A 57,671-nucleotide genomic window follows, 5' to 3' on the forward strand; every position below is an offset into this window, starting at 1 on the left:
CCTCGACGTGATGCTCGATCTGATCGATTGCCAGATCACCTATCGCTCGCGCTATATGACCGGGATCGCGATCGACCCTGTGCGCGACATGGCGATGCTCGATCCGTACAATCCGCGCTCGGTCGGCTTCCAGTTGATGACCATCAGCGAGCATGTCGCCACGTTGCCGGCGCTTCAGCTTGACGGGGTTCCGGAAGAGCCGCAGCGGCTGGCCGCGCGGCTGGCGATCGATCTCGAAACCACCACCGCACGGGATCTCGACAACACGGTGGTGCTTTCGATCGAACAGCGCATTTCGGCCTTTGCCCAAGCCGTGGCGGCGCGCTATTTCCTGCGGCGTCAGACCGGCATGGTCGGGGCAGGGGTCAGCAGTCTCGCGTGATCTACGACATCGATCATTTGACCGCCTATTCCTACGCGGCGCCGGTGACGTCCGCCTCGCTGGCATTGCGACTGACGCCGCGCAACACCATGACGCAGCGCAGCCTCGCGCATGAGGTCAGGATTTCGCCCGGCCCGGATCATGCCACGTCGCATCGCGACTTCTTCGGCAATGTGGTCGAGCTGGTGCGGATCGACACACAGCATACCGAATTGGAGATCAGGTCGTTGGCGCGCGTCGAGGTGATGCCGCGACCTGGCCTGGCCGGTCCCGATCTGGCTTGGGAGGATGTGGGCGCTATGGCGTTGTCGGAACGCGATCTGAGCGCCGCGGGGCCTTCGCATTTCCTGTTCACCAGCCCGCGTATTAGGCTGGCGCGTGAAGTGACGCATTATGCGCGCGCGAGCTTTACGCCGGGCCGGGGGATCGTGGACGCCTGCACCGATCTGATGACGCGGATCCGCAACGAATTCGCCTACCAGCCGGAGGCAACGGAAATTTCGACCTCTATCGCCGAAGCCTTCGCGCAGCGCGCCGGGGTCTGCCAGGATTTCGCGCAGATCATGATCGGGGGCCTGCGCGGATTAGGGCTGCCGGCGGCCTATGTCAGCGGCTATCTGCGGACCATTCCGCCGCCGGGCAAGAAGCGGCTGCAGGGTGCCGACGCCACCCATGCCTGGGTCTCGGTCTGGGCCGGGCCGGAGAATGGCTGGATCGGGTTCGATCCGACCAACGCGATCCAGGCCGGCACCGACCACATCACCCTGGCGATCGGGCGCGACTTTTCCGACGTGTCGCCGGTTTATGGCGTGTTCGTGGGCTCGGGCGAGCACGAACTGAAGGTCGAGGTCGACGTCGTCCCGGCCTGAGCGCCTTTAGGCGGAACCTTCGGCCCGACGCGTTCGTTTGCAACGCTTGCGAGCCAGGCGGGGTCAGATGCGGCTGTTTGTGTGCCAGGGGTGCGGTCAGCCTCTTCATTTCGAGAATACAAGCTGTGGCAGTTGCGGCCGGCGGGTCGGCTATTTGCCGCGGCTGACGCGGATGAGTGCGCTTGAGCCGACCGACGGCGGGTTTCGCGCGCTGGCCGATCCGGACAAGACATACCGGTTCTGTGCGAATGCGGAATACGAAAGCTGCAACTGGATGATCGCCGATCCCAGTCCGCACGGGTTCTGTATTGCGTGCCGGCACAACCGGATCATCCCCGACCTCGCAAGCGGCGATAATCTGATGCTCTGGCGGAGGCTCGAGGTGGCGAAACGCCGGCTGTTCTACAGCCTGCTGCGCCTGCAATTGCCGCTGGTGACCTGGGTCGAGGATACGGCGGGGCTTGCTTTCGACTTTCTGGCGCCGACCCATCAGCCGGTGCTGACCGGACATCTCAACGGCGCGATCACCATCAATCTTGCAGAAGCCGACGATTCCGAGCGCGAGCGTCAGCGCGGCGCGCTGGGAGAGCCGTATCGCACGCTGCTCGGCCACTTCCGGCATGAAATCGCGCATTATTACTGGGACCTGCTCGTCAACAACGACGCCTCGATCGAGGAATTCCGCAGCGTGTTCGGCGACGAGCGCGCGGATTATGGCGAGGCGTTGCGCCGGCATCATGGGGACGGCGCGCCCACGGACTGGTCGCAGCGCTATGTCTCGGCCTATGCAAGCGCGCATCCGTGGGAGGACTTCGCCGAGACCTGGGCGCATTACTTCCATATCGTCGACACGCTCGAGACCGCGCGCGCCTTCGGCGTCTCGACCCAGCCGCGGGTAGCGAGCGCCGCCGGTCTGGAAAGTCCTGTCGATTTCGACCCCTATGGCGCAAACGTCGACCAACTGATCGAGGCGTGGCTGCCGCTGACGTTCGCGATCAACGCGCTCAACCGCTCCATGGGCCAGAACGATCTTTATCCGTTCGTGATCGCGCCCGCGATCGTGGTCAAGCTGGGTTACATCTATCGCCTGATCCATCGCTTTCCGCATCCGCCGGAGGTGGAGGACGAAGCGGCGCTGAAAGCCATGGTGGCGCTGCTGAAGAAGGGGGTGACGGTGCCATCCTAGTTGGGCCGTCACCGCAATCGGGTCAGCGCGGTCTCGCCGTGGGAATATAATCTGTAGATAGTTTTCGTAGCAGTTGTCGGATAATGAGACCGCTGCCGCAAACGAGGCTTGTCTCCGCGCGGTCCTGGCAGGTTATGAGATGTCCGAATTCCAAACTTATTGTCTGACGGTCGCGAAAAACTTCGAAGCGCTCGCGCAATTGGAGAATGAGGTGCAGGCTGCGATTGACGCAGCCGGAGACGCGCTCAAGCGCGGCAACAAGATCATGTTCTGCGGCAACGGCGGCTCGGCGGCAGACGCGCAACATCTCGCCGCCGAACTGGTGGGCCGCTATCTGATCGACCGGGCGCCGCTGCCTGCGCTGGCGTTGACCGTAGACACATCCGCGCTGACGGCCATCGCCAACGATTATTCCTACGATGAGGTGTTTGCCCGTCAGCTCGCCGGGCTCGGCCAGCCAGGCGACGTTCTGGTAGCGTTGTCAACCAGCGGCAACAGCAAGAACGTGCTGCGGGCGATCGAAGTGGCGCGCGACAAGTCCATCAGGACGATCGGACTTACCGGGCAGTCCGGCGGCCTGATGCGCCAGCTTTGCGACATCTGCATCTGCGTGCCGTCCGATCGCACCAACCATATACAGGAGATGCATATCGCCGTCGGTCACGTCATCTGCGGCGCGGTCGAGCGTAGGACGAGCGTCGCCGGTCCGACATTGTCGTGATCGCGCAGAGACCGCAGCTCGCAACCGGGCCCGCTCATCAGGCAGGGCTGCTTTCACCCGCAGCCGTTATCGGCTTTTCGTCATGGGCCTGACTCGTCGCCCGCTCGATTGGAAGCAGAACGCGCAGAATTGTTCGATCGCGTGATCGGGGCTGGTGCCGGACGCGACCGCTTCCGCAAAGACCTTCAACCGGCCTTGATCGGTTACCGCGTAGTCAAGGAAGTAGGTCTGAACGCCCTTCCGCGCGGCAAATTCAAATATCGCGCGGCTGATCAGGTCGCATTTGGAGGTCACCGGATTGATGTGATCGGGGTTGCAGCAGATTGCGTGGCCATCCCTCACCGACGAATGCAGGTTGATCAGGGTATTGCGATCGGCACGAACCAGGCGAATGTTCTGATAATCAGTGACGCGATTGTTTCTATAAAGGGCTTCGGCCCAATCGGTGTCGCCAAAAATAGCTGTGACACGACTACGACCGGAACCGGTCAGCAGCCGGGCGTTATGCGGAAACCCCGTATGCAATGCCAGTACGAGACATGCGTCCGAGCGGGCGACAATTTCCGCAAAGCAGTCGGGATTGGCATGCACCGTTTCCAATTGCGGAATTGTTTCTCCGCGCTCCACGATCAGAGCGGCAATCTGCGAATATAGATAGTCGCGATATCGCAGATTGAACATATCAAAAACATATGGATGAAGGAGTTTCAGCGACGGCCGTCCGCTGAAATATTTCAGATGTTCGGAAAAATCACCGTCAAGCAGGCTTCCACCGCCGGATTCAAAAGTCGCGATGTGCCGCTTCAGCTTTCGCACGAATATACGGGCTGCCGGCTGAAAGTGATTACTGTCCCCGCCATTCAGGCAGAAACGAAAAGCGCGCCAGAACGGTCGTAAAAGTGTGCGCGGAATGCCGGATACCGCTGAACGGAAATATGGATTGTCCGGGACGCCAGGCTCGCCTCTCATATCCCACCAACGGCTATCCCGATACGAGGCCAAGCAAGTCGCGAATCGTCTTTGCCTCAATGAAGCGTTCGTTGTCTATCTCGGTTCCGAACGCTTCTTCGAGGTCCAGTTGCAGCTCGAAGACGTCAAAGCTATCCCGAACGAACATTCTCAACTCTGCATCGAGATTAATAGCAGAGCCTTCAGACCCCTTGATTGTTCCGATTACGGAAAGCAGGCGTTTCTCTATGTCGTTCATGAATTGTAACTTCAAAGCTCTAGGCTGACGCGGTCGTCTCGCGATATGGCGTTGTCGGCCAGGCGCGCTTCTTTTGTTGCTTTTCTCTCGATAAACGGCAGGCCTGTCGACGTTAGCTCTGCGTCCCAACCGATCTGATTCAAGGCCACGCCCGGTTGGCGTTCGAGTATGGATTTGACCTAGAGCGTGTTGGATCTGAGCTGGGTCGTTATCAGAAAAGCCCGTTCGCGAATCCCGCGGCGGTTGCTCACTTTATGAAGCCTGCTTATTCAAAGCTCTGCAATCTGATTCTGGCAGACAGGCCGTCGTGCCGCTGAACAGGAGTTCATCCATGGCCGCCGGCATCCGACTTTCTGATGGTATGACGACGAGATCAGACCGCCAGTTACCTGCATCCTGGCCACGAAACGCCACGATCCGCGCACCGCTGCGGACGATTTCGCTCAACGGCAATATCGAGCCTGCCCGCCCGCGTTTACGACTGCGGGAGAATAATATGTGCGGTTACTAAAAAGGCCCGGCGCGCTTTTCTGCGGCCGGGCCAGTATCATGTGCCGGAGGTTCACCCGGCACATCCTTTCACCAAAAGTCAGTATCTTGCCGAGACCGGCCCCTTGCCGAGATTGCCAAAGCGATAGTTGATGCCGACCTTGACGGTGGAAATGTGGCTGTCGATATCAGCATTAATCGGCAAAGCGATCGGGCCGAGGCCAATACTATCGAAAGAGCGGTTCTTCTGGCCGAAGTCCATGTAGGTGCCCTCAATCTTGGCCGACCAATTTCCGGCGAACGCCCATTCGATACCGCCGCCGACCAACCAGCCAGTCTCGGTCTCGGAGATCGTCGACGCGTAATTCAGTCCGGGAAAAACGATGTTCGCGGTGTAGTCGTTGTTTGCCCATGCGATACCAGCCTTGCCGTACACAAGCAGGGTGTCGAAGGCGACGCCGAGCCGCGTGGAGACCGTTGCGACCCAGTTATTCTGGACCGAGCCGCTGACGGAAGCGCCAGGCACAAGGCCAAAAAGAAAGTTGCTGTTGCCAGAGCCGCTGACGTCGGACCAGGCGATATCGGCTTCGGTTCCGAGAACGATGCTACCGTATTGATAGTTGAAGCCGGCGGTGGCACCGCCCATGAACCCGTCATGATCGAAGCGGAACGGGTCTGCTAATAGGCCTGCGATCCCCGTCGGGGTCGCGCCCGTTTCGCCCCAACCGTAGCCCGCGTGTCCACCGACATAGAAGCCGGTCCAGCTGTATGCTGGCGCCATAACAGGTGCCGCCTTGTAGACCGGAGCAATATCTGCCGCGCTCGCGATCGAAGCTGTTAAGAAAGCTGCGGCAACGAGACCACCTGAAAGTTGTGCCTTCATTGTTTTCCCCCCTCGGGTGATTTAAAGATCAACCCTGACGTTTATATTCGCGTTTTTCGGGAGAGTCCGTTTCATTTCTGCCACAGGTTACATTTGTATATTTCACGCGAGGTATTGCTCGACTGACGGCCGCAACGTTGGCCCCGAAGGCGTCGAAGTTCTGGAAAATTCAGACGATACCGCCGCCTCCGCGCATCGGTCACGTTGAAATCCAAAGCCCCCCGGAATGCTGGTGCCGAGCAAAGCGCCATCTTGTCACAACCCCGGCTGCCCCTACCATCTTGCCTTCTCGCTCCGGTTGCGAAAAGCTCCCCCTACATTTCTGGGGGGACAAATGGAAACCGAGCACATCTACGGGGCTGCCATTGCGATGGGGGCTGTCGCCTGCCTGGTGGCACTAATGCGTTCGCGAGGCGCGGCGCGCGCCCGTGATCGAGAGCGAGAGCGGATCCAGAAGAAAAGATTTTATGACGAGCTCTACGACCCCAAAAATCGAATCCCGCCCTCATCAGGCGAGTAACGGCTGCTTAGGGGCGATCCATTGCCAACCGCCACCGCGCGTTGCACCGCCAACAAGCTGGCGGATACCGCTGCCGGAGACGCAAACCAGGCGGAGCGGGAGTCAGTTGGCCCAAAACGCTCCAGACTGCATTAGAAAAGCTATCAGCGAGGTCGACTGAGTATCAGCGGTCACGCGGGGCGTTCTGCGCGGTTATTTCTTTGTGTTCTGAGTCATGACGCCGATAGCTGCCTGCTCCCGCACAAACCGCACGCCGGCGCGCTCCAGAGCCGAGCGCAAATCAGCAATCGCGCGATCCGAAACCTGACGGCGCGACTTTTCAAAATCCACGACCGTCGAAAGGCCCAGCCCTGAGCGTTCCGCGAGGTCAGGCTGAGTCATGTCGAGTAATGCGCGTGCAGCGCGACACTGCGCCGGAGTTATCAAATCACTTTTTTTCTCAATCATCGGATTGTCCTTGACGAAATCAAGATCAACATTTTATGTTGATATATGCCGAGCGGTCCATCCCGATTGTCGCGGGCATTTTGGTTGAAAGGAGTAGATCATGAATCAAGTCTCGTTCGCTGCCGTAACCTATCAGGCCATTCGCGACCGATTGCGTGCGAATGACCCGGAACTCGATGATGACACCTTGGCCGACACGGTCGAGGGACTGACCGACCTGCACGAGATCGTGGCCGCGTTGGTGCGGTCCGCCCTGGAAGACGAGGCTTACGTAGCCGCATTGCGGAACAGGGTCTCCGATATGCAATGCCGCATGAGCAGGTTGGAGGGCAGGGCTACCAAATGCCGGCAACTGGTCCGGGACGTGATGGTGGATTGCGAGATCAAGAAGGTCTCGGCGCCTGACCTGACCATAAGCCTCCGCGCCTGCCCGCCGCCGCTTTGTATTGAGGATGAGGCGGCTATTCCAACGTCCTACTGGGAGGCGAGAGAGCCAAGGCTGAATCGAACAGCGTTGATCAACGACCTTAAGGCCGGAATGCCGGTGTCCGGTGCGAAACTTGGCGAGGCGAATCAGTCTCTGAGCGTGAGGACAAAGTAAGATGACATTCTCCAGCAAACAAATATCGGCTCTCAGAACTGACGTCGATCCAGCCTTCACGCGGTTGCGGAAGCTCAACGATGGTCGTGAGCTGCCTTATATCGAAGGTTGGTACGCGATTGCGGAGGCCAACCGGATCTTCGGATTCGACGCCTGGTCGCGTGAGACCGTGGACGTCAAATGCCTGCAGGCGCGTGAAGTCCGCGGGTCTTTTCAGGTTCTTTATCTGGCAAAGGTCCGCGTTACGGTCCGTGCAGGAGACCACGAAACGATCCGCGAGGGCTATGGAACAGGTGCTGCAGCGAGCGACTCGCTCGGAGATGCACATGAAAAGGCGTTGAAGAGCGCGGAGACTGACGCAACCAAGCGTGCGCTCGCAACTTTCGGCAGGCCATTTGGGCTCGCTCTTCATGTTCCGGCGACCGAGGTCGACGCCAAGCCGACCGCCCCGCAGCCTGCGATCCCGGACGTCCACCGCCGCCGAACCCGGCAGCGCAAGGACCCTGATGGTCGGTTTCGGCTCGTACGGGATCCCCGACTTAATCTGATGCAAAAAGAGTTCTTGATCGGAACAAACGCGGCTTCGATCTCAGCTGCATCATCAGACCAAGAGCGGCCGCCGAACACCGAATCCGAGTTCGGCACTCCCGCAGTGGATCAGCAGCCGGCCGAACAGGTAGTGGTGCCGATCACAAAGACGCTTCGGCGGCGCTCTCTCCCACACCTCAGATACGTCATGGCGCAGCCCTGCTTGCTCTGCGCGCGTACCCCTTCGGATGCGCACCATCTCCGGTTCACACAACCGCGTGCGATGGGCAGGAAGGTGAGCGATGAGTATACGGTCCCTCTATGCCGCACTCATCATCGCCAGCTGCATCATTCCGGGGACGAGGTGGGCTGGTGGATGGCAATGGAGATCGATCCGCTTCCGATTGCGCAAGACCTCTGGCAGGAGTCGCAGAAGGTAGCGAACGACGTTCAATCTAAAACGAGCTGAACCGGTCTAAATGCCTTTGCAAGCGGTAGCCTCGCTATCGCTTGCATCGGGTTTCTTTCTGGCCCGACGTAACAGTCGTGATGTTGTCAGAGGCGTTCGACGGAATTAGGCCGTGTACCATAAATTCCCGAGGTCAGCTATGCCCCATCAGCACCGCAATGCGGGCATCGTTTGATTTCAGCGATGTGCCAATGACGAACTTCATTGCCGAAAACTTACACAGCTGTCCAATTTTTGGCCTGGGTTTAAAGAGGCGCTGGCAGTTATCGGCCCCGATGCCAGGGATTGTCTCCGGCCGCTGGGTTGACAGCGTTCGAACGATGCCACCCGAGGATCCTCCACCCACTCCTATTGTGGTGTGCCGGCCGATAACTGAAGCTCAGCCTATACCGAAGCTGAAGCGATAGCTAAGCCAGCCGGCTCTGTCGACACTTAAGCCCATCAACCGTTCGGCGCAGGCGCCTTAGCGCATCAGTTCGGCCACAATCTGCTCCGCCAGCAGCGGCGCCATAGAATACTTGCCTACATCGACCGAGAAATAGCTGTCCATTTGTTGAATGCCAAACGAGTCTCGCTTGTGCAGTCCGCACCTCACATCTGCGAGAGAGCCTTTGCCTCTGGCGACAACCCAGCCACCCTGGACGTTCCAATCGTGCGCGGTTTCCCTTATTCTGGCAATGTCAGGAATGAATTCAGAAAGCGCGCTTAACGTCTGGTTCTGGATCGCAAACTTCTCCACGGCACTTACTTTTGGATCTATTGGTGCATAACGAGCGAATTCGTCCACGATCAATCCAGTCGGATACCACGAGAGGTAAAGTGAATTTCCGTAATTCTTGAAGTCGCCAAAAGGACCAGTGGCAATGACAAAGTTTGGCAAGTCGCAAGTGTCAATCTGGGCGAACACAGACATGCGATATCGATAAGACAACAAAGGTGACAGCAAGCCGCGCTCCGCATCGATCGTAGGTCTGCCCTCCCAAAGCGCGTTTATAATCGCGTCAAATCCTTCGGTGGCGCCTTTGTCTGTGACGACCGACCAATTGGAGTCGCTAGTGAGTACATTGGCGACTCTTTCGCCGAACCGACATTCGATCCGGCCCTCGGACTTAATTCGCTCCACCAGCCGGTCAGCGACCCAATTCGTGTCAACTGATTTTTCAGGGGTTGTGAAAGCGGCAAAAATAGACGGATTTACGGTTATGGCGCGAAGTTGTCGCTCGGTAAGTTGTTCAGGAGCGGGGGTATTAAAGCCGGCCTCGTAACCAAGCGACCAGACTGTTTTCAGATACCGATATACGTCGTCAGGCGCCACCACACTATCGGCGTGGATGAGAAGTATGTCCGGATTGCGCGTTACTCTTTCACTGATCGACATCTCGATTAGGGAAGAGACGATTCGATCGAAACTGCGGGCCCCCGGTAGAAGTCGTTTGGCCGTAGCCAGAGTATCGTCGGCAGCATAAATATATCCTTGGTGAATTTTACCTTCGTTCCAACGGCCGGCGCGGCTCATCGGTGCGGGCTGGGCGTCAAACAGCGTGACGCTCAGTCCACGCCGTGCTGATAGCAAGGCTATGCATGTGCCAAGCATGCCGGCTCCAAGCACTGCTATGCGGTCTCCGCTTTTCATGCTCGACTTGCTACGAGGGTATGGTGGAATAATCGGCGGAATCGTATTTATTGCTTGTTAAAGCAAGAAGTTGCGCGTCCGGTGTGCAATACGTCTGCTGGCTCCATACATTCGGTTTCAAGTAAATCGCCTGTCCTACGTGCAGCACATACTCCTCCGCGCGCTTACTATGCCGTACGCCGATGCGAATTGTTCCTGCGAGGCACAACAGCATCTGCTCGCTGCAAACACGGGCATGACCGCCCCGCGTTGTGCCAGGCGGTACCCCGAATATAAAGAACAGGTTTGCCGGTTTAAAACACAACTGGTCAAAATCTATCGGACAGAGGTTTCCGCGCGAGTCGGAAATGTATTCAAAATCAAATCGCACTACATTAGGATCAAATATGGTTTTGTGCAGTGTGACTCGTGTCATTTTGAGCTATAAATTCATACTTTGCAGAGTTTTGAAACGAGCGAAGGATGCCTTATCAAAAGATTTTTATAGGTATGCCCGCCTACGATGGCAAGGAGTTCATCGCAGAAACGCTCGAGTCAATCAGGGCGCAGCGACACTCCGATTATAATGTTCTTATTTCAGTTGACGGAAACGACCGAGAGACGGCCGATTGCTGTCGGCCATTTCTTTCTGATCCGCGCTTCTCAATTCAGGTCCAGCAGCAGAGGTTGGGTTGGGACGGAAACTTCAATTGGCTGCTGAAGCAGGCGGAGGGCGAGTTCTTCTGCTATTGGCAGCAAGATGATCTTACAACCGACGATTATCTCGAAGCTCTGTGGGTTGCTTCGCAGAATAGTCCGTCGGCTGCGTGTTATTACAGCGACATAGAATGGTTCGGAGAAACCAAAGCTTTGTACATCGAGGATTCTGTAACCGGACTTCCCATCAACAGGGCGCTCTCCATCTTTGAAAAAATGAACGGAATCCCGAATAGGGGGCTTATTCGTCGTGCGGCTATCGAGCGTGCTGGACTAGTAACAAGCAACCCGTTCGGAAGCGCCTTTGAGGAATATGTCTGGATTGCCAAACTCGCGCGCGAAGGCAATCTTCAGCGTGTCCCCGGACCCATCTATTACAAACGCGCACACGCGAATGCGACTAGCTCAAAATGGATGCGTAAGTCGAGCGCCTGGAAAAGAAACGTTTGGATTGAATTTGGACTCGGAATGCTTGAAACCGTTTGGCCTGTACTCGGACCACAGGATCGGCTGACCGCCTTCGGAATTGTGCTCGACCGGCTGTGCAGCACGCGGGCTCATCGGTTTATTCTGTATGGTGGGCCCATTATCCCATTTGCATTCGACTTTCTCGAGGCCGCACTCAAGGAGTTTCCTGTTCCTGAGATCTCCCATGCATTGGTTGTTGGTGAGCGCGTTCCGAAGTTTGCAGGCGAGATCGGTGGGTCTCTGATGGATACCGTCGTCGATTGGGTCTCGAAAGGTAAGGCTCCTCCGCTTGAATACGAATGTATTGTTAGTTTTGCTTATGGACAGGCCGGAGTGGATCTTCTCAACCAGGGCTGGTCGCAAGTGGAAGACTGGGGCACTTGGAGCATTGAGCGAAACGCAACGATTTGTTTACCGCGGTGCCGTGGAGAAACCATTAAATTGAGGTTTACTGCATTTGGCAGGCCGAACTCGCGACCAACCATCAATGTCTTTGCTGCTGGGCATCAAATTGCCTCTTGGCAGGTTCCTTTGCTCGAGCTGACCGAAAGGGAGCTTACGGTTCCAGCCGAAATCCGATTGTTAGAATTCCAACTTCCGAATGCAGTCTCGCCAATTGAGGTGGAATTCAATAAGGACCCACGACTGTTGGGAATTGGTCTTGTCTCCCTCGAACTATTGTAAGTTTCTCAACCCTTCGCTGCGTATAACGGTGGGAGACGAGCGTTCTAGCAGATGACATGCGCGCTTCCCGGAGTTCATTGGGCGGCGGTTGATCTTTCGAGCGGACCTCGCTCATGCTTACAATATCCCGCCGAACGAATTCACGAAGCCGGATTTTGAGGTGATCTTGCACGGCGACGATGGCAGGGCTCGCGTGATCGGTCGCACCTATCACTCATGAACCAAGCTGAATGCCCGGTACTGGTTTTGGGCCGACAACTTCTTTCACCGCGGGCCGCACCGCGCCGCATCAGGGGCGCGCGGCAACCGAAGCCGAGGCAACAGCAGCGTGGCGCGCTTGCTGGGAATCAGGCCCAACCAGCTGTGGCCAGCCCATGGCGAACAATTGCGCTGAATTTGTCGGTTCGTCGAAGGGCGTCGTGGGCTCGTCGGTCGTATGTGCTTTTCCTCGATCATGATCGAGGCCGATGCGTCGATCGAGCCAAGCCCCGGCACGCCCAGGTGTGTCGCCCACGGATTGCCACGGTGAGCTGGTGGATGGCGATGGAGTTCGCTCCGCTTCCGATTGCGCAAGACCTCTGGCAGGAGTCGCAGAAGCTAACGAACGACGTTTAATCTAAAACTAGCTGAACCCGTCGGCATGCCCTTCCGCAGGCGGTCGCGTTGCTATCGCCTGCGTCGGATATTGTTTTGGTTCTTCGAAAAGTGGTGGTGGAGTTAACCAAACGCTTTACGAGGAAATCAGGCCGTGTACAATCATAAATTGCATACGTCAGCTACTTACCCGAACGACACATTACGGATGCCGCGATGCCGGAGCGAGCGCGTTCTTTCGTCACCATGCTTGTTGTTGGCGTATCGATATCCGGCTGCGGAATCGCCGACCGAGATTTTTTTGAGGAGTACGCCGGGCTTCAGGCCATCGAATTTGCCTCGTCCGACCGCCAGAACTTTTTTCGGATTTATGACAATCCGGTCCACAGGAAGCTAGTGCTTGAGCCACGTTTCCGACCCAATCATACAACGACTGAGGCGCGTCAAGTATCTGGGGTGCAAACCATCTTGCCGGTGCCGGTCTATGAGCGTGCGGCTCGCGATTATCTTTTCAGCACTGGTAGGCCCTGCACGCTGGTGGATGGCTATCCTGTCTCTCACCCAGTGTGGCTGTTCCAATACTCGTGCGGCCCACCGCAATCTCAAATGCCTACCCCCAAGCGACCGCCGTAGGGAGCGGCCTCATGAGTCGTATGCGCGGGTCTCGCCAGCGCAATCTGGAAGTCTTGCAGCCTCAGACTGCGGTTCGCGTGAAGCGCATGCTACTAGGCTCTTGATGCGATCGAATAGCAGCGTCTTATGCGAATGCGATGCTATTTCGACAAGAGGAAGTGCATCTTTGTCTTCGTTGCCGACTGACAGAGTAGGCTCTTCGGACATCATGTCGACGTAAGCCGATAGAGGTAAGTACCCGGATTCGACAAGCGCCCGTGCGGTTGCGAGATCCAGCATGAGAAGTCCCCCGGTTTAAATTCCAGATGCTCATGATGTGCCCAAACATGGTTAATTGATCGTAAATTACTGGCCCTCGCGCCGCTTTTGGTAGAGTGTCAGTGATTGCGCACACCGCTTCTTGCCGAGGGTGAGCGTGAATTTTGAATTGAGTGCGGCCGTCACGGTATGGGTATCTTTGAAGTGGGTGAGGATCGTATCCGTTTCAAATACTTGAGTAGGCTTATGCAAAGGCGAGAACGCCTCGCGTGAGTTGGCTTCAGCTTACCAATCAAGCAAAGGTCGATGAGGTCGTTGTGAACGTACTCGAGACTGCGATACCTGAAGTGCTGATATTTGAGCCAAAGGTAACAAGCGATCCGCGGGGCTTTTTTTCTGAAACGTGGAACTCACGCGTCTACCAGAATGCCCTGGGATCGAGCATTAAGTTCGTTCAAGACAACCATTCACAATCGCGACTGGGTGTACTACGCGGGCTACACTATCAAGTCGAACAAGTGCAGGCAAAACTTGTTCGTGTTTCTCGAGGAAAAGTTTTTGATGTCGCAGTCGACGTTCGACGATCCTCCCCAACGTTCGGAAAATGGATTGGAACCGAACTGTCTGACGAAAATCATCGGCAAATGTGGGTGCCCGTCGGATTCGCTCACGGATTTCTAGTTCTGTCGGAGGTTGCCGATGTGCTTTACAAAGTAACGGATTATTACGCGCCCGAGCATGAACGCTGCATAAAATGGAACGACCCTGCAATAGCAATTAGTTGGCCGATTGACGGAGAGCCCATACTTTCGCCGCGCGATCTCGGCGGAGCTTTTCTTGCCGCAGCGGATGTGTTTACCTAACTGCGGTCCAATTGATCGCGCATTCTTGTGAGCTACAGTGTTTCAATCGGTATCAAACTTGCCGCGCAAAAAGCTAGCCACAGCCGCGGCATCCAGGGTTGAGAGATGGTCCAGAAGCGGTTCCTTGTCACCGGTGGAGCGGGATTCATTGGGTCTGCATTCGTTCGGTTGTTAATAGGTGAAACCAACCATTCGGTGCTTGTCGTCGACAAGCTGACTTACGCCGGTAATATGCAATCCCTGTCATCCGTTGCGGGTGACACCCGATTCCGCTTCCTGCACGCAGACATCTGTGATGCCGCGAAGATGACAGAGGCGATGGACGACTACGCTCCAGATTACATTGTTCATCTTGCGGCTGAGAGCCACGTTGATCGCTCCATCGACGGTCCCGCTGCTTTCATCGAAACCAATATGGTGGGTACCTTCATCCTGTTGCAGGTCGCACACGCTTACTGGAGAAAACTCTCGGCGTCGCGACGGAGCAGCTTTCGCTTTCATCACGTCTCGACCGATGAGGTTTTCGGTTCGTTGCCGGAGACGGGCTACTTTCACGAACAGACAGCCTATGATCCACGCTCGCCATACTCAGCTTCGAAGGCGGCTTCCGATCACCTTGTTAATGCTTGGCATCATACCTACGGTCTGCCGGTGCTGATCAGCAACTGCTCGAACAATTACGGACCGAACCAGTTTCCGGAAAAGCTTATTCCGCTGATGATCATCAATGCGCTTGAGGGGCGCGTTTTGCCGGTTTATGGGGACGGCAAGAACGTTCGCGACTGGCTCTATGTTGAAGACCACGCGCGCGCCTTGATGCTAATCGCGACCCAGGGGGCTGCAGGCGCGAAGTATTGTGTTGGGGGCTTGTGCGAAAAATCCAATCTAGACGTCGTAACGACGGTCTGCGCGGTTCTCCGCGAAATTGCTCCCGACGTGGGAGCCCGAGAGCATCTGATTTCCTTTGTAAAGGACCGCCCAGGTCACGACCGGCGTTACGCAATCGATCCGTCCAGGGTGATCACGGATTTGGGCTGGAAGCCCCAAGAGAGCTTCGAGAGCGGTCTCCAGAAGACGGTGCGATGGTATCTTGACAATCCCGATTGGTGGCAGCGGATCCGTTCAAAGACCTACGGCGGAGAGCGTCTGGGGGTAGTTGCGTGATCCTCCTGTTCGGGGCAGGTGGACAGGTCGGACAGCAATTGTCGCATGATGCGCGGGCGCGTAATATCGCCCTGACGAGCTTGTCGCGCGAGCATGTCGACATCTCTGATTATGGGCGCGTCTCAGACGCTATTCGACATTTCAAACCAAGCGTGGTTGTCAATGCTGCGGCCTATACCAATGTCGATCAAGCAGAGGTCGAGCCCGATGCTGCGTTTCTGGCCAACGCCCAAGGGCCTGAAAATGTCGCACGGGCCTGCAGGCTTGCGAACATCCCAGTCCTCCATTTCTCTACTGACTATGTATTCGATGGAAAGAAGACGGGACCGTATCTTGAGAGTGATCGAGTAGTTGCACTGGGGGTTTATGGTCGCTCGAAGGCCGAAGGAGAGGACAAAGTTCGCGCGGAGACCGCGGAGCACGTCATTCTTCGCACCGCCTGGGTTTATGGCGAGTTCGGCAGGAATTTCCTGAAGACGATTCTTCGGTTAGCAGGCGAACGTGACGAGCTGCGCGTGGTTGCCGACCAGCGCGGCAATCCGACTTCAACGCGTCAAATTGCAGAGGCGGTATTTTCGATCGTGCCGCGAATGATTGAGCGAACTTGTCCCTTTGGCACCTACCATTTCGCCGGGTGCGGTGTCACCACATGGCACGCTTTCGCTGAAAAAATCGTAGCCGTCCGAGCGCGCTTTGCCGGCAAATCTACTCCGGTCGTTGCGATCAGAACAGAAGATCTTCCTACTAAGGTGCCGCGCCCTGCTAACTCGGAGTTGGACTGCGATTTATTCATCAAGACATTTGGAGTGCAGCCGCAGGCTTGGTCGTCCGAATGCGAGCGCGTTGCTTGGTCCCTTTGCCGGACCTGATCATTTGCTATCTCGTACGGATTGATAAGCCGCTAACAAAGCGAGCAGTGCAAACGGCTTGGATGCCGCTCACGGCGTCGTCTGCTTGATGAGCCGTGCCAGCAATGCAGGAGACAACGCGTTGATGGACAGTTTCTTTTAATTGCTGAAGACGACGGATAAACCGCCACACGAATCCGGGGGCGTCGTGTTAGAATACATCGACGCTTTTACAATCTTGAGCACCGGCGCTGGGGCACCGGATCCTTTTGGAGTTCGAGCGGAGAAAGGTAGTCAACCCACGGTCCGGCCGGAAGATGCTCCACGTGCGGCTCCGCCCTCGATATTCGCGCTGCTGTCGTCAAGCGCCATCCAAATTCGCAGCACTGAAATGAGGTGGACTCTATAAACCGTCATCCCGCCAGCCCCTGCGCTAACCAAACTGCCCTCGGGGACCAGGGGCGTTCAAACAGAGATATGATGCCAATGGAAGTTATTAGAGACCTCGATCAGATTGATCGTAAACTTAAAGAAATCGAGAAGGCGGCGTATCACTCAGACGCGGCCATGAGAAAAATATTCTCTGAGTTCTGCTTGGATTTTTCCGAAGTCTACAAGGACCTTCCCAGGGATCCGTTCAGTGATGAGTATTGGTCCTACCAGATGAAGATGTATGAGCGACTTGCTGGTAAGAGCTATCGCGTAGAAAACGAAGTGAGTCATTTGGACGTAGCGGCGGCTACCACACATCCATTCCCCTATACCTCAAAAAGCACCGCTGTGGCGGGTATGCACCTATCAGCACTGGGGTACCTGATAAGCAGAATCGAGATTCCCTCAGGATCAAAAATCATCGAGTTTGGAGCGGGGTGGGGGAATACGACGCTGGCTCTTGCGCTGCTTGGCTACGAAGTAACGGTCGTCGAGATTGAAGCGCGATTTTGCGAGTTAATCCAAGCGCGAGCCAAACTGCATGGAGTTGCAATCAACGTGATCAACGGAGATTTTTTCGCGTGTGAGACTATCAAAGATAAGTTTGATGCGGCTCTTTTTTATGAATGTTTCCATCACTGCTCGGATCACATGAGGCTTTTTAGAGGGCTTCATAACGTGTTGAGGCCTACTGGCTACCTTTATCTAGGCGCGGAACCTGTTCTCCCGGATTTTCCCATTCCTTGGGGCTTGCGGATGGACGGTGAGTCGCTATGGGCAATCCGGCAAAACGGGTGGATGGAATTAGGGTATCGCGAAGATTATTTTGTCAAGGCATTTGAAAGCACTGGGTGGTCAGGATCGTTGCAGCGATCAGCTGACGTTGGATTCGCAAACGTGTGGACGTTAAGGCGAAGTTTGAGCGGCGAAGTGGTAATTCCAATAAGTGAAGATGTTATCTGTTCAGCGCATCCGAAGGGGCCTCATGGCCTTTTAACCGCCGACGGGGATGTGGGTTACATAATTTGGGGGCCTTACATTAACCTGCAGGCTGGTCACTGGCGTGCAACGATAAATGTAAAGGCGGATACTGAAAATTGTGGAGCGGTGATAATTGACATTTGCCAAAACTACGGAAGAGACGTTGTCGCAAAGAGAGACATTGACTTGATGTCGACTAACCGCGCTGAACAGTATTCATTGGACTTTGTTTTGCGCGATCGAGCAGTTAACGTTGAAGTTCGTTTGTTTGGGGTCACTCCTACAAGCGTTACCATATCGTCCGTCGAATTTTGTCAGATTTCGGTCGCAGCGAGCGAGCAACATGTTGATGGCCGCGATAATCGGTTAAGTCTTCTCGGTCGGATCAAGAAGTCTATACATCTGAAATGGGGGTGATGTTTCGTTGTATGAAATGAGCGCTGGCGATGCTGCTGATATGTCTCGTGAAGGCAAGCGGCAGTTCGAATGGCGGATCGTTCCTGCTTTGTTGGATCGCGCGGCCGCCGAAGTTTCGACCTATTCGACCAAATGCAGACAGCTCGCCGCCCTACTGCAAGCCTCGTATTTTGTTTAGAAGTCTTCGATTTTCTTGAACCAAGGCGCATTCGTTATCCGCACCGCCGTTGCAATCGCCGCAGGAAGTTGTCGCTCGTGCGCAAGCCTCGTGGAGCCGGAATGTCCGGGATATTGGCTCGGCGACGAACACGGGATTACGCCAGTTGGCTTGACTGCAGCCACTTGGGCCTGAAAACAGTCACAGTAGTGCGCAGCGGTGGAGGTCTTCCAAGAACCCGCTGCGCTCACTGACGCCTCCGCGGTTTCGGCAAGATCCTTTTGCAATGCCCTTTGCCGCCGTCGCGTCGGTGCCGCAGAAGTTTGGCGTGACCTGCTCCCGTATTTGTACTCGTTTGTAGGGAGAATCTGTTCCGGTTATGCCGCTCAGTGGGGGCGCGTGCTGCGAACTCGGATGGTTTGTGCACGTTGAGGTTCGTATTTGTTTCCGAAGCTTTGCCAGGCCGTCGGCCTAGCTTCCAATTGCGGAAGTTTCGCATTGAGCTCCAACAGATACGCGATGACTCGAGGCATGTCCTACGTCAATTGTTAGCAACTGGCGCCTCGTTCCTTTGCACGATGATGCCAAGAGAGGTGCAAGTATAGGACGCGATTTTCTAGCCGCAGGTAGGGAAGTAGGGCGGTACGTCCACGTAGCCGTCCGCAAAGGCTGCGCCGTTGTCCCAGTCCTCGGTTCGACGGTACGCTCGGCCTGCCGAGGACGTACGAAAAGGGACTCAATATCCCTGCGACGGTATAACGAAAGGGTGGGGGGACTCGAAGGTCTAGTCGTCTGAGCTCATGTTGAATTCCGTTGTGTGGATAGCGACGCCCTCTGGGCGAATGACTGACATTGAGCGTTCGACGAAATCTAGGCCGTGTTCGAGGGAGCCGAGATGTTCTAGCACGCAGGGCGACTAGCAAAAGTCGAAGCGCCCTTCCAGGTCTTCGGGCAGGTTGTTCATGTCAAAACGCTGAACAGAACCCGCTCCCGAAAGGTCGGCTCGTCGCAGATCCCGAGCCGGTTTAGCGCTTTCAGCCCGGCGGCGTGTTGTCCATCGTTCCACCCCGCGGCAGCGGCGCCCTCCTGGGCCATGTCGGTCGCCAAGATATCGACGCCGAGCGACGCGCCGAGCGATGGCAGCAGCTCCAAGCCCACACCGAAGCCGATGCCGCGGCGGAGCGGCCCAAGTTGGCTCCTCTGAAAAAGGGAGTCCGCGATGAAAAACCACTACAAGAGTTTGCGGTTCATGGCCGGGGCCTGCCGCATGCACGACATCCAGTACCGGAAGCCGTCAGTCGAGAGATCGCCTTGGCAGCATATGCGAGGTCCTTTCCTAATGGATGGCCGCGGCTCGACCGGCAGCGGCGGACTGCCGGTCAGCGCCCTGTAGTCGATAACGGACATTTTCACCGCGGGATCGGGCCGCAAGGCTTCCTTGGGCTCCACACTACAATTCGGCGCGGAGCGCGCCCAGCTGTTGCTCAATCGTGTCCAGTTTTGCGCCGAATTCCACCTTCGAGAGCCGCTGCTCGATCGCGTCCAGACATTCTGCCACGCGGTGAATGCCGAGTGCCGCCCTCAGAGCATGAGCGAACGGACGAAGCGGACCTCTCATGAGTTTCCCCTATAAACCGCTTCGTCGCCGATCGTGCCGCCGCCAGTGCCGGCTTGCCTGCAAGCCAGCCAGCATGCCGCGGAGCCGGTGCCCGAGACCGCTCCAAGCATGGTCAGCGAGCCACGTTGCCGCATGCTCCTGGCAGCGCGCCCGCAAATGCTGCTCACGCAGGAGCATGTCGATCCCGTCAGCCACAGCGGAGGCGTCGGTGTAGGCAAAACGGAATACCGCGTCCTGCGCCTCTGCAAAGATCTCCACGGGCGTAACTGCCACGGGCACGCCGCTTGCGAGAGCCGCGCGCAAGGCCGCGCTCGAGGACTCCTTGCTCTCGTCGTAAGGAAGCGCGATAAGGTCGCATCCGGCTAGGCGACGAAGGCATTCCTCCATCGGCAGGAACGCGGTCTCCCACTCGATAGCATCCGTCAAGCCCCTTTCCGCCGCCAGACCCTTACATTTCACAAGCTCGTCGCCTGGGTCGTAGGGATGCAGCGCGTTGATGAGCCGTAGGCGCAGCCGCGGCCAGCGTGGACGCAGCGCTGCTGCGGCCTCAATGAGACGGTCAATGCCCTTGCCCGGTAGGAGGAAGCCGAAGCATCCGATGATGGGCGCATCGGCCGGAGACAGCGGCCGCGCTGGCGGCGCCCCATATCGCGGCGGGGCACCATGCGGAAAAAAGGTCACGTTGGCTATGAGGCCGAGGTCCTTCAGTAGATTAAGGTCCTCGACCCGGTGCACCAGCACCCGCGACGCTTCGCGAAGCGCCGCGAGGGTAGCCGAGCGCTCCGCCGCAGAGATGTCCAGGAGGCGCGGCGCGGCGTGCAGAGTCACCACAACCGCCCGGTCCGCGACGCGCCGGTCGCGCATGAGCTTAACGAGGTGCTCCCAGGTGATTAGGCCGGGTTGATGCTGGATGACCACAACTTCCGGATCCTCTACCGCGATCGCCCGTGCCAGGGAGGCAGAGGCGTCCGCGCTGCCTAATTCCCAGGCCATCCGGGCGGGTACGAGTCCACCCGACGGCGGAAACGCTGTCCGCGATTCGCAGAGGATAACGAGCTCCGTCCCGCTCCCGGCGGCCGCTACGGCCTCGACCAGGTGCCGGGAGTACTCGGCGATGCCGCAATGCACGTTCCAAGTGGAAACCCAGGCGACGCGCAGCCGAGCTGTGCTGTCCATTACGGCCGCATCCAGCATGAGGTCCACGGCCCGGTCTGCCCAGTGCGCGGCGTTGAGCCTGCGGCGGACGGCGTCGCGCGCGCGGGTGGCCATCGCGGCGGAACGGTCCCCGCCGCCCGTCTGGTCCTCGAACACGTCGCGCAAGGCCCGCGTCAGACCAGCGCGGTCCGGTTCCACCCAGACCGAGTTGCCGGACGCGAGATGACTGCGCGACTGCGCAAATCGAAAATCCACGAACCGTGCCTCGTCAGCAGTGCAGAAATCGAGGTGCCCGCCGTAACCCGTGACAATTAGCGGGATGCCCGCGGCCATCGCCTCGGCTGCTGGGATGTTGAAGCCCTCGCCTCGTGTCGGCAGGACCACGGCATCGGCCTCAGCGAAGAGGTTAAGCAGAGCTTGCTCGCCAAGGTCCTCGTTCACGAAGACGATATCCGGCGCCTCCGGGTCACGCGCGCGCAGCGTCGCTAATTGCTCGGCCACTTCGTTGTGCGGATTCGGGAAGCCCTTGATGACGAGACGAACCGGCTCGTCCCGCCGGAAGGCTGCTGCGTATGCCTCCAGCAGGATGTCTACGCCCTTGCGCGGGAAGCATGACGACACGTGCAGGAAAGTGACCGGCCGGCCCGCCGCGCGGGGCGAACCGACGCGCTCGTTGCCGAGACGGAGGAACGGCTCGAGCGCGGGCGCGTAGCCGGAAACGGGCACCGGCACGCCGACGCCGGAGTCCACCAACGCCTTCGCCGCGAACGAGGAGGGCGCGAGCACCGCTCGGAAGCCAGCGTTGATAGCATCCACGAACTTCGCCGGCAGTAGAGACTCTTCCCAGAACACCATCGCAACGGCGCCGTCGCGCGGGTCCTCGGGGGAGTGGAAGGGGTAGTGCTGGCAGAGCACGATCTCCGGTCCGGTCGCTGGGACGGGGCGGCGGGCGAGCGTGGCGATGGCATCCCGCTCGTCGAATGGCACGCCGTCGAAGCGATCCACCGGACCGTTCTCCCAAGGGATGATCCGCACCGTGCCCGGTCGCCGCGATTCCAGCGCGGTGGCCATTGAGCGATTCACCGTCGCCAAGCTGTAAGTGCCGTTAACGTGGCCCCGGACGGCCACGCGGAAATTGGTCGAGAGCGCCGCCCGATCGTCGTCGTCCGGGGGAGCGGCTCCGGCAGAGCGCAGGGCCTGTAGGAGCCTCGGCGAGTACCGCTCCAGGCGGAAGCCGTCGACCACCTCGCGGCCCCGCCTGGCCATGCTGACGCGTCGCACAGGGTCCTGAGCCAGCGCGAGCATAGCGCGCGCCACGGTCTCGGGCGTACGATCTTCGAGCAGCTCGCCCGCGCCGCCAAGGGTATAGGGCACCGCCCCCGCTGGCCATGCCAGTACCGGAACGCCATGAGCCATCGCCTCGACGAGTGGCACGCCGAACCCCTCATGCTCACTGAGCGAGACGTAGAGGTCGGCCGCTCGATACCAGCTGTGCAACTCATTATCCGTCACTGGGCCCGTTAGGGTGACGACTTCTTCGAGCCCCTGGGCCGCAATTCGGCGTCGAATCTCGTTTGGGTAGGGAGCGTCGTCGCCGTCCGTCCGGCCCACGAGAATGAGGCGGCATGGCCGATTCCATGCCGAGCGGAACACCGCGAAGGCGCTCACAAGATCCGCCTGTCCCTTAGAGGCCACGACGCGCCCGACGAAGAGGACGGTGAAAGCTTCGCACTCGGAGCTCCGCCCCTCGGCCGCGTCGGCGAGGAGCGCGTTCACGTCGAACAAAAAGGGACAGGCGAGCGGAGACTCGTAGCCCGCGGCGCGAAGTTCCTGAGCATTGTACACGCTGTCCGCGAGCGCCGCCGTCATGTGCGGCTGCATAAGACGGAGCTGGTGCCGGCCGATATCGGCGTACTGCGCGAAGGCCGGGACGTCCTGAAGGAGCCGCGACGGCGTTATATTATGGTACATTAGAACCTTGGATGCTGGCAACGCGAGCACTCGGTCCAGGGAGTCGTATCCCATAGAGTGATGCACGATCAGCACATAGCGCTCGTGACCGGGGAGGTCATCGAGTTGCAAAAGCTCTGCCTCTAATGCGTGATGGCGATGCTCGACGAAGATTTCGCTCTCGTACCCCTGATCGCGCAACCACCGACGGATCAGCAGCATGCTGTTCGTGATCGCGTCTCCCGGCGATGAGCCGGAATGAAACTGGTGGACAACGCGAAACGCCCGCGGCCCGTCGGATCCCTTCGCGGCAGAAGCAGAAATGGGAATCGCCGGCGGTTGCGGGGGGGCGGCTTTGGGCTCGGGAGACGGCGCGTTCGCAGCGCCGAGGGCGGAGGCAAGGTAGGCGTCACGCCGAAGCCGCAGCCAGTCACGAACTCTCGGCGCGACCAGGCCCAGGCCGCGATCTGCCCAGGCGGCGCCCGGGATGCGGGCGGCTACGCGGGTCGCCGCGTAAAAAGTTACGCGTGATGCCCGCTTCAGCGCGCTCCCGTTCGCGCCGCCTACGCGCGCAAGGCGCTCCACCCTAGGTCGCGACACGCCGGCCTCGATCAAAGCAGAGCCCACGTGTCGGCGCGCGATCTGGCGGACGGCGCGCAAGGGTCCAGTGAGTCGCCAAGAGGTGCTGGCTCGCAGTGCGGCGGCATCCATAATCGCCGCGTCGCGAAAACGCTGCGCGGCGTCCCGCAGCCGGTCAGCCTCAGCAACACGCTCTGCCGCCACGGCGAGCTGCCGACGCGTCTCCTCTTCCGCCGCAACCCTTAGCCGGTCGGCCTCGGCAACGCGCTCTGCCGCCACGGCGATCTGGCGACGCGTCTCCTCTTCCGCCGCAACTCTTAGCCGGTCGGCCTCAGCAACGCGCTCTGCCGCCACGGCGATCTGCCGACGCGTCTCCTCTTCCGCCGCAACCCTTAGCCGGTCGGCCTCGGCAACCCGCTCTGTCGCCGCGGCGATCTGCCTACCTACCTCCTCCATCGCCGCCCCCGCCCGCGCCTCTGTTGCAGCGGCCATGCGCGCGGCTAGGACTTCGCTGGACCGGACGAAGTCGTCGAAGACGTTAACAGGCGTGCGGAAAACTGGACCGAGTTCGGCCCGGTGCTCGTCCGCGACATAGAAGCGGTTCAACCCGTCGAACCACACAAAGCTGTAGCCGGCCCGGAGGAGGATAGGTTCCCACGGCATATGATTCTCTGTCGTCGTCATTGGCTCTGTCGCTTCGACGAGCACGATCCACGGGCGGCAGGCGTTGAAGTCGGCGCCGCGCAGGACCTCCAGCTCCGAACCCTCCACGTCGATCTTAAGAAAGTGAACCTCGGAGCGCAGGTGCTCGCGACAGACGTCAGCGAGCGTCATCACCCGAACGCGCCGCATCTCCGAGCTGAATCCCGCCCGCACGTGCAGATCGGCGATGCCGGCATCAAGTGTCGACAGGCCGGTGCCCCCAATACGATGGAACGGCACCTCGCCGGCAACGCTGCCGAGCGCTACTTCGAGTGTAATGTCGCGGGGACGGCTTTGCCGGAGCTCGGCGGCGAAGTCGGGGTCGGGTTCCACGTTGATCCCCACCCAACCACGCTCGTAAAAGGCCTTCGTGACCGACATGTCGTCGGGGTGCGCCGCGCCGACGTCGATGTATGCGCCGTGTTCGACGTGCCGCAGCGCCCGGTGCAGCATCACATCCTCAAAATTCTGCGCGTACGAGATAAAAGTCATTCGACCCCTCTGCGCGCCTATTGTCGTCGCGGCTCCCGCTAGCACGGGATCCGGCGCGCGCTCTTTTCTGCCAGTCCGTAAACGCCTTGACAACTAGAGGGTGGTGCTCACGTTGCTTGCGACTTGGCCGATGCGAGAAGAGAGACCTCGCGATGCCAGCGAAATGCGAAGCCGGGCGTGGAGCGCGATCGACAACAAGTCGCCTATCAAAGCGATAGATCAGAGGACGGCCGCCGTGAGTAGGACAGACTTGAAATTTTGCAGCCGCGTCATCCAGCGTTCGAGCGGAGCTCACGGTGAGCAGAGGTCACTCTCGATCGAGAAGTTGTATTTGGCGCACAACTTTTGCGCTATCGTCGAAAAAATGCAAATACTGTTCCGAGCGCTTTGTAACCGGGCGTTGCGAACAAACCTTTCGTAGGGGGAATCTTTGTCAAAGACTGCCTTAATTACTGGGATCACTGGACAAGACGGCGCCTATCTGGCACAGTTTTTGCTTTCTAAGAATTATCGAGTCTTTGGCTTGGTCCGACGGTCCAGCACCTCCGAACTTGGCCTTACGAGGCTCAATTGGCTTGGTGTGTCCGACCAGATCATCCTAGTGGACGGTGATCTGCGAGACATCCCCGTTTTGGTGCGTACGATCCAAGAAGCCCAGCCCGATGAGATTTACAATCTTGCGGCCCAGTCTTTTGTCGCTTCATCTTGGCGGCAACCGATACTCACGACTGAGATCACCGCTGGCGGCGTTGCAAACATTTTGGAGGCGACTCGCATAGCTAAACCTGACGCGCGCTTCTATCAGGCGTCCTCTTCCGAAATGTACGGAAGAATTGTGCAGCCCGTTCAGTCAGAGACGACGCCATTTTACCCGCGTTCTCCCTACGCCGTAGCGAAGCTTTTCGGACATTGGCTCACTATCAATTACCGGGAAAGCTTTGGAATGCACGCTTCCAGCGGCATTCTTTTCAATCATGAATCGCCACTACGAGGAATAGAATTTGTAACTCGGAAAGTCTCCGACGGCGTAGCTAAGATCAAATTAGGCAAAGCTAGCGAGCTGCGTCTCGGCAACATCGAGGCGCAACGAGATTGGGGGCATGCTCGGGACTACGTCAGGGCAATGTGGTTGATGTTGCAACAAGATAATGCCGACGATTATGTCATTGCTACGGGAAGGACGACAACAGTTCGCGAAATGTGCCGTATCGCTTTCGCACATGTCGGTTTGAATGCGGACGATCATATTGTTATCGATCCCGCGTTTTTCCGACCGGCTGAAGTCGACATCTTATTGGGCGATCCAAAGAAAGCTCGAAACAAGCTTGGTTGGGAGCCGACAATTTCTTTAGAAGATATGATTTGTGAAATGGTTGATGCGGATCTGGCCAGACTTCGAAAGCAATGACATGACTACAGGCGCTGATGCCCTAACCCGGGCTCCAATCCGCGTTGTTGTGACGGGGTCAAGCGGCTTTGTAGGGCAGTGGCTAGTCCGCCGCTTACGGGAGCCGGAGTTTAGCGGTCGTATAAGTGTCTTTCCATTGTTTGATCAAACAACCGTTGGTCCCCAAAGTGACATAACGACTCATGTTGCAGTGGAAAACGCGATTGCAAGGTTAAAACCTGACTGTGTCGTGCATCTTGCTGCTGTAGCCAATCCAACCGAAGGCAGCAAGAATCCCCGTCGAATGTGGGATGTCAACTTGTTTGGCACCTTCAATGTGGCGCATGCGATATTAAGGCAAGCTCCTGACGCGCGGCTGATTTTTGCTAGCAGTGCAGACGTCTATGGGACCAGTTTCAACACATGCCCACTTCCGATTTCCGAAGAGGCAGTTGTCCAGCCTTTGCGGTCTTACGGCGCGAGCAAGCTAGCGGCGGAGTGTCTTCTGAACCAACTCTCACACGATGGGCTTGATGTGGTGTTGTTCAGGCCGTTCAACCACACCGGGCCCGGCCAGTCTCCCGCCTACGCGGTTTCCTCTTTCGCGCGTCAAATCGCGAACATTGAAGCTGGCCTCGCTGCTCCGGTGCTGAAGGTAGGCAACTTAGACGCCGAACGCGATTTTCTAGACGTTCGCGATGTTGTAGATGCCTACACCTGCGCGATAACGCAGACAAATCGCATCTCCTGCCAACCGATCAACCTTGCGACTGGATTTCCAACCAGCATTGGTTCGATTTTAGAAGCGATGCTTGGAATGTCCGCTTCAAAAATTGAAGTTCGAGTAGATCCAGACTTGGTCAGGAAATCTGAGATTCCAATCATGAGCGGAAGCACGTCGCGAGCGAAAGCGGAGCTCGGATGGACTACACGTATTCCTCTAAAGAAGACCATAGAGGATGTCTTAAACTACTGGAGATCAAGGCCCCCAGGATTTCAGTAATCATGAGCGAGATTACATAATTACATCGCAGATTGATCCCTAGCCCTTTGCGGGGCGTTGATTTGACTGCGCGCTATTTGCCAATGCATTCATTAGGTCCGTCAAGCAAATCCGAGAAGTCATGGCAGCGTTCCCGGTGAAATGGACTTGCCTCACGTATGAGGGGCAAAGGAACACTGAGTACTCTAGTTTTGCAACTTCACACATTCGGGAAGCCCAAACATCTCTCAAGGAGTCGCCCCTTATCCCGACCCAGCTATCCGGCATGAGATCAAAGACCCTCGCCCCGGGTCGACAAAAGACAATGTTTGCGAGTGTTGACCCATGCGGTGAAACGATTACATCGGCGTCGTAAAGCGCCTTGATTTGATCTCGAAAGTGCATCCTAGCAGGCTCTATAATGCGATAGCCTGCTGATGCCAGACGTCGGATCAGTTCCTCTTCGTTGGAAATTGTTCGAGAGGATACATCTCCGGATTGCGATCGTCGTACGTAAATGCGGCGCGTCGGTGTATTGCCAAGCGGCATGGCATCTTGGGCTAACTGTTGAGCCCACCAAAGGGAATTTGGGTTGGGTGCCCTCGTATTGCTGGCATCGATAATGTTGGAAACGATTGCAGATCTAAACTGATATGATGAGTCCGGCAAATAGAGATAATCCTGCTCGCTCAACCCGAGCTCTGAAAGGTGTTGCGTCACCCATGGTGGCTGGTTTGCGGAAACAACAATCTTCAAAGAACCCTTTTTTATCTCATCGAAGAAATAAAAGACAATTGGCAAGCTTGTCAAAAGGTAGTGTCCGTAGGACGGACTGAATGAGTTGAAGGCAAATAGGACATCTTCATCAACATAGTTGTGGCTCTTCCGCAGTTGCCGGACTGCGCCTCCACCTCGGATCAAATGTCCGCCGTCTCTATAACGCGGGTCAAGGAGGTCGTGGACGGTTGTTGTTTCCGAAATAAGCTCGGCCTTCTTGGTAACGAGCCGGATCGAGATCGGGTCTGCGACGCAATTATGAAAGCGGCCAAACACGATTTCCGGTGTTTGGAATCTCGCCTCGGAAAGTGATGCTTCTAAAGTGGTCTTGTTGCGTGTTCCCTCGCTGGCTATTACGGATTTGACATTCTTGACCATAACGGTTGTTGCGGAACAAGCGCGCCAAACAGCATCGTCATTTGTGCGCAATAAGTCGGTCTGGCTATCGCAAGCAATTCCGGCTTGCGAGATAGATTTGTTGACGAGTTCAGAGGACTGGTAGAAGCTCTTGCAAGAGCTTTGCAAGAGCCGTCTCGCCGATCGAGTCCTCAATCGCAGGGACCGCTTAAGTCTATCCGCAATCTGAATTGGGCTGTTCACTGCTCGCTATAGGCGCGCAGAACGTCCGCCGGCACGCCATCCATTTTTATTCGACCCTTTTCCAGCCAAATCACTCGGTTGCAATTCTCTTTAATGAGTTCCGCCGAGTGACTCGCAAGGACCAGAATATTGGATGCGTCGACGACCGCGCGCAAACGGTCGTTAGCACGGTGCTGGAATTCGGCATCACCCGTCGAAAGCCACTCGTCCATGATAAGTATCTCGGGAGCCACGGATGTCGAGACCGCAAAGGCCAGACGCAACTGCATGCCAGTTGAATATGTGCGAAACGGCAAATCCAAGAACTCACCAAGGCCGGTAAATTCCGCAATATCCTCTGAACGATCGGCAATCTCCCGTGGGGTCATACCCATCATCAACCCGCGTAGACGGATGTTATCCCTACCGGATGCCTCAGGATCGATCCCAAGCGAGATGTTTATCAGCGTAGCGCATTTTCCTTCGATTATCGCTTCGCCTCCTGTTGGAACGAATATGCCGGACAACACACGCAGTAAGGTCGTTTTGCCCGCTCCGTTGTGGCCAACTAGTCCCAGCCGTGTACCATCGTTGAGTTCAAAGTTTACGTCCTCTAGGCCACGAATAACCACGTGACCGTCGGGACGCTGGGTGATCGTTGCCCCGACCATGCTTCGGAAAACGCGCTTTTTTAGAGATCGCGCCGAGGCGTCGAAAACAGGAAAGTCGACGGATGCGTGTCTTAGCGCGATTCTTGGCATGTCAAAGCCAGTAAGGAATTCGCCTACGAAATCGCCCGAAAACCATCAGTGTAGCCAGCCATCCTAAGACGGCCAGTCCCAGGCTCGCGAGCCAATTGACTGTGTCTGGGCTGTGCCCAAGAAGGGGCGACCTAACTAGGGCAAGCAGATGGAAAAAGGGGTTGAATTCGAGGATATATTGCGGGACACGATCGGAGAGCGTTTGGGGCATCCACATGATGGGCGTCATGAAAAATGCTATCTGGATAAGGCTTTGAACGGCTTGGATGATGTCTCGAAACCGCGTGGATAAGATAGCAAGCAGAAGAGAAATCCAGGTTAAATTAATTAAAACGAGGGCAAAGCCGGGGAGCGCAAGAATCCAAACCGGTTCAGGGAATTTATGCATGACAAAAAGAACAATTGGCAGAATGATAAGATTGTGGCCCAAGATGATCAAGTTACGCCATGTAATCCGCAGAATGTGCGTGAAAAGCGAAAGGCGTGTTTGCAAGATCATTCCAGATGCTTCGATGAAGGCTGTGCATCCTTCCGCTATCATTGACGAGATAAAGGTCCACAATATCATGCCAATAGCGACGAAGGGTAGAAAGTCATGCAATGGAGCGCGAAACAGCGCGCCGAAAAGCAGGCTCAGCATTCCGATCATTATTGCGACGCTGATCGTGATCCAAAACGCGCCAACCTTCGATCGCCTGTAGCGTTGAGCAATGTCTTGCCAGCCGAATACGACGGCCACGTAATAGTTTTTGAGGGCTGAGAAGATCTCAACTGCGCCATCCTTGAGCAAAATGGCGGGCTTAAATTGAACGGCCTTTTCCATCGGTTGGACCAGATGATTTGTTGCTTGCGTCATCGAGTGACCGCCGAAAGTTCGACTTGGGCCCTCGATGTGTGAGCCATTCGGTCTGCGGAAACGTAAGCCCAAAGTGGAAGAAACGACCAACTATTCATTGTAATCGATATGATTTGCTGCGATGCAAGGTGGGTGTAATTTCAATAGCGCACACGCATGTTCTGCGCAAGCACTGCAAGTACACACAGAGTTATCGGGCTGAGGCGCCGCGATGAGCGAGCGCGTAAGGCTTGTTGTTTAGTGGTCCGATCTCCTACGTTTGCTGTAGCGGTTAGAGCATCCTTCGACGAAGGCTGTGGCCGGAGTGCGGCCGTTCGTACTAAGGCCACGATGCGTCAGGTGCTGATTTTAGCCTGTAAGGTATCGTCTAGAGCGACTGCATTTCCTCAATGATTTCGAACCGGTACGGCGGCCCTCGGCGCGTAAGTGCTCGTCGAGAAGCGTGTGATGCAGAGGCTCGACGATCATTGGCTTGCAGGCCCTGGTGCGCGTCACGGATGAGGAACACGCAGCCGGACGGATGGGGAGCTCGGGCTAGCTCGACATCTTCCGGCTCTGCGGTGGAGTTCGACGTGGCGGAACCAGGGCATTGGCTGGAAGCGTACAGGCTCGCTCAAGGGGTCCTTACCCAAGAGCGGGCCGATCAGATAGTTGCGACGACCTGAAAGTGCTAGATCGCGCGGCTGGTGGTCGCGAAGTGGTAAAGCTCGCGATCGTTTGCTGTGCAGTCGTGCAGCAGGCGCTCGATCTCCGGCGTGATGGGTTCGCGGATTGGAGGTGTAGCTTCAAACTCGGGCTCGTCGCATCTTGCTCCGGTGACATTCTCGCGGGGGATTGGCTGATCAACCTCTCTGCCGATTGCTTGCGCGAAAACCTGTAGCGAGGCGTTCATTTTTTCCATGATGCCGACTGCAGAGAATTCCTGAAGCCGGGATTTCGCCAACGACAGATCACCGCCCCCGATCATGCGCGTTGCTATGTTACCGGCGTCACGGCCGTGCTCGCATAAGTATTGTTCAAGCCCCATTTTTTTCTGCGGAAGTATATTTTGCGCCGCTGTCTCGATGTGTTCCAAAGTGTACGACTTCCCGTAATAGTACCAAGACAGCAGTCTAGCCTTTGGCTCGCGTAGCATCGTCAGCAGGATCATGGGCCCATCGATCAGCGATAGCGTTTCGTATTGGTAGTGACCGCAGAACAGTTCGTACCTATTGAGCGAGGTGCGATCCCATGTCGGCAGGCGATCATGAAATTCAGGGCAGAGTTTTTCAGGCGTGAAATAGCCCGAGAGCCACGTCCTGAGACTGGTGCCTGCTGACTTTGGGATGTGAACGAAAACGATCTTCTGCGGGGCGGACGCTCCGGTCATATCATGTACCTCACCCAGTAGTGTACATTGAAAACACTAGTCACGCATAATCGGAAGTCAAACAACGATCAGATTTCTGCCACTCGCGCGTGCGCTCTGGCTTGCATGGAACTCCCGAGCTTGTGCTGATAGGGCCAGTCATTCGAGCGACCAAAGTGCTAGCCCTGGCTTTCGCTGGAACCAATCTTGATCAGCACCCCAGCATTCTGCATAAATTCGGCCACGAGCGCCGGTCAACGCAAATCGAAGTGTGTGCCAGAAGGTCGAGACCGGAGTCCTTATGAAGGGCGCTCCCGTCAACTGTACGACTGCCGCTTAGGCGTCGGCAGCGTGTCCAGCAAGGGGCGACCCCCGCCCGCGGGTCCAGACTTCCTTGTTCTCGATACGCTGACCGCGTTGACGCCGGTTTTTGCGGTAGAGCCTCGCCAATGTCGTGGCATACTCCGGCAGATTTAGCAAAAGGGCGACCTGCGCATCCGAGACCCCCCGTTTTCATCACGCCTTCAGGCCCGGCCCCAGATCTGGAATGTTCCAGCTTAGCGCAGTCCGAAAGACGGAAATCACTGAGAGTTGCAACAGTCTATTTGACAACAAGCTATCCATCGCCTTTAACGGCCGCCGCCAGATCATACAACGGGTTTCGGAATAGACTTTCAGAAGCACGGTTGTAGGAAATTGTAGGTGGGCGCCAACCTTCGGGCACCTCCCGAAAAGTGGCCACGATCAGACCATCTCCAGAATACGATTCTTGGACGTCATGCTCGCAAAGAATTTTCGCGCCCGATCTGGAGAGCGATGCGAGACAGCGCTGATGAGTCAGAGGGTCTCCAGAGATGGAGTGAGCATGGGTTGAGACAACGACCCACCCGATTCGGCCCTGCTTACCAAGCTCACGACAGCTTTCTAGCACCGAGAGCTCAGCGCCCTGGGTATCGCAGTGGAGAAGATCGAGATGATCAATGTTATTCGCATCCATCAGGCTAGTAATCGAGACGCATGGTAGAGTTATCACGCCGCTTTTCTCGGTGGCGAATGGAGCCGCAGCTACTGGGTCCGGTCCGACGAATGCGTTTGTGAAGTGCAGGCTAGATTGATTGAGTTCCGCGTTTGCTCTGCCAACATCGATGTGAGCCGGATCGGGTTCGACAACGTAGCCTCGTCGGCGTGGGTGGTCTTTGACGAACCAGATTGAATAAAAACTCCAGTATCCGCCTAACTCTATCATCGTCCCTTCCGGCGACAAATGTCGCAGGACCTCAGCAAACGCCACTTCTTCTTGCGGCTCGTGGTGACCTCTGCAGCGCTCGATAAGGTCCATCATCCAATCTCCGTAGTAGCCCCCGGCGATGACCTCGATTCCGTTGTGCATAATCTGGACACGCTTGCCGTCCGCGCGCGTCACTACCTTCCCGGCATCAAGAGTTTTGCTCAGAACATCCGTGTCACGGCAACGTGTTGCCATAAGTACACGCTCTTCTAGTGTTCGAAGCGGAGGCACTGCCGTCACTAGCAGTTCTGGATCTATGCCTCGCACTTGAGCAACAGCACCGAGCGGATTGTTAAACGGTAATTGAGCCTCAAACCTGGCGTGGTGTAATGAATCTACGCCGCGCAAAGTACGGATAAGTATTTGTAGGGATTGACGTAGACGCTGACACATTCGACTGTCCGCCTCAAGGAGTGTGATCGTGTTGCCGGATCTTGGTTAGTTCGTTACCAACTCAGTTTATTCACTGTTGTTTTGGCGATCGCAGCAGCAGATTAGGCCACCAACCCTTGCTGATCGAGTCGTAGAGTAACCCGTTACGCATGACTCCTCCGCAGTTTCATTCGCTTCCGCGACGTTTTTATAGATCCTCGCGGGGTGAGCGCGGACATTCAAAGACGAGACTGTCAATGAGCTAAATTGTAGCGCCGATCACGAGGCGCGATTTCGTGGTCAGGATAAAATCGAGCGATGCTCGGTAACGCTCGTCAGCATGAGTCGGTCAAGACGTTCAGGATCTTTGAGTTGATGAACTCGGATATCTACGGTCGCCTCAATTTATTCCTCGCTAGACGACCCAGTCTCCGGGACGCTTCGCCCAGACCATTTGCTAACCAGTCATCCGCAAACATTGTGAGAAGGGTGCCGCCCTTTCGCACGTACCTAGCAGTTGCGGTGACAGGAGGTTTGCGTGCTGAGGCAAAAAACGGACCTGGCGTGATGTCGATTCTGCCGCCGACGTCAGTTAGCCCTGCTCTAAGGGCGAAACTGGTGTGTCGCCAGGTGAAACCCGAGCGCACCTTACTTAAACCGGCGCGGGCGATGGTCTTTCGTTCGCCATCTGACAATGATAGTGCGAGGCGAATGCGATCGCACACACTTTGGAGATCGGGTTCCCACCAATGTCCAATGTCGTTCCAATCTCCCTTATCCGAATAGTCGGCTCTAGTTGGCGTTCCGCTCACTGTTAGCGCGCCGGGATGCGCAAAGTCCGCAGTGGATGAATAGTCCGGAAAAATAGCTGGCACCCCGCATGCCATCGACTCCACGACGGTGAACCCAAAGCCCTCGCTGCGTGAGTTCAGCAAGGTTGCATCTACGCTGCGATACAGATCCGCTAACTCCTGATCGGATAAGGAGAATAGAGTTTCGATCAAGACGACCTGGTCCTCATCATATTCGCGAATGAAAAGCTTGCCGGACTTGAAGCTGCGAGTTGGAGTTTGCGTGATGACCCCGTCGAGGAAGCGCCCGCAGAGGATCAGCCGATCGTCAGTCCGAAGCTCGTGACGGACTGTCTTCCATGCCGATAGCGTGACATCCAAAGCCTTACGATATTGATTGCGGACGAATACCAGGATGGAGCGGCCTTCGTACAGCTTATAACGCTGACCATCTGGAGTGAAAATATCGGTGTCAACGCCAAGCGGAACGTAGGTCGCATTTGCTTTGACGTCCCGGAAGACCTGCACGTTGAACCGCGAAGGCAAAAACACTTTACGATATCGGCGAGCTTGAGCCGCCCATTCAGCCGGCAGCTTTGTCGTCTCCCAGACCGAAAAAAGATACTCTGAATCTGGAACATTCGGATGGCCAAATGCGAGCCGCGGCCCTCGTCCTATCAGACCGTCATGCGTCAATCTGGAATGCAGCTGACGATTGATCACGCTCCATGAATGCTGTTCGGAGTCCGGCGCCCGGAAATAAGAGACCACATAGCCTAGATGTTTGCGGGCAAAGAGTCTGCGGTTCTTCTCGATGTAGCTTAGCTTTCGGTTATCCAGCGAGGTGCCAAAAGACGATCCCGCGTAGTGGCGTATCTGTGACTTCGGAAGATAAGCGCTGGTATACCCAGCCTCGCGCAGACGGAAACCGAGGTCGGCGTCCTCATAGTAGAAGCCATATTCTTCGTCGAGGAGACCGGTCTTGACGAGCGCGGAACAGCGAAGCAGGACACATGTGAATTCGCAGAAGTCACTGTCGAGCCACTGAACGGTGGGCGGCGGCGCCTCGGCGTCGTGCAGGAAGTTCACGCTGTCGAGTTCCCAGCGGCAGCGATAAATGGTCGACTTGACTGAGCTCCCGTCGGTCGTCAATACGATCTGCGACGGCGCAACTGCTCCAAGCGAAGGCTCTTGCTGCATCGCGTTCGAAAGGTCATGAAGAACGGGGCCGCAGAACTCGGTATCGTTGTTGATAACGCAAGCGAACTCGTGCCCTTCGTCTTGGGCGATGCGCAGACCAATGTTGACCGCCTCACAGAACGACAGCGCCCGGTTGGCCTGGTGGCATCGAAACCCGCCCGCTTGAAGCCACGCCTCAGTCCCGTCAACACTCGCTTGGTCGATCACGAGGATCCGTTCAGGGGGCAGGTCGACCGTAGGCAGAAGTCGCTGCAATAAATGAAGTCCGTTGATTGATGGGATTACTGCCAGTGCGCCTATCTGGGTCCGCGCGCTATCCATCTTTCTTCCGATCTCTTCAGCCGGTCGCCGACTATTTCATCTCCCTGAACAATACTTAGCTAGAGGCGCCAAACAAACCCAAAAAAATCATGAGTTCCGTAGGCCCGCCACGATGCCCCGGACGCGTTCGCCAATTTCCTCCCAGCGATGCTGCTCCAGCCAATTATCCGATTGATCCAGAATACGCCTTCGTAATGCAGGGTCCGATAGCAACTGCTCGATTCCGTCAGATATCGCGTCAGACCGAGTGCTTTCAAATCGAAAGACTGCGTCTCGCAGATCTTCAAATATTGCAATCGGAGTTACTGCGACGGGTCTGCGGCTCGCAAGTGCTGCGCGAGCAGCCGCACTCGATGATTCGGATGTGTCCTGGTAAGGGAAAACGAGTACATCGCATTGCGATAACAAGAGCAATGACTGGTCGTGCGGAAGAAAGTCTGTATGCCAATCGATCGATTCGGTTAGGCCTAGATCAGCGGCCAATGCTTTACAGCGGTTGATTTCCTTTATTGCGGCTGGGTGCGCGCCATAGTCGGAATTCACAAGGCGGAGCCGTGCAAGGGGTAGCGATGCTTTCAGCTTGCTAAAAGATTGGATCAAGACATCAATCCCCTTATGAGGAAGGGCGAAGCCATAGGATCCGACAAGCGGCCGGTCGGAGACAAATTCGAAGTGTCGGCGAGGCGGAGTTTGAGCGACCTCTACACCCTGCGGCACAAGAGTCACGTTTCGGGTGAAGCCGAAGGACTTTAAGAGGTTCAAATCATAAACTGTGTGGACGAAGATGCGGTCGATTGTATCGAAAAGAGCAAGTGCGTCGGTGAGTTCCGAGCCGCCCCTTGTTGCAAAATATCTTAAATTATGAAACGTGACGATGGAGCGCCATCCCTGCTCGCGCGCGTGCGTCATTAGTTGAAGCAACGCCTGCACAGAATAGAACGATGGATGGTACTGAACGAAAACAACGTCTGGCTTTAGCTGCCCGAGCTTTTGAATTAGGCTTGCAAGTGCGTCGGCGCCGAGTGACCGCTCCCATAGGGGCAGAACTCGGATGCCGTCCTGTGCCTCGTGCGGTTTGGTGCGGTCATCGCACGCGATGTCAATTTTGAGCCCTCCCGCTTGCGATAATGCCCGGACAAGGAGGCGGCTGTATTCCGCAATGCCGCATTCGACGTCGTAGGTGGACACCATAACCAGATGGGTGCGACTGACCTTTTCTCTAGACAAAGAGTCGCAGACGATACGTTCAAGGTCCTGTGTGAATGTTGTGGGCTCAAAGAAGTTAGCGACGCTTGGCCAGCCATCCTCGACAGGCGCATTCGCAAGCACGGCTGCTGCCTGATCCTGAAGACATTTGATAAGCATTGTCTCGTCTGGCTCGAACCAGACTGAGTCCATTCGGCTGAAATGCGACCTGGCGTGGTCAAATGAGAAGTCAATAAGGGAGGCGAAAGAATCCGAAATAAAGTCTGCGTGTCCTCCTTCGGCGGTTACGATCAACCGCATGCCGGCGGCGATCGCTTCTGCCGCAGGCAGGTTCAACCCCTCGCCGCGACTCGGAAGCACCATCACGTCAGAGTCTTCATAGAGCTTGAGAAGGTGTGAATTCGACAGCGGAGTATCTAAATAGTGGATCGTCCCACCTGCGGCGCCACCTCCGCCCAAAAGCCTTGGCACGTCGTTGTGCGGATTCGGATAACCTTTGATCAAAAGTTGGACAGGGTCTTCGGCAGAGAACGCTTTGCGGAATGCTCGGATCAGGACATCGACGCCCTTTCGGGTGAAACACGATGAGACATGAAGAAAGTTTACTCGATCGCGCTTGCCACGGTCGCGCCGCAATCCAATGCTGCGGAATGCCTTGAAGTCGTTCGGCGCTCGGACGTGCCGAACCGGGATCGACACTCCGGAGTCGATCGCTGCTTTGGCGACGAAATGAGTTGGGGCTAGAAACAGATCAAAGTGTCGGTTGATGGATCGAACCATGTCTGAAGGGATCCGACTTTCCTCCCAAAAAAAATATAGCGCGAGTAGATCGTAAGGGGAGTTCGGTACGTGGAGCGGATAGTGCTGCACGATTGCGACCTTGGCTGAAGTATGGTCAATGGCGGTTGAAGCGGCGCGCGCGACTAGCGCGCTGTCGGACGCGTCGAAATCCTGAAAGCGTGAAGGGCCGGCCTCGTATGGTCGAAAGGCGACAACATGATTGGAGTGCTTGCTGAGCGCGGTCACGACCGAACGATTGATTGCGGCGAGACTGTAAAAACCGTTGGCGTGCCCAATTACTTCAAAAGCGAAATTTTTTGAATCCGGTACAATGACGGGGCGATGGTCAGCCGGCTGCGGCACCGGCAAGTGCACTTCCTTCTTATTGAACTTGAGCTTCAATCGCCCGAGGGTGCGCAGCGGGGCCGTAATACGCCAGGACGTGCTGCTTTTCAGTTCCTCGATGACCCGTTCCAGCTCAACGGTTTGCATGGCAACCGAAAACTTCACCTGATCGGCAATGTTTTCACTGCGGACGTTTTGCTGACGAACCAGTGCGCGCAAATAGGAGAGCTCCTCCTGTAACGCCTCGATGCGTCGGTCCCTCGGGTCTTCGGCGTCGTCCACTTCTTCACTCCCACCCTGCGGCTCTACCAATACGAGTATACGATTTTCACGGACAGAGGGCACAGTTCAGGTCTGACCCGGTGTGCTTGGGATGTGCCTGTCCCTAAGGACTTTTATCCGGAAAGCGGGCATCGCGGGAACGCCCAACGAGCGCAGTCTCGGACCTATAATCATGCACGAAAACCTTGTTGTTTTCGTACTGGTTTCGGTATCCTTGCGCATGTATACGAGGGTTAAGGGCCACTTTCGACGTGACCGGTTTCTGCACCATGCCATTCTGCGGACGAAGAGGGGAAATGCCGGCGAACCACAGGCGTGCCTGCAGTGAAGCCCCAGGACTATCGACGAACAAGGACTGACGGTGACGGGCTTTTTAAGGGCCTTGGCGCTGCATGTCCTCCGTCGCGGAATATCTTCCTCGGCATCTAGACTGGTCGCTATTCTTAGGAGCGAGGGAGTCTACGGAGTCCAATCGCGACTTAGGTTCGCGAAGCGGAGGCTCGGAAGCTCAGTTGCTGCGCAGACCAGGAACTTCAATCCGCTTTCCGTCGCGCCGGTCTATCTTGAGGCTTTGAATTTAGATGCGGTGTCGCTCGATTCGCTTTGCGGGCTGAAAATTGCGATTCATCTGCACCTCTTTCACTTGGAGATGCTGCCGGAATTTGCCGGCTATCTGAACCGTGTGCCCCTCAACTTCGATCTGTTCGTGTCTGTGTCGGAGGATGTCAACAGGGAAACAATAGCCCGTGAGTTAAGAAAACATGTCGCTCAGGTGACGGTTGTTGTCGTCGAATGCGTTCCTAACCGTGGCCGAGATATTTCAGCGTTGATTGTTCAATTTGGTCCGCGTCTGGCCAAATACGACATCATCGGTCATTTTCACACCAAGCGAACGCCGCACAAGAAAGATCTGGTGGACTGGCGCCGCAATGTTCTCGAAAGTTTGTTCGGATCCGACGAGTCCGGCTCGCAAGTAGCGCGCATTTTTCAGCTACTTCGATCCGGAACGAAGGTGGTCTATCCCGAAGGCCAGAATTACTACGTCATGGACCAATCCGGTTGGTCGGCAAATCGCGCGCTGGCGGGCAGGCTGCTGGACATTCACACGTCGCTTTCCGTCGAGGATTTTGCCGAGATCGACTTTCCCCAAGGCTCGATGTTCTGGGCGCAGGCGAAGTGCTTGCGGGAGTTTCTGCATCTGCCCTTGCGATACGAGGACTTTCCTGCCGAGCCGATTGAGGCGGACGGAACCCTCGCGCACGCGCTTGAGCGCCTGATACTGGTCTTCGCAAGCTTGCATCCTGGACAATGCGTAAGATTGCATAAGAACGATTCAATCAGGGATTACAGATATTATGAGGAGCAGAAGGACTTTCGGCTAAGGCCGGCAAAACGGAGCGTCCGCGTGCTCAGTTATTATCTGCCGCAATTCCATCCTGTCCCCGAAAATGATCGATGGCACGGGGAGGGTTTCACCGAATGGACCAAGGTGAGAGCGGCAAATCCGCTATTCATGGGACATTATCAGCAGCATATCCCGCATCGGGACATCGGCTATTACACGCTGTCGAGTCCGGAAGTGCTGGTGAGGCAGGCGGACATGATGCACAAGGCCGGTGTGCACGGGCAGGTATTCTATCATTACTGGTTTGCCGGAAAGCTTATTCTTGAGCATCCGGCAAGGATGCTCTTGGAGAACCCCGATATCGATATGCCGTTCTGCTTTTGCTGGGCCAACGAGAACTGGACGCGGCGCTGGGATGGCAACGAACAGGATATCTTGCTGAAGCAGATATACTCGGCGGAGGACGCAGTCTCGTTCATTCGGTATCTGATTCCGTTTTTCCGTGATCCCCGCTACCTCACTATCGATGGACGGCCGTTGCTGTTCGTGTACAGGCCCACGGATATTCCTAAGATCGAGGAATATCTTGACGCATGGGCAGTCGAGTGTGAGGCGGCGGGGCTACGCAAGCCGTTCGTGACGGCGGTTCTGACCCGCGGGGCGGTCAATCCGCACGACTTCGGTATGGATGCGGGTGTCGAGCGCGTGCTGCACGACTGGACCCGCGGCAATGTTGAAGATATTCGGGACCAGCTTGTCCCGTACAGGTCGCTGGAAGACGCGAGAATTTTGCCATACTCCGAGGTGGCAGCATTTTATTGGCGCTCGGAAGAACGAAAGACCTTCACCTTTTTCAGGTCGCTTGTTCCCACCTGGGATAATACCGCGCGCTACGGTGCCGCTGGCCACCTGCTTCACGGCAGCACACCAAAGTTATTTCAGGAGTGGCTTGAAGCGGCGATCGAGTACACCGAGGAAACGTTGCCGTCGGATCGGCAATTCATTTTGGTCAATGCCTGGAATGAATGGGCTGAAGGCGCGCATCTGGAGCCGGATAGCCGCTTTGGTTACTCGTATCTCAATTCAGTTGGACGAGCCCTATCTGGAATTCGTTATTCTGATACGCTGAACCTGTCCGCGGACATACCGTCATCTGAGCGGTTTCTGGTGCGACTGACGGATTTGCTCTTAGCCGAGTTGCGGTCGAATGAGGATCTGCTGCGTTCATTTCGGTCATGCTTTGCGGGCACGTCAATCTTGAGCCAACTCGTTGCGTTCGAGGAGTCTGCGCGTCTGCTGGGCATCGCCGAGGTCGGTCATTGCCCGGCCGAGACGATCCGGTTTGAGCTGGAATTCAGAGACGCCGTTCTGTTCGATAGCAGAATGATAGAGAAGATGGTCGAATCGGCCTGTGCAACCAAAACGTCTGTTATTCTCGCCAATGCCTACGGGCATACCGGAGAACTGATGCAGATTACTGATAACGGTTCGACCGCGTCATATTCTGCCTATAATGCTCCGGTCGTGCTGTTTCCCGCCGTAGTCGGTGCCGATGGCTACAGAAATTTCCGCGTTCGGACCGACGCGCATTGTAATGTCTTGGAAAGGCAGTCGGCTGCTGATTTGCCAGAGGTAACGACCATCGTTCGGTTCCATTGCGGTGGCGATTTCGGTCACCTAAGCCGAGCATTGTTCTGCCTCGCGTCAATGCGAGGATGCAATGTCGTACCGTTCGTTTCCGCCCAAGACCTCTCTGGTATACAGGCAGAGGCACTCGAGGCGCTGGTGCAAACTGTACCGTGGGCGCCGGGCGTAGTGCCCTGCATTCGACATTTCACCTCCGTCGATAGCGGTGATCTACGGTCGCTAATGCTGAACCGGTCGCTTCAGGAAGTTAAGACCCGTTACGCCGCATTTTTGGACTTCGACGACCTTCTAATGCCGTACGCGTATGACTGGCTTCTTGAGCGATTACGAAAGACAGGAAAAGCGATCGCATTCGGGCGGGTGTATGAGACATCTTATGATCCACACACCCAGATGCTGATTAACCGCGCACGAAGATTCGAGTATGGATACTCTTATGATGATTTTTTGACCACCAACATTGCTCCGCTTCACAGCTTCATGCTGGACTTGTCGCAGCTGGACATCTCAGATCTAAAGTTCTTCGAAGATCAAAGATTTCTCGAGGACTATTTCATGTTGCTGCAGCTGGTGACGCGACGCAACACCGATTGGCGCGGTTTGTCGGAGGACAAGTACATCGGAGATTACATCCGCTTTGACGACGGTCGGAATACGCTGGCTATTGCCAATTCCAAAGTCCGCCAAGATGTCCTGCAGAGCGCACATTACCTGTTGTGCGATCGTCGAATCCGCGATCTCAAGGGTTCGTTGAGACAGTGAAGAGCATCGACCCAGGATCAACGCCGCCAGAGCGGAGTTGTGAACCGAAGGTAGTGGCCGTCATCGTTGCTTATTATCCTGATCTTGCGTTGCTGCATCGGGTAATCGAGTCAGTATCGGCGATGGTTTGTGAGGTTGTGCTGGTTGTGAACGACCTTGGCGACTGGCCGACGAGCTTTGGAAAATCGGTGTTCGTTTACACGCCTGCCCGGAATATTGGTCTGGCGGCGGCCTACAATTATGGCGCCGAGTTTGCGCGAGAGAGAGGTTCGACACACCTGCTTTTGCTCGATCAGGACAGCGTCCCTTCGACTGGCATGGTCGCGAAACTACTCGAACCGTACTCAATCCATGCGCGCGTCGGCGCCGTCGGGCCGCTTTGGAAGGACCCGAGGACTGGTGAAATCGCGGGCTTTTCCGTGAGATACGGAGAGCAGAAAATCCCAGCCTCTGATGAAGTCCTCAAGGTGGAATTCTTGATATCGTCCGGTTCGCTAATTTCGCTTGCCGCGATTTCGGAAGTCGGGCCGTTCGATAATAGCCTGTTCATTGAGCATGTTGACACCGATTGGGCGCTTCGCGCTCAGGCGAAGGGTTTTGCCTTATACGGTGTCGGAGCGGCGGCGTTGGAGCACACCATTGGCGATGCGGTTCTAGCTTTGCCCGGATCAGGTCGGCGAGTCTTCGCTTATCCGCCGGAGCGGACCTATTATCTAGTTCGGAACAGCATGCGACTGTGGCGCCGGCCATACGCTACGTGGCGTTGGCGAATATTTGATGTCTGGCGATCGTTCCGACTGGTCATGCTCTATCTGGTTTTCGCTCCGGACCGCGGCCGTCGATTCAAGTCGATCCTGCAGGGCATCCGCGACGCGTTCAGGCCAGAGGTGGCGGAGCGGCCGAGCTAACCATTTGTGGATGGGCAAGAGTCATGTCCGAGACTGACGCTGCCGCGGCGGCCTCATCTTTGCGCGCGGTCCAGGTTTTCAACTTTCAACTTTGTTGTCTTTGCACGATGAGCTATCGCACTGAGATGACAGCAAGTCGTTCATGGAAGGTGCGACTTCCATCGGCGTATCAGTTGTTCGACAGGGGCTTCCATCGCAGGGGACAGCCAGCCGCTCCGGATCGAATTACGGATCGTATGGGCGGCGAAGAGCTTTCCGAAAGGTCCTATACCGCTCTCAAGCGCGGGCTCAAAAACGCCTTCAAGTCGAGCTGTCAGTTCTTCGTCATGGCAGGAATAGACGATCAGAGAGCCATGATCGAATCCCTGTGGCGATTGTCCGTACCATTCCCAGTCAAGGATCGACAAGTTAGGATGCGACAGATTGCTCCATTGAAGATCGTTATGCGAGGTTACCCAGTTACTGGGAGTTATCATAGGCCTGATCCGAAAATGTCGATTTAACCATCTCTCGAAAAGCCCAGTCTGCACGTGCATGCGGGGACACGGCTGTCGTGCAAGCGCTCCGAGAGATTTGCTTAGGCTCTCAAGCCAAGAATCTTCGACGCGATGAGCACTGGTGCCCGCCCAGGGACCTTCTTCTACGATTCCTGCAACCAATGTCGTCAGTCGCGCGACCCAAAACTCGTCATCATGATTCCAGGTGAACTGTCTGATGAGTTCTGGCTTAGGGAAGCTGGCGATCGCGTCAGCTTCAACTTCTGCTTTCCATCGTTCGTTGTTGTTTGAGGTTAATCCAAAAACCTTGAGCCAGCAGGGGGTTCCGCTTTCGTCGATGACCCTTGCTCCGTAACTGCGCGTTCCGTAGCCGTTGTTAGGCTCAGAGGCCTGGCGGACGTTCAATGCTGCACATGCTTCGACGAAGCGCGATGGATGGCCGCGTTCGAGAAATCCCAGTTGCACGGCATTTGAAATGGTTGGCTTGAAGTTGTTTGGCGGGGTCGCCACGGGATTGTTGCTGTTTATCTTGCTGCGGCGGCGGGACCAATGATTTCGAAGTTGGTTCAGCAGGCGATGATAGCGCCGGGCCTGCATCTGAAATAAGTATTTCACTGGCGGGCAAACTTGCTCTATCTTAGGTTGTCGGCAGGTCGATACGATCTCACGCCATTACACCAACCAGGTCAAGCGCGCTGGCTGGTCATTCTTCGCATTTAGGCGACAGATGCACCGCACCTGCCGGCGCCGGAGTATTGAGTTGGGGCACTGATTGTATTGTTGAATGATGGTGGGGACGACTAATTGAATCGGAAGGGAATTATTCTGGCGGGTGGGTCTGGCACCAGACTTTACCCGGTCACGGCTGCGGTCACGAAGCAGTTGCTGCCTGTCTATGACAAGCCAATGATCTATTATCCACTGAGTGTTTTGATGCTGGCGGGCATCAAAGATGTACTGATCATTTCAACCCCCGAGGACACGCCGCGTTTTGAACGTCTTCTGGGGGATGGCTCTAGGCTTGGAATTCAACTCAGCTTTTGCATTCAGCCAAAGCCGGGGGGGCTCGCGCAGGCCTTCATTTTGGGGGCTGAGTTTGTCGGCGATTCGCCCTCCGCGCTGATCCTAGGAGATAACATCTTCTATGGTCATGATTTGCAAGGCTATCTTGACAGAGCGACCAACCGCGCTGAGGGCGCGACGGTGTTCGCCTATCGCGTATCTGATCCTCAACGTTACGGGATCGTCAGTTTCGATACGGATGGGCGCGCGGTTACAATCGAGGAAAAGCCGAGGGCACCAAAGTCGAACTTTGCCGTTACGGGATTGTATTTTTACGACAATGACGTCGTCCAGATCGCTTCAAGTCTGAGGCCTTCCGCGAGAGGCGAGCTTGAGATCACGGATGTCAATCGGGTCTATCTGGAGCGTGGCGATCTGCAGGTAGAGATTCTGGGCCGAGGCTACGCTTGGCTGGATACGGGCACCCACGAGTCCTTGCTGGAGGCATCGTCGTTTGTTCAAATCCTTGAGCACCGCCAGGGCGTGAAGATCTGCTGCCCGGAAGAAGTGGCATTTCGCATGGGGTTTATCGATCGTCGACAACTCGAAACGCTGGCGAAGGGCATGGGCAAATCGAGCTACAGCCGGTATCTCTACGGCATTCTGGACGAATGAGGGCTTGCCTACACCGGCTAGAGATCGCAGCGTCTTGATAGAATATGAGGGGGTAATGAAGCGCTGGACGAGATGGATCCTTTATACTTCGGTGCTGGCGCTTTGCGCTCTGGCCGTTTATCTCGCGATAGCCCCGGAGGAAAAAGTCAGCACGGCGTCTTTCAAGGATATCAAGACGTTTCGGGGCCAGCTGCGCGATCGGACTGTAGAGAGTTTTTCCGATATGGTGGAGACTGCGCGTCAAGCCGGCTTGCTGAAGAGCACCGATATCAGAGGATTTGTCGAAGGTGTAAAGCGCGTCGGGGACGATGTCGAGGTGTCAGGCTGGGGCGTTGATCTGGGTGGCGACGTGCTCCATTTGTTCATTTTTGCCGACGGGAAATTGGTGGCGGAGACTGTGCCGAAGGGCGAGCGGCGAGACGTAACGGAGTCACTGAAGCTTAGCGACGGCGTTGAAGAAAACGTCCATTTTTCCGCCAAGATCAAATGTCGCGGCGGTAGCACGGTCCGCGTCATGGCAGTCATTGACGCCGGCGCCTATTACATCATGAATTCGGACCGGTGTCCCTGATTTGGCGATGCGGTAATCGGTCTTGATCGCCGTACCTTAGTCTAGCTGCTTCATTTCGCAGGCGTATCCAATTCGGCGGGGCCGCGGAGCACCATGCCACCAATCACGCCGACACCAATCACGTACAATGAGCCTTGGGTGAAGTCGAACAAGTGGGAATTGAACATGCAGCCAATCATGTTCTGGACCACGACGATGGAGCCGATCGCGCTCAGGGTACCGTTGCTCCAAAACAACCATAAATGCGAGACCCACATCAAAACCAGCAATATGCAGCCCAAGATGCCAATCTGAATGGCAATCGCAAATAACTGATTGTGAGGATTGTCCGTGACAAGTGCCGTCAGTTCTTTCTGCCCAGATGCTGTCTTTTCAAACTGAGTTTTGGTTGAACCTGTACCATGGCCGAGCCATGGGGCCTCTTCGATGATAGCAATCGAGCGGCGCCAGAATTCCAAGCGGACCGCGGCCGAGGCATTGGTGCGTTCTGTTGGATGATAGGATTGAACCTCGTTCCACAACGTCAGAAGCCGTGATTGGAGGTACGGAGAGGTCGTCCAGGCTGTTCCGAGCAGCGCGCATCCTGCGAGGATGCCGAGCGAGCCGTACCGCCAATTGGAATGTTTGAAGCTGACCCAGACAAGCAGGACGATGATCACCACGACCGCGGTGCGGCCAGTTGCTATGTACGTGACATTCGCAAGAAATCCGAAGGCCAGAATGAGCAGTGCGACCGCGAGTCGAACGCGCCCTTCTTTTTTTTTCTCTATTGCGGCGATGAGCAAGCCGAATGCGCAGAGGACAAACACGCCGCTTTGAGCGATGTAGTCCTTGACCGGAACGCCATCGCTGCGGGACCAGCGCCACGTCAGCGAGGGAACGAAATAGGTCAGGTAGGACAAAACGAGAAGTGCGGTGCACGAGATCAAGAACCCGATCAACACCCAGCGGCCGTGCGGGCTTGTTCTGAACTGGGCGATCAGGAAAGGAATGGCCCACAGCCGGTGAAAGTCATCCAGCGCTTTCACTCTTTCGGCCCAGTGAGGCTCCGAACTCCATAGGGTTCCGAGCGCCGCCAGTCCCCAAAGGACAACCGGCAGGCCGCCCCAGAGGGTTTTAAGCTCGCGCCCGACATCACGGGCGTAGGGGCTCAGGACCAGAGCGATCATCCAGCAGACGGCCAGGATGGTGGCGGCGGAAATCGACCATGGCAGAGCCATAGCCATGGCCAGGACGAAAAAATCGGCAGTCCGAGCTGCGATGTGGGTAAACGGCTTGTTCACAATGGCATGCGACAAGAGCATTGCCTTGGTAGTCCTTTTCCGGGTGCGACATTTTGGCTCGAGGGCGAGGGTACACTTATACGTTGCAAGCCAATAGTACCTACTCTAGATTGTTTTTAAGGCTGGGGGGGGAAGTTCCATTGTGCAGCGTGTAGATGTTGTAATTGTTAATTACAACTCAGGAGTGTATCTAGCCGAGGCCGTCGCCACTGCAAAAAGGTCGGGTTCCGTCCGTCGGATCATTGTGGTGGATAACGCCTCCAGTGATAAAAGCCTCGATACTTTGAGCAACCATCAGAGTCCAAATTTTTCCATCATCCGGAATGCCTCTAACCTCGGATTTGGTGCGGCCTGCAACATCGGAATTCGGGCAGGGGACGCTGAGTACATTCTGTTGTTGAACCCGGATTGCCAGGTCCAGGACGGCGCCATAGAACGTCTGGTATCGACACTCCAATCTGTACCGAAGGCCGGAATGGCCGGGCCGCTGCTTCTGAATGCCGATGGGACCGAACAGGCCGGTGGACGGCGCGTGATACCGACGCCCGAAACGGCGTTTGCACGGTTGTTTGGATTGCTGCCGCTGCGACGGCTGTTTCCGGGCCTGGTGCGCGATTACGCTCAACATCAGGAGCCTCTCCCAAACAGTCCGATTGGCGTGGAAGCAATCTCCGGCGCCTGCATGCTCGTCTCACGCGAGGCGGTGGATCAGGTGGGCCTGTTCGACGAACGATATTTTCTGCACTGCGAGGATCTGGATTGGTGTGTCCGCTTCCAGCAAAGCGGATACCGGATCATCTTCGTTCCTGATGCCAAGGTCGTGCACGAAAAGGGTGTGAGCAGCGCGTCGCATCCCTTCGCAACCGAGTATTACAAGCACCGCGGCATGGTGCGCTTCTACCGGAAATTCTTGAGAGAGAAGTATCCTCTTGTGCTGTTTTATCTGATTTTGGCAAGCGTCTGGGTGCGATACGGGATCGTGGCAGGAGCGTTGTTGTTTTCCCCGTCGAAGGCACGCATGGCGTGAAAAATATCGGCATGTTGGGCGCAACGAGCCTAGTTGCGCAAAGCCTGCAATCGAAACTAACGCACTCCTCTCGGGTGATTCCGTTCTCGCGCACGATCGCAAGGTATTCCGGTGACGAGCGGATACCGCTGTGGGTCAGCCTGATGCCGATCCTGACGCTTGCCGAATGGTTTCCCTACATTGAGCAACATGGTCCGAAGCGAATTGTAGCCCTCTCATCGACCAGTGTGTTTACCAAAACCAGCTCCCCGGATGAATCCGAGCGGGTCATGGCTGCAAAATTCGCCGATGCCGAAGCCGAGCTTGCGGATTGGTCTCATAAGCGATCGATTGAATGCGTGATCTTGCGCCCGACCCTGATTTACGGTCGAGGGCTCGATCGCAACATTAGTCAGATAGCCCGTTTCATTCGGCGGTTTGGATTCTTTCCCGTCTGCAGCCCCGCAAAGGGCTTGCGTCAGCCGATCCACGTCGACGATGTCGCCTCGGCCTGCAAATCTGCGTTGGAAACGGCCGATGCAGCCGGGCGCGCCTACAATATCTCCGGGGGTGAAACCATCACCTACAAGGAGATGGTCGCTCGTGTCTTTGCGACTCTTGGGAAATCTCCGCTTTTTTTGACGACGCCACTTTGGGTATTCTCGTTCGCGGCGCCGTTCGTGCGCGTGGTGCCCAAATTCCATGACTGGACCCCGGCGATGGCCGAGCGAATGAATCAAGACATGATTTTTGACAACAGTGAAGCGCAGCAGAGACTTCATCTTAAATTCCGACCGTTTCATCTGAAGATCGAAGACGTGACGCGAGTAGAAGAAGCGTGATTGTGCGGATTAGTCGTCCCGGTCGATTTCGACTGTTGTCTCTACTTGACAATCCTCGCACCAGTAGCCGGCGACTGCTGGCAGTATCTCAGTCGGCGGCAAGTAGGCTCGCACCTGCAGCATGGCCTTGCATTTTGCACAATCCATCGCGGGTACTGTGTCGAGAGTGTCCATCTGCGCGCTCCGCGATGCGACTGAGGATTAAAAAAAAGCCCGCCGCGCGTCGCACCGTGCAGTTTGGGATCGCTCGGCACGATCGGGACGGGCAGCGACGGTTATGCTTCTGTCCCAGCCACCGGAGCTATGACGCGGATTAAGAGACTAGGTTCCGCCGGGTCCGATGGCATGGTTCAAATTTACTAAATCCTGAGCCGTCAACGCATCAGCGCTATCAATGGCACCGCAATGATCGCAGCAACTATCGCCCAAAATAAAGGGATGCCGCTGGGCCATCGGGGCTCTGGCCCGCCGTAGTCGTCTGATTTCTCGTAGCCACTGGCCATCGTTTTCAGATTATCCCCGCCGCTAGTTGAACCCAAACGATGAAAAGCACAGCGGCGACGCCTAAACCAATTGCGGCTTTGTGGCGCGGGTTATGAGTTCGGTTTGAAGCAATGGCGTAGATCATCCCCGCACCGAACAGAAGCGCGGCGGCCGCTGCAAAGTCGAAGAGCGACCAACTAACCTCGTTAGTGAATTGCATTGCCACAAGTGGGATCATCAAGATGATCCCGACAGCAGCGGCGATGAGAAGCGCCGCTCTCATTTGCGGCTTCCTGGCCGGCGAAAAGATTCGACGTCGGGGTCGATGTGCGGCCAATGGACGGCTCTAGCATCGTCTAGAGCGCGTTCGACGAGATATCCGGTCTGATCGAGGCCGAGCTCGTCCGTGATCGCTTGGGAGGCTTCAAGGTGCTCGATCAGCTTGGCTTCAAGAGTCTTCCGGTCCGTCATGCCCACCACCGTTCTGCAAAGGCCCGCTTCGCCGCCTCTTTGCCTCCGGCGCTACCATAGAACGGCCGGCGACCCTTTGCGTCGAAGGAACCGAGGCCCCAAACCCAAAGTTCGGATTCCCCGGCGCTACGGTTCGCCGGAAAATGCGACCGACCGGCTTGCCGGTGTCCGTCAGCACCACATCATAGTCGTCGTCTGACCAATGGCCATCCGGTCGGTTTTGGGAGGCGGGGGCAACTGCAGCGCGGTCATAGCGCGATGATAGGCGTCATGCCCGCACGCGCAAGCCGCGCGAGCGCGGCCGCTAACGCTTTGCTGGCATTCTGCCACCAACTGCACGGTTCGGGTCTGTACGAGCCAGCACCGCCGGGCGGCGCAAGCGCAGCTTTCGCTTGTTGGGTATTCACATTCGCGGCGCCGTTATTACGAATGATGCCCAAATTCCATGACTGGACCCCGGCGTTGGCCGCGCGAATGAAAAGACATGATTTTTGAAAACAGCGAAAGCGCAGCGGAGTCTTCATCTGCAGCTCCGCTCGTTTTGTCCGCAAATCGAAGATATCGCGATTACGACTAGTCCGCCCTGCATCCAGAATAGCGATCAGCTTCTCATCAACCGTCCCGCGGACCATCCCGCGAAGATGGTCGCGTATCCGGGCTTCACCAATTTGGATGACCTGGCCCATCGGCATTTCGTCACTCATCGCTGAGGACATCGCTAGGAGGTTGGTTACGACCGCGTGCAGCGGATCTACCGCCGTGAGGGGCTCAAAGTAGCGAAGAAACGGAAGCCGACAAGCGGGTTATGGCTCAATGACGGCTTGTGCATTCGGCTGCGACCAACCCACCGCAATCATGTCTGGTGCTATGATTTTAAAACGCAGACCAATGATGGTCGTCGTATCGGGCTGCTGACCCGACTCGACGAGTTCACTCGCGAGTGCCTGCCATCGGGGTGTTGCAGATGTTCGAAGGCACGGTCACGAGCTGCCGCTTGCTTCATCCTTTGGCATCGTCGCACACGAGTCTATACCCGCATGGCCTGCAAGTGCATCAGACTTTGAGTTTGAAACACCCAAATTGGGTGTCCATCAACCTACAGCAGCTCAATAACCGCTGCGTGAATCGAAAACGCGTTTGCAGTTTGGCAGTCGAGACGGGTGGATGTGTTTGGTAAGAGAATCAAATCAAGGGAGCTGTGGCTAATGCCGCAGACAGGCCAAAGAGACTGTGCCCGCATGGCCTGCAAGTGCATCAGACTTTGATTTTGAAACACCCAAAATGGGTGTCCATCAACCTGCAGCAGCTCCATAAGCGCTGCGTGAATCGTAAACGCGTTTGCAGTTTGGCAGCCCAGACGGTTGAATGTGCTTGGTAAGAGAATCAAGTCAAGGGAGCTGTGGCTAACGCCGCAGACAGCGCCATGTCGCAGACGCAGTCCACCGAGGACGGTTCCAGCGCGAAGGATACCAATCTCATCGAAGAAGCAGGCAATATGCCGCGTGAATTGTCTGAAGCGAACAGCCGCGATGTCGAAGCGCGTCGATGGATGCCCAATTTGATCCGTCGGCAGATCGAGCAGGCGCCGCGGATGCCGGGCGTACCGGTGCGCGATTATTTCGAAATGTTCGTCATTTTCAAAGAATCGACGGGCGCGGGCACTGTTGTTGAATACCAGTTCGTTCTCGATACCGTCTTCGCCACGATGGAGATCCAGTTCTACAGGCGGATGAAGCCTCTCGTCATCGAACGGTCTGCGCGGGTTCACGCTCAGCGCAAACCGAATTTGCCTACCGATATCATTGACGAAGCAGAGATCTTTCTGAATTCCATCGGTAGCCTCTCACAGATTGACCGGCTCATTGATGCCGCGACCCGTCGCCGGAGTATCGCATTGCGGGATATTGAGCGGCACCAGTCGAAATTCGCAGAAAGGCTGCGTGTCGTGAGCCGAGACGTCATCGACGGCAAAGTCACTCCGAAAGATTGGAGGGCGGCTGATGACCTCGCCTCGTAAGATCGAAGCCAACAGGCGCAACGCCAAGCGCAGCACGGGCCCAAAGACGGTGCAAGGTAAGCAGCGATCGCGTGCCAACGCCCTCAAGCACGGCTTGGCGGCGGCCACGCTCAGGCCAGTCCAAAAGCCAGAAGACAATGAGTTGCTTGAATCGCTTTTGGGGCCGGGTGAGACGCTGCCGGTGCGGCGCGATCAAGCGTTGGCGATCGTCGAGGCGACCCGTGAGATCGAACATGTGCGCTCCGTGCGGGCGAAGCTCGTGGACTCGTTGGACAGCGTCAACGTTCTCTGGAGCGATATTGTGGATGTCGCTTTCAGTACCGAGCGCTATGAGCGGCGGGCTATGGCTCGTCGCCGGAAGGCTGCAAAACATTTCTTGCGCGAAACATGAGCGGGCGTACATCTGGCGAAACGAAGCCAAACTTATGTCAGCACATCAACGTGCTTTGCGTTTGAGTTGGGTCAATCATTGTCTCTTCAGAACTTATCGATCATGCTCGAGTTGGGTGATCAATAGAAACCGAGCAATAAGCCACGCGATAGTGTTCCGGAGTGAATTCATAAGACAATAGGGCGCGTCCCCGCAGACAGTGTTCTCGTCGTTGCCGCCAGTGTTGGAAAAAAGAGTGAGCCTTCTTGTTGCTATAGCAGTTGCGGGCGAATCATCCATTCAACTCAGGGCAACTTCGAATACGGGCTCATGATGAGTGAGTAGATGCGCCAATCATCGCAGCCCACACAGGAGGTTGTCGTGAGCGAAAAATCCGAAAAGTCGAAGGCGATGGCCGGCCGTAAGGGGGGCAGATCTAGGGCTGATGTCGACGTTCTTCGGGACGCGCCACCTGGCATCATGCGCTTGATCGCAGGGCGCGCGAAAATGCACGGCCCCGACGAACGGGGTTACTTGGAGTTGGTCAGGGCGATTGCCAACGATGTTGGCGCTGCCAGCACGATCGATTACCTCGCAATTACCGATGTCGTGGAGGCAACCTTCGATATCTTCCGCTTGCGCAAAGCCAAGCGCGACATCGTCGAGCGTATGCGCGAGAGGTACCGCGACGACCTGGCCCTGGATGCTTGCCGAACGGCTTCGATGCAAAAAAAAAGTTGCGAAATGGCAAAATGCTGGATTCCATAAGTACATGGAAGGGACCGATGATCCCGAAGAACAGCTGCAAAAGTTCGAGGTCTGGCTGAAACGCGAAGGAAATCCGCTTCCGCCGGATCAGTTGCCTCCATATGACGGAGTCTATTCAAAATCCGACCTCGCGAAGTTTGCTCGGCCGGTCGATACCGCCGCAGATGATGGGCAGGTCTTTCTCGACGCAATGGATCCGCTTGAGCGCATTGAAATGATGATCGATGGTGCCTCCAAGCGTTTGGATAAAGCCTTGGACGACATCATGGTCCGTCGCCGCAAGCTCGGGGAGCGTCTCCGCGCGACCTCAAGTCGGATCATTGACGGGACGATCAACGTCAATGGAACTGGCGAATGACCTTGCAGCAGAAAAAAACCTCGGCCGGGAATGCGCAGCGATGTGTGAACCGCAACGCTGGCGATAGAGAGGTGAAGGCGCGCGAAAAGCCGCTCAAGCCAGAGTGCGCAGCCCCGATCATGGAGGCGATGTGCATCTTCACGGCCGCTGCAGAGTTCATGGTCGCCTTGGCGGAAGAGCATACACGCCAGCCCTCGAACATGATCGCGAATGTCTTGATGGACATCAATCACTCTCGTCAGGGCTTCAAAAGCGCCTGCGCCGCATTCCTGTTACGCAGTATGCCCCCGGAGGAAGCACGGAAAGAGATTGAGGGGCTTCGTGCCTACGAAGCCCTGATGCTTGCGGAAAAGCGTAGAGAAATGAAGGTGACGCGTAAGCGCAAACTGCCGAATTTGGCAAAACGAAGCCAAACTCAGACTGGCTCCGCCCGTATCGAGGGCGCCGAAAGAATTTCCCGCACGGGCGGGATACGAATTAGCAAAACGAAGCCAAATAAGTATCAAGATACCAGCAAAAGCACACGCAGCCCGAAGCGAACCGGCTCCGGGCTCAGGAGTTTCAGCCCGAGCAAATATTTCTGAAGGACCGACACTAGTTTCTGCGCTGGCGTGCTTGATATCCGGCTCGCAGTTGCCAGTCGTCTAAGTCGCGGTCGTGCTGCCGCTCTCGCTTGGTGAATTCGGCCACATGCAGGTCGTCGGATTTGCATGACACTCGTCATGCTGGTCCTGCTCGCTGCCGCGTTGTGCGGCGACAGCGCGACCCACATATCGTTCTTTTTTTCTCGAGCTTCATTTCCTTCAACCTCGCGATGAAAGCGGGGCCCAATGCCAAGCCTTTCCCACTGGCGCCGAAATTGTTCCCCATCACGGTCGCGCGTGCGCGAGCGGATTAGCCGCCGCTGCCGCGAAAACAGATGCGACATTGAGGATCTTCATCTTGCCGCGGCCTGAAGGAATTCCGGGGCGTGGCCGGTGTTCTGTTTCTGATGGCCATCGTCAGCGCACTTGGCGCCGTGATCACCCTCATTCTCGGCACGATCATCCGCGGTATTCCGGACGGTCGCGGGCTGGAAGACATGTCGCAGCCAATGGTCGCATCGCAAGGCCGTCACGCCGGGTGATACATTGCGACTCATGAGGCGTGTCATTTCGTCATCGTTCCTACGCATCGCGGCCGCCTGCGCCGTCCTGCTGACCTTGCCGTTTGCGCAGGCGCGGGCGCAGGACACCTCCGACCTCGTCAAGGTCGAGCTTCTGAGCGAGCCTGCGGCGATCACGCCGGGCGAGCCGTTCCAGGTCGGCATCCGCCTGACCATGAAGGAGCATTGGCACACCTATTGGCGCAATCCGGGGGATTCCGGCGAGGCGACGACCGTCGACTGGAAGCTGCCCGAGGGCTTTGTCGCCTCCGGGCTGGAATGGCCGGCACCGTCGCTGATCAGGCTCGGCCCGGTCACCAGCTTCGGCTACGAGGGTGATGCCATTCTGCTGGCGCGGATCACTCCGCCGGCCCATCTGAAAGCGGGCGATACGGTCACCCTGAACGCGCAGGTGGCTTTCCTCGTCTGCGAGAAGGAATGCATCCCCGGCGAGGAGAATGTATCGCTCGCGCTGCCGGTCGCGGCATCGGGCGGCGCGTTGCCGGGCGCCAACAGCGCGGTCTTCGATGCCGCGCGCAGTCAGCTGCCGCAGCCGTCGCCATGGACAGCGACCTTCGCAGCCGATCCGAAGGCCATTACGCTGTCGTTGCCGAATGCCGACCTCAAGCGCGACAATGTCCGCTCGGTCACCTTCTTTCCCTATGACAACACGCTGATCGTCAATTCGGCGCCGCAGACGCTTGTCGCGGCGGGCGAGGGGACGCGGCTTGCCATCGAGCGCGGGCAGGTATCGCAAAGCCTTCCGCAGCGTCTTGATGGCGTGCTGGTGGTCGAGGAAGATATCGGTAGCAAATCGGCGCGGCATGCTTTTGCCCTCGATGCGACGCCGGCACCGATCGCGGGGCAGGGGATCAGCCTCCTTCAGGCGGCATTGCTCGCACTGGTCGCGGGCGTCATCCTCAATCTGATGCCCTGCGTGTTCCCGGTGCTGTCGATCAAGGTCTTGCATCTGACGCAGCACGCGCAGGAATCCGCGGCCCGCATTCGCATGCACGGCCTTGCTTATACCGCGGGCATTCTGGCGAGCTTCGGAGTGCTCGCCGCAGTGCTCTACGCGCTGCGCGCCGGCGGCGACGAAGTCGGCTGGGGTTTCCAGTTGCAATCGCCCGCGGTGGTGGCGGCGCTGGCCTTCGTGATCTTTGCCTTTGGCCTGAGCCTCTCGGGCATTTTGCCGATCGGGACCTCGCTGACCCGGGTCGGCGGCAGCAGGTTGCTGCAGAGGACCGGGCTGTCAGGGTCGTTCTTCGCAGGCACGCTGGCAACGGTGGTCGCGACGCCTTGTACCGCGCCGTTCATGGGTGCCTCGATCGGCTATGCGCTGACCCAGCCTGCGATCGTCGGGCTGACGGTGTTCCTCAGTCTCGGATTGGGACTGGCTTTACCGTTTCTCGTGCTGGCCTTCGTTCCGGGGCTTCAGCGAATGCTGCCGCGGCCGGGCCGGTGGATGGAGACGCTCAAGCAGTTCCTGGCCTTTCCGCTTTACGGCACCGTGGCCTGGCTGATCTGGGTGCTGAGCTTCCAGGTCGGTCCCACTGCATTGGCGGCGGCGCTCGCCGGCCTGGTGCTGATCGCTTTCGCGGCCTGGGCCTATGGTCTGGTGCAAGGCCAGAGTGGCCGTTCCGCGCTCGCCTTTCGCGGCATGGCGACAGCCGCGGTCATTGCCGTTGTGGCAATTGCCGTCACCATCCGCCCGGACCATTCCGGCGGGACCAACGCGCAGGCGCCATCCGCCGAGGCAGGCTACGAGGCCTTTAGCCAAGAGAGGCTCGATGCGCTGCTCGCTTCTGGCCGTCCGGTCTTTGTCAACATGACCGCGGCCTGGTGCATCACCTGCCTTGTCAACGAGCGCACGTCGCTGTCGAGCGAGGCTGTGCGCGAGGCCTTTGCCGGCAAGAATATCGCCTATCTGAAGGGCGACTGGACCAACCGCAATCCGGAAATCACTCGCCTGCTGGAGCGTTTCGGCCGGTCGGGCGTGCCGCTCTATGTGCTGTATCGCCGCGGCCAGCAGCCCGTGGTTTTGCCGCAAATTCTCACACAATCGCTTGTGCTCGAGACGATCCAGTCGATTTGACCGCCAACACAGCAACGGGAGACAGAGATATGAACCGACGCGTCTTCGCAACGACGATCGCCGCCGCTGCGATCTCGCTGATCGCAATGCCTGCCTTGCATGCCGAGCCGAAAGTCGGCGCGCCGGCACCGGCCTTCACCGCGGTGGACAGCAACGGCAAGACCGTCAATCTCGGCGACTTCAAGGGCAAGACGGTGGTTCTGGAATGGACCAATGACGGCTGCCCGTATGTGCGCAAGCATTACGGCTCCGGCAACATGCAGGCGTTGCAGAAGAAATGGACGGACGAGGGGATCGTCTGGCTGTCGGTGATCTCCTCGCCGCCGGGCGAGCAGGGCTTTGCCGATGCCGCCCGCGCGAATTCACTGACCACGGACCGCAAGGCCGCGCCGACCGCGGTGCTGCTCGATCCGAAGCAGCAGGTCGCGAAAGCCTATGGAGCTCTTGTTACGCCGCATATGTATATCGTCACGCCCGACGGGACATTGGCCTATGCCGGCGCAATTGATGACAAGCCGACGGCACGCACAGGTGACATCAAGGGCGCGACCAATTATGTCGACAACGCGTTGTCCGAACTCAAGGCGGGCAAGCCGGTGTCGACCACCAATACCCGGGCCTATGGCTGTGTGGTGAAATACAGCTCGTAAGCTTGCCGGCACCTGTTCCGATCAGCATGTGCCCGCCTTGCGCGGGCACATTGCGTTTTACATCGCACGCCTTTTCAGGCCGTCCGTACCGGCCGGACCAGACCCTTCACGGTCTTCCATATCGGTGTGATCGCATAGCCCGTGATGGGGATCAGCACGGCGCCGATCGCCAGGCCGACGACGCCCGCGCCCGCAGCGCCGACGATCCATTCGATGGCGCCCTGCGCGAACGGCATGACATGCGCGATCGCCTCCGCCGCGTGATGAATGGCGTGCCCGACCGATGTGTATCCGTAGGTCTCCAGCCCATGCACGATGATGCCGCCGCCGACCCAGATCATCGCGGCAGTGCCGACGACGCTCAGAATCTTCAGGAAGTACGGCATGCCGTAGACGAGTCCGCGCCCGACAACGCGGCTCAGGCCGCCGAGCACGGAATTGCTTCGATTGCTGGCCAGCGAAAGGCCGACATCGTCGGCCTTCACGATGATCGCCACCGCGCCGTAAACGGCAACGGTAATGCCAATTGCGACGACTGCGAGGACCACGGCCTGCATCCAGAAACTGCTTTCCGGAAGGACGGATAGTGCGATCGCCATGATCTCGGCGGACAGGATAAAATCGGTCTTGATCGCGCTCGCGACCTTCTGGTCCTCAAGGGTCTTGGGATCGATGGCGATCGGTTCGAGCGCCTTCTCATGCGCATGGGCCTTGTGCGGGAAGGCTGCCTCGAAAACCTTCTCCGCGCCCTCGTAACAGAGATACGCGCCGCCGAGCATCAACAGCGGCGTAATCGCTCCGGGCAGGAAATAGCTGAGCGCCAGTGCCGCCGGCAGCAGGATCAGAAGCTTGTTACGTAGCGAGCCGATCGCGATC

General features: G+C 56.9%; 51 protein-coding genes and 1 pseudogene (2 of these 52 cut by a window edge). 30 read left to right on the forward strand and 22 right to left on the reverse strand.

Annotation, left to right across the window (positions count from 1 at the left end):
- The 4 genes from AC5I5I_RS14840 to gmhA form a co-directional block, all read left to right on the forward strand.
- Positions 1 to 382, forward strand: the 3' portion of a protein-coding gene (locus tag AC5I5I_RS14840) for a circularly permuted type 2 ATP-grasp protein (RefSeq protein ID WP_495974325.1). The gene continues 2,099 nt to the left of window position 1, outside the view; the window shows 382 of its 2,481 coding nt (coding positions 2,100-2,481); its start codon lies beyond the left edge, outside the window; the stop codon is at positions 380 to 382.
- Positions 379 to 1,251 carry a transglutaminase family protein gene (locus tag AC5I5I_RS14845; protein WP_495974327.1) on the forward strand — a complete coding sequence of 291 codons (873 nt, stop codon included), beginning with the start codon at positions 379 to 381 and terminating at the stop codon, positions 1,249 to 1,251. The genes AC5I5I_RS14840 and AC5I5I_RS14845 overlap by 4 nt, the downstream gene beginning before the upstream one ends.
- Positions 1,252 to 1,318: 67 nt before the next feature.
- Complete coding sequence (locus AC5I5I_RS14850; protein ID WP_495974329.1) at positions 1,319 to 2,437, forward strand: zinc-binding metallopeptidase family protein; 1,119 nt, start codon at positions 1,319 to 1,321, stop codon at positions 2,435 to 2,437.
- Positions 2,438 to 2,576: 139 nt separating this feature from the next.
- Positions 2,577 to 3,158 (forward strand): D-sedoheptulose 7-phosphate isomerase, encoded by a 582-nt coding sequence (gene gmhA / locus AC5I5I_RS14855; protein WP_495974331.1) that lies wholly within the window; start codon positions 2,577 to 2,579, stop codon positions 3,156 to 3,158.
- A 66-nt stretch (positions 3,159 to 3,224) separates the two neighbouring features.
- Here gmhA and AC5I5I_RS14860 read toward each other — a convergent pair whose 3' ends face one another.
- Both AC5I5I_RS14860 and AC5I5I_RS14865 read right to left on the reverse strand, forming a co-directional pair.
- Positions 3,225 to 4,127: a hypothetical protein gene (locus AC5I5I_RS14860; RefSeq protein WP_495974333.1), complete on the reverse strand. Its 903-nt coding sequence runs from the start codon at positions 4,125 to 4,127 to the stop codon at positions 3,225 to 3,227.
- Between the two features lie 13 nt (positions 4,128 to 4,140).
- On the reverse strand, positions 4,141 to 4,365 hold the full coding sequence (locus AC5I5I_RS14865) for an acyl carrier protein (protein WP_495974335.1): 225 nt from the start codon (positions 4,363 to 4,365) through the stop codon (positions 4,141 to 4,143).
- Between the two features lie 331 nt (positions 4,366 to 4,696).
- Between AC5I5I_RS14865 and AC5I5I_RS14870 the strand changes: the two genes are divergently transcribed.
- Positions 4,697 to 4,876, forward strand: coding sequence for a hypothetical protein (locus AC5I5I_RS14870; RefSeq protein WP_495974337.1), 180 nt, complete (start codon positions 4,697 to 4,699; stop codon positions 4,874 to 4,876).
- Between the two features lie 78 nt (positions 4,877 to 4,954).
- On the opposite strand, the gene AC5I5I_RS14875 is transcribed toward AC5I5I_RS14870, so the two are convergent.
- Entirely contained in the window at positions 4,955 to 5,737 is a 783-nt protein-coding gene (locus AC5I5I_RS14875) for an outer membrane protein (RefSeq protein WP_495974339.1), read from the reverse strand.
- 712 nt (positions 5,738 to 6,449) lie between these two features.
- Positions 6,450 to 6,704: a helix-turn-helix domain-containing protein gene (locus AC5I5I_RS14880; RefSeq protein WP_495974341.1), complete on the reverse strand. Its 255-nt coding sequence runs from the start codon at positions 6,702 to 6,704 to the stop codon at positions 6,450 to 6,452.
- Between the two features lie 100 nt (positions 6,705 to 6,804).
- Here AC5I5I_RS14880 and AC5I5I_RS14885 point away from each other — a divergent pair, with 100 nt between their 5' ends.
- Entirely contained in the window at positions 6,805 to 7,305 is a 501-nt protein-coding gene (locus tag AC5I5I_RS14885) for a siphovirus Gp157 family protein (RefSeq protein WP_495765310.1), read from the forward strand.
- A 1-nt stretch (position 7,306) separates the two neighbouring features.
- Positions 7,307 to 8,302 (forward strand): Rad52/Rad22 family DNA repair protein, encoded by a 996-nt coding sequence (locus AC5I5I_RS14890; protein ID WP_495765311.1) that lies wholly within the window; start codon positions 7,307 to 7,309, stop codon positions 8,300 to 8,302.
- 463 nt (positions 8,303 to 8,765) lie between these two features.
- On the opposite strand, the gene AC5I5I_RS14895 is transcribed toward AC5I5I_RS14890, so the two are convergent.
- Positions 8,766 to 9,935 carry an FAD-dependent oxidoreductase gene (locus AC5I5I_RS14895; protein ID WP_495974344.1) on the reverse strand — a complete coding sequence of 390 codons (1,170 nt, stop codon included), beginning with the start codon at positions 9,933 to 9,935 and terminating at the stop codon, positions 8,766 to 8,768.
- A 10-nt stretch (positions 9,936 to 9,945) separates the two neighbouring features.
- On the reverse strand, positions 9,946 to 10,350 hold the full coding sequence (locus tag AC5I5I_RS14900; RefSeq protein ID WP_495974346.1) for a sugar 3,4-ketoisomerase: 405 nt from the start codon (positions 10,348 to 10,350) through the stop codon (positions 9,946 to 9,948).
- Positions 10,351 to 10,397: 47 nt separating this feature from the next.
- On the opposite strand from AC5I5I_RS14900, the gene AC5I5I_RS14905 reads away from it, so the two are divergent.
- The 6 genes from AC5I5I_RS14905 (at position 10,398) to AC5I5I_RS14930 (ending at position 18,151) form a co-directional block, all read left to right on the forward strand.
- Positions 10,398 to 11,783, forward strand: a complete 1,386-nt coding sequence (locus AC5I5I_RS14905) for a glycosyltransferase family 2 protein (RefSeq protein WP_495974348.1) — start codon at positions 10,398 to 10,400, stop codon at positions 11,781 to 11,783.
- A 1,754-nt stretch (positions 11,784 to 13,537) separates the two neighbouring features.
- Positions 13,538 to 14,131: a dTDP-4-dehydrorhamnose 3,5-epimerase gene (gene rfbC, locus AC5I5I_RS14910; RefSeq protein WP_495974350.1), complete on the forward strand. Its 594-nt coding sequence runs from the start codon at positions 13,538 to 13,540 to the stop codon at positions 14,129 to 14,131.
- A gap of 105 nt (positions 14,132 to 14,236) precedes the next feature.
- Positions 14,237 to 15,295 carry a dTDP-glucose 4,6-dehydratase gene (gene rfbB / locus AC5I5I_RS14915; RefSeq protein ID WP_495974352.1) on the forward strand — a complete coding sequence of 353 codons (1,059 nt, stop codon included), beginning with the start codon at positions 14,237 to 14,239 and terminating at the stop codon, positions 15,293 to 15,295.
- Entirely contained in the window at positions 15,292 to 16,164 is an 873-nt protein-coding gene (gene rfbD / locus AC5I5I_RS14920) for a dTDP-4-dehydrorhamnose reductase (protein WP_495974354.1), read from the forward strand. Before rfbB ends, rfbD begins: the two co-directional genes overlap by 4 nt.
- A gap of 465 nt (positions 16,165 to 16,629) precedes the next feature.
- A complete protein-coding gene (locus AC5I5I_RS14925) occupies positions 16,630 to 17,973 on the forward strand; it encodes a class I SAM-dependent methyltransferase (protein WP_495974356.1) in 1,344 nt (447 codons plus the stop codon).
- Positions 17,974 to 17,989: 16 nt separating this feature from the next.
- Positions 17,990 to 18,151: a hypothetical protein gene (locus tag AC5I5I_RS14930; protein WP_495974358.1), complete on the forward strand. Its 162-nt coding sequence runs from the start codon at positions 17,990 to 17,992 to the stop codon at positions 18,149 to 18,151.
- Positions 18,152 to 19,090: 939 nt separating this feature from the next.
- Here the strand turns inward: AC5I5I_RS14930 and AC5I5I_RS14935 are convergent.
- From AC5I5I_RS14935 to AC5I5I_RS14945, 3 genes are all read right to left on the reverse strand, one after another.
- The gene (locus AC5I5I_RS14935) at positions 19,091 to 19,282 is read right to left on the reverse strand and encodes a hypothetical protein (protein ID WP_495974360.1); all 192 of its coding nucleotides are present in this window, start codon (positions 19,280 to 19,282) and stop codon (positions 19,091 to 19,093) included.
- 298 nt (positions 19,283 to 19,580) lie between these two features.
- Complete coding sequence (locus tag AC5I5I_RS14940; RefSeq protein WP_495974362.1) at positions 19,581 to 19,748, reverse strand: hypothetical protein; 168 nt, start codon at positions 19,746 to 19,748, stop codon at positions 19,581 to 19,583.
- A gap of 9 nt (positions 19,749 to 19,757) precedes the next feature.
- Positions 19,758 to 24,626: an FkbM family methyltransferase gene (locus AC5I5I_RS14945; protein WP_495974364.1), complete on the reverse strand. Its 4,869-nt coding sequence runs from the start codon at positions 24,624 to 24,626 to the stop codon at positions 19,758 to 19,760.
- 430 nt (positions 24,627 to 25,056) lie between these two features.
- Between AC5I5I_RS14945 and AC5I5I_RS14950 the strand changes: the two genes are divergently transcribed.
- Both AC5I5I_RS14950 and AC5I5I_RS14955 read left to right on the forward strand, forming a co-directional pair.
- Entirely contained in the window at positions 25,057 to 26,034 is a 978-nt protein-coding gene (locus AC5I5I_RS14950) for a GDP-mannose 4,6-dehydratase (RefSeq protein WP_495974366.1), read from the forward strand.
- A complete protein-coding gene (locus AC5I5I_RS14955) occupies positions 25,991 to 27,016 on the forward strand; it encodes a GDP-mannose 4,6-dehydratase (protein ID WP_495974368.1) in 1,026 nt (341 codons plus the stop codon). The genes AC5I5I_RS14950 and AC5I5I_RS14955 overlap by 44 nt, the downstream gene beginning before the upstream one ends.
- A gap of 39 nt (positions 27,017 to 27,055) precedes the next feature.
- Here the strand turns inward: AC5I5I_RS14955 and AC5I5I_RS14960 are convergent, their stop codons facing one another.
- From AC5I5I_RS14960 to AC5I5I_RS14990, 7 genes are all read right to left on the reverse strand, one after another.
- Complete coding sequence (locus AC5I5I_RS14960; RefSeq protein WP_495974370.1) at positions 27,056 to 28,297, reverse strand: glycosyltransferase family 61 protein; 1,242 nt, start codon at positions 28,295 to 28,297, stop codon at positions 27,056 to 27,058.
- A gap of 71 nt (positions 28,298 to 28,368) precedes the next feature.
- Positions 28,369 to 29,112, reverse strand: coding sequence for an ABC transporter ATP-binding protein (locus AC5I5I_RS14965; RefSeq protein WP_495974372.1), 744 nt, complete (start codon positions 29,110 to 29,112; stop codon positions 28,369 to 28,371).
- Between the two features lies 1 nt (position 29,113).
- Entirely contained in the window at positions 29,114 to 29,968 is an 855-nt protein-coding gene (locus AC5I5I_RS14970; RefSeq protein WP_495974374.1) for an ABC transporter permease, read from the reverse strand.
- Positions 29,969 to 30,638: 670 nt separating this feature from the next.
- Complete coding sequence (locus AC5I5I_RS14975; RefSeq protein WP_495974376.1) at positions 30,639 to 31,337, reverse strand: sulfotransferase family 2 domain-containing protein; 699 nt, start codon at positions 31,335 to 31,337, stop codon at positions 30,639 to 30,641.
- A 595-nt stretch (positions 31,338 to 31,932) separates the two neighbouring features.
- Positions 31,933 to 32,799, reverse strand: coding sequence for an FkbM family methyltransferase (locus AC5I5I_RS14980; RefSeq protein ID WP_495974378.1), 867 nt, complete (start codon positions 32,797 to 32,799; stop codon positions 31,933 to 31,935).
- 566 nt (positions 32,800 to 33,365) lie between these two features.
- Positions 33,366 to 35,288 carry a glycosyltransferase gene (locus tag AC5I5I_RS14985; RefSeq protein WP_495974380.1) on the reverse strand — a complete coding sequence of 641 codons (1,923 nt, stop codon included), beginning with the start codon at positions 35,286 to 35,288 and terminating at the stop codon, positions 33,366 to 33,368.
- 87 nt (positions 35,289 to 35,375) lie between these two features.
- Positions 35,376 to 37,901 carry a glycosyltransferase family 4 protein gene (locus AC5I5I_RS14990; RefSeq protein ID WP_495974382.1) on the reverse strand — a complete coding sequence of 842 codons (2,526 nt, stop codon included), beginning with the start codon at positions 37,899 to 37,901 and terminating at the stop codon, positions 35,376 to 35,378.
- 586 nt (positions 37,902 to 38,487) lie between these two features.
- Here AC5I5I_RS14990 and AC5I5I_RS14995 point away from each other — a divergent pair.
- Both AC5I5I_RS14995 and AC5I5I_RS15000 read left to right on the forward strand, forming a co-directional pair.
- Positions 38,488 to 41,655, forward strand: coding sequence for a glycoside hydrolase family 99-like domain-containing protein (locus tag AC5I5I_RS14995; RefSeq protein ID WP_495974384.1), 3,168 nt, complete (start codon positions 38,488 to 38,490; stop codon positions 41,653 to 41,655).
- A complete protein-coding gene (locus tag AC5I5I_RS15000; RefSeq protein WP_495974386.1) occupies positions 41,652 to 42,563 on the forward strand; it encodes a glycosyltransferase family 2 protein in 912 nt (303 codons plus the stop codon). The genes AC5I5I_RS14995 and AC5I5I_RS15000 overlap by 4 nt, the downstream gene beginning before the upstream one ends.
- 140 nt (positions 42,564 to 42,703) lie before the next feature.
- Here AC5I5I_RS15000 and AC5I5I_RS15005 read toward each other — a convergent pair whose 3' ends face one another.
- A complete protein-coding gene (locus AC5I5I_RS15005; protein WP_495974388.1) occupies positions 42,704 to 43,657 on the reverse strand; it encodes a hypothetical protein in 954 nt (317 codons plus the stop codon).
- Between the two features lie 207 nt (positions 43,658 to 43,864).
- Between AC5I5I_RS15005 and rfbA the strand changes: the two genes are divergently transcribed.
- Positions 43,865 to 44,737, forward strand: a complete 873-nt coding sequence (gene rfbA / locus AC5I5I_RS15010) for a glucose-1-phosphate thymidylyltransferase RfbA (protein WP_495974390.1) — start codon at positions 43,865 to 43,867, stop codon at positions 44,735 to 44,737.
- A gap of 55 nt (positions 44,738 to 44,792) precedes the next feature.
- Positions 44,793 to 45,308 (forward strand): hypothetical protein, encoded by a 516-nt coding sequence (locus AC5I5I_RS15015; RefSeq protein WP_495974392.1) that lies wholly within the window; start codon positions 44,793 to 44,795, stop codon positions 45,306 to 45,308.
- 50 nt (positions 45,309 to 45,358) lie between these two features.
- On the opposite strand, the gene AC5I5I_RS15020 is transcribed toward AC5I5I_RS15015, so the two are convergent.
- Positions 45,359 to 46,612 carry an O-antigen ligase family protein gene (locus AC5I5I_RS15020; protein ID WP_495974394.1) on the reverse strand — a complete coding sequence of 418 codons (1,254 nt, stop codon included), beginning with the start codon at positions 46,610 to 46,612 and terminating at the stop codon, positions 45,359 to 45,361.
- 121 nt (positions 46,613 to 46,733) lie between these two features.
- On the opposite strand from AC5I5I_RS15020, the gene AC5I5I_RS15025 reads away from it, so the two are divergent.
- A complete protein-coding gene (locus AC5I5I_RS15025; RefSeq protein WP_495974396.1) occupies positions 46,734 to 47,618 on the forward strand; it encodes a glycosyltransferase family 2 protein in 885 nt (294 codons plus the stop codon).
- Positions 47,615 to 48,439, forward strand: a complete 825-nt coding sequence (locus tag AC5I5I_RS15030) for an NAD-dependent epimerase/dehydratase family protein (protein ID WP_495974398.1) — start codon at positions 47,615 to 47,617, stop codon at positions 48,437 to 48,439. Before AC5I5I_RS15025 ends, AC5I5I_RS15030 begins: the two co-directional genes overlap by 4 nt.
- A 508-nt stretch (positions 48,440 to 48,947) precedes the next feature.
- Here the strand turns inward: AC5I5I_RS15030 and AC5I5I_RS15035 are convergent.
- From AC5I5I_RS15035 to AC5I5I_RS15045, 3 genes are all read right to left on the reverse strand, one after another.
- A complete protein-coding gene (locus AC5I5I_RS15035) occupies positions 48,948 to 49,205 on the reverse strand; it encodes a hypothetical protein (protein WP_495974400.1) in 258 nt (85 codons plus the stop codon).
- Positions 49,202 to 49,393: a hypothetical protein gene (locus AC5I5I_RS15040; protein ID WP_495974402.1), complete on the reverse strand. Its 192-nt coding sequence runs from the start codon at positions 49,391 to 49,393 to the stop codon at positions 49,202 to 49,204. The genes AC5I5I_RS15035 and AC5I5I_RS15040 overlap by 4 nt, the downstream gene beginning before the upstream one ends.
- 248 nt (positions 49,394 to 49,641) lie before the next feature.
- The gene (locus AC5I5I_RS15045; protein WP_495974404.1) at positions 49,642 to 50,097 is read right to left on the reverse strand and encodes a hypothetical protein; all 456 of its coding nucleotides are present in this window, start codon (positions 50,095 to 50,097) and stop codon (positions 49,642 to 49,644) included.
- Positions 50,098 to 50,118: 21 nt separating this feature from the next.
- Between AC5I5I_RS15045 and AC5I5I_RS15050 the strand changes: the two are divergent.
- From AC5I5I_RS15050 to AC5I5I_RS15090, 9 genes and pseudogenes are all read left to right on the forward strand, one after another.
- Positions 50,119 to 50,340, forward strand: a pseudogene (locus AC5I5I_RS15050) (IS3 family transposase); the annotation flags it as partial.
- 476 nt (positions 50,341 to 50,816) lie between these two features.
- Positions 50,817 to 51,410: a hypothetical protein gene (locus AC5I5I_RS15055; RefSeq protein ID WP_495974406.1), complete on the forward strand. Its 594-nt coding sequence runs from the start codon at positions 50,817 to 50,819 to the stop codon at positions 51,408 to 51,410.
- Positions 51,394 to 51,801, forward strand: coding sequence for a hypothetical protein (locus tag AC5I5I_RS15060; protein WP_495974408.1), 408 nt, complete (start codon positions 51,394 to 51,396; stop codon positions 51,799 to 51,801). The genes AC5I5I_RS15055 and AC5I5I_RS15060 overlap by 17 nt, the downstream gene beginning before the upstream one ends.
- Positions 51,802 to 52,161: 360 nt before the next feature.
- Positions 52,162 to 52,548, forward strand: a complete 387-nt coding sequence (locus AC5I5I_RS15065) for a hypothetical protein (protein ID WP_495974410.1) — start codon at positions 52,162 to 52,164, stop codon at positions 52,546 to 52,548.
- Positions 52,549 to 52,552: 4 nt separating this feature from the next.
- On the forward strand, positions 52,553 to 52,906 hold the full coding sequence (locus tag AC5I5I_RS15070; RefSeq protein ID WP_495974412.1) for a hypothetical protein: 354 nt from the start codon (positions 52,553 to 52,555) through the stop codon (positions 52,904 to 52,906).
- Complete coding sequence (locus tag AC5I5I_RS15075; RefSeq protein ID WP_495974414.1) at positions 52,903 to 53,490, forward strand: hypothetical protein; 588 nt, start codon at positions 52,903 to 52,905, stop codon at positions 53,488 to 53,490. The genes AC5I5I_RS15070 and AC5I5I_RS15075 overlap by 4 nt, the downstream gene beginning before the upstream one ends.
- A gap of 386 nt (positions 53,491 to 53,876) precedes the next feature.
- The gene (locus tag AC5I5I_RS15080; protein WP_495974416.1) at positions 53,877 to 54,032 is read left to right on the forward strand and encodes a hypothetical protein; all 156 of its coding nucleotides are present in this window, start codon (positions 53,877 to 53,879) and stop codon (positions 54,030 to 54,032) included.
- A gap of 13 nt (positions 54,033 to 54,045) precedes the next feature.
- Positions 54,046 to 56,145 carry a protein-disulfide reductase DsbD family protein gene (locus tag AC5I5I_RS15085; RefSeq protein ID WP_495974418.1) on the forward strand — a complete coding sequence of 700 codons (2,100 nt, stop codon included), beginning with the start codon at positions 54,046 to 54,048 and terminating at the stop codon, positions 56,143 to 56,145.
- Positions 56,146 to 56,174: 29 nt separating this feature from the next.
- Complete coding sequence (locus AC5I5I_RS15090; RefSeq protein ID WP_495974420.1) at positions 56,175 to 56,795, forward strand: thioredoxin family protein; 621 nt, start codon at positions 56,175 to 56,177, stop codon at positions 56,793 to 56,795.
- Positions 56,796 to 56,869: 74 nt separating this feature from the next.
- Here AC5I5I_RS15090 and AC5I5I_RS15095 read toward each other — a convergent pair whose 3' ends face one another.
- Positions 56,870 to 57,671: the 3' portion of a DUF808 domain-containing protein gene (locus AC5I5I_RS15095; RefSeq protein WP_495974422.1), read on the reverse strand. 197 nt of this gene lie beyond the right edge of the window; 802 of the gene's 999 nt are visible here — the last part of the coding sequence; the start codon falls outside the window, past its right edge; the stop codon is at positions 56,870 to 56,872.

Source organism: Pseudorhodoplanes sp., from assembly GCF_059499825.1.

Bases quoted from the DNA above. Each gene is read 5' to 3' on its own strand.
- AC5I5I_RS14925 (WP_495974356.1), top strand. From the start codon at position 16,630: ATGGAAGTTATTAGAGACCTCGATCAGATTGATCGTAAACTTAAAGAA.
- AC5I5I_RS15040 (WP_495974402.1), bottom strand. From the start codon at position 49,393: ATGACGGACCGGAAGACTCTTGAAGCCAAGCTGATCGAGCACCTTGAA.
- AC5I5I_RS14895 (WP_495974344.1), bottom strand. From the start codon at position 9,935: ATGAAAAGCGGAGACCGCATAGCAGTGCTTGGAGCCGGCATGCTTGGC.
- AC5I5I_RS15035 (WP_495974400.1), bottom strand. From the start codon at position 49,205: ATGAGAGCGGCGCTTCTCATCGCCGCTGCTGTCGGGATCATCTTGATG.
- AC5I5I_RS14860 (WP_495974333.1), bottom strand. From the start codon at position 4,127: ATGAGAGGCGAGCCTGGCGTCCCGGACAATCCATATTTCCGTTCAGCG.
- AC5I5I_RS15055 (WP_495974406.1), top strand. From the start codon at position 50,817: ATGTCGCAGACGCAGTCCACCGAGGACGGTTCCAGCGCGAAGGATACC.
- AC5I5I_RS14930 (WP_495974358.1), top strand. From the start codon at position 17,990: ATGAGCGCTGGCGATGCTGCTGATATGTCTCGTGAAGGCAAGCGGCAG.
- AC5I5I_RS15045 (WP_495974404.1), bottom strand. From the start codon at position 50,097: ATGAGTGACGAAATGCCGATGGGCCAGGTCATCCAAATTGGTGAAGCC.
- AC5I5I_RS14970 (WP_495974374.1), bottom strand. From the start codon at position 29,968: ATGACGCAAGCAACAAATCATCTGGTCCAACCGATGGAAAAGGCCGTT.
- AC5I5I_RS14975 (WP_495974376.1), bottom strand. From the start codon at position 31,337: ATGACCGGAGCGTCCGCCCCGCAGAAGATCGTTTTCGTTCACATCCCA.
- AC5I5I_RS15015 (WP_495974392.1), top strand. From the start codon at position 44,793: ATGAAGCGCTGGACGAGATGGATCCTTTATACTTCGGTGCTGGCGCTT.
- rfbB (WP_495974352.1), top strand. From the start codon at position 14,237: ATGGTCCAGAAGCGGTTCCTTGTCACCGGTGGAGCGGGATTCATTGGG.
- AC5I5I_RS15005 (WP_495974388.1), bottom strand. From the start codon at position 43,657: ATGCAGGCCCGGCGCTATCATCGCCTGCTGAACCAACTTCGAAATCAT.
- AC5I5I_RS15020 (WP_495974394.1), bottom strand. From the start codon at position 46,612: ATGCTCTTGTCGCATGCCATTGTGAACAAGCCGTTTACCCACATCGCA.
- AC5I5I_RS14850 (WP_495974329.1), top strand. From the start codon at position 1,319: ATGCGGCTGTTTGTGTGCCAGGGGTGCGGTCAGCCTCTTCATTTCGAG.
- AC5I5I_RS14900 (WP_495974346.1), bottom strand. From the start codon at position 10,350: ATGACACGAGTCACACTGCACAAAACCATATTTGATCCTAATGTAGTG.
- AC5I5I_RS14870 (WP_495974337.1), top strand. From the start codon at position 4,697: ATGGCCGCCGGCATCCGACTTTCTGATGGTATGACGACGAGATCAGAC.
- AC5I5I_RS15090 (WP_495974420.1), top strand. From the start codon at position 56,175: ATGAACCGACGCGTCTTCGCAACGACGATCGCCGCCGCTGCGATCTCG.
- gmhA (WP_495974331.1), top strand. From the start codon at position 2,577: ATGTCCGAATTCCAAACTTATTGTCTGACGGTCGCGAAAAACTTCGAA.
- AC5I5I_RS14945 (WP_495974364.1), bottom strand. From the start codon at position 24,626: ATGACTTTTATCTCGTACGCGCAGAATTTTGAGGATGTGATGCTGCAC.
- AC5I5I_RS14965 (WP_495974372.1), bottom strand. From the start codon at position 29,112: ATGCCAAGAATCGCGCTAAGACACGCATCCGTCGACTTTCCTGTTTTC.
- AC5I5I_RS14875 (WP_495974339.1), bottom strand. From the start codon at position 5,737: ATGAAGGCACAACTTTCAGGTGGTCTCGTTGCCGCAGCTTTCTTAACA.
- AC5I5I_RS14905 (WP_495974348.1), top strand. From the start codon at position 10,398: ATGCCTTATCAAAAGATTTTTATAGGTATGCCCGCCTACGATGGCAAG.
- AC5I5I_RS14885 (WP_495765310.1), top strand. From the start codon at position 6,805: ATGAATCAAGTCTCGTTCGCTGCCGTAACCTATCAGGCCATTCGCGAC.
- AC5I5I_RS15060 (WP_495974408.1), top strand. From the start codon at position 51,394: ATGACCTCGCCTCGTAAGATCGAAGCCAACAGGCGCAACGCCAAGCGC.
- AC5I5I_RS14890 (WP_495765311.1), top strand. From the start codon at position 7,307: ATGACATTCTCCAGCAAACAAATATCGGCTCTCAGAACTGACGTCGAT.
- AC5I5I_RS14985 (WP_495974380.1), bottom strand. From the start codon at position 35,288: ATGGATAGCGCGCGGACCCAGATAGGCGCACTGGCAGTAATCCCATCA.
- AC5I5I_RS15075 (WP_495974414.1), top strand. From the start codon at position 52,903: ATGACCTTGCAGCAGAAAAAAACCTCGGCCGGGAATGCGCAGCGATGT.
- AC5I5I_RS14880 (WP_495974341.1), bottom strand. From the start codon at position 6,704: ATGATTGAGAAAAAAAGTGATTTGATAACTCCGGCGCAGTGTCGCGCT.
- AC5I5I_RS15070 (WP_495974412.1), top strand. From the start codon at position 52,553: ATGGAAGGGACCGATGATCCCGAAGAACAGCTGCAAAAGTTCGAGGTC.
- AC5I5I_RS14940 (WP_495974362.1), bottom strand. From the start codon at position 19,748: ATGAGAGGTCCGCTTCGTCCGTTCGCTCATGCTCTGAGGGCGGCACTC.
- AC5I5I_RS15085 (WP_495974418.1), top strand. From the start codon at position 54,046: ATGAGGCGTGTCATTTCGTCATCGTTCCTACGCATCGCGGCCGCCTGC.
- AC5I5I_RS14865 (WP_495974335.1), bottom strand. From the start codon at position 4,365: ATGAACGACATAGAGAAACGCCTGCTTTCCGTAATCGGAACAATCAAG.
- AC5I5I_RS14980 (WP_495974378.1), bottom strand. From the start codon at position 32,799: ATGGCAACACGTTGCCGTGACACGGATGTTCTGAGCAAAACTCTTGAT.